General features: G+C 66.3%; 44 protein-coding genes, 2 tRNA genes, 3 rRNA genes and 1 other RNA gene (2 of these 50 only partly in view). 40 read left to right on the forward strand and 10 right to left on the reverse strand.

Annotated elements, in window-relative coordinates; all coding sequences use genetic code 11:
• From ABFG95_RS18850 to ABFG95_RS18880, 7 genes are all read left to right on the forward strand, one after another.
• Positions 1-279: ribosomal RNA gene (locus ABFG95_RS18850) — 16S ribosomal RNA — on the forward strand (it extends 1,252 nt beyond the left edge of the window).
• Between the two features lie 130 nt (positions 280-409).
• Positions 410-486 (forward strand) — tRNA-Ile (locus ABFG95_RS18855).
• A gap of 30 nt (positions 487-516) precedes the next feature.
• Positions 517-592 (forward strand) — tRNA-Ala (locus ABFG95_RS18860).
• Between the two features lie 296 nt (positions 593-888).
• Positions 889-3,769: ribosomal RNA gene (locus ABFG95_RS18865) — 23S ribosomal RNA — on the forward strand.
• A gap of 201 nt (positions 3,770-3,970) precedes the next feature.
• Positions 3,971-4,083 (forward strand): 5S ribosomal RNA (gene rrf, locus ABFG95_RS18870).
• Together the 16S, 23S and 5S rRNA genes with 2 tRNA genes alongside form the textbook arrangement of a ribosomal RNA operon.
• Positions 4,084-4,648: 565 nt before the next feature.
• The gene (locus tag ABFG95_RS18875) at positions 4,649-5,014 is read left to right on the forward strand and encodes a membrane protein (RefSeq protein ID WP_049071370.1); all 366 of its coding nucleotides are present in this window, start codon (positions 4,649-4,651) and stop codon (positions 5,012-5,014) included.
• 759 nt (positions 5,015-5,773) lie between these two features.
• Entirely contained in the window at positions 5,774-6,424 is a 651-nt protein-coding gene (locus ABFG95_RS18880; RefSeq protein ID WP_278992349.1) for a LysR substrate-binding domain-containing protein, read from the forward strand.
• Here ABFG95_RS18880 and ABFG95_RS18885 read toward each other — a convergent pair.
• Positions 6,405-6,683, reverse strand: coding sequence for an SWIB/MDM2 domain-containing protein (locus tag ABFG95_RS18885; RefSeq protein ID WP_006217453.1), 279 nt, complete (start codon positions 6,681-6,683; stop codon positions 6,405-6,407). The genes ABFG95_RS18880 and ABFG95_RS18885 overlap by 20 nt on opposite strands.
• Before the next feature lie 147 nt (positions 6,684-6,830).
• Between ABFG95_RS18885 and ABFG95_RS18890 the strand changes: the two genes are divergently transcribed.
• Positions 6,831-8,024: a M20 aminoacylase family protein gene (locus ABFG95_RS18890; protein WP_049071372.1), complete on the forward strand. Its 1,194-nt coding sequence runs from the start codon at positions 6,831-6,833 to the stop codon at positions 8,022-8,024.
• An 11-nt stretch (positions 8,025-8,035) separates the two neighbouring features.
• Positions 8,036-9,100: a dihydroorotase gene (gene pyrC, locus ABFG95_RS18895; protein WP_054419219.1), complete on the forward strand. Its 1,065-nt coding sequence runs from the start codon at positions 8,036-8,038 to the stop codon at positions 9,098-9,100.
• Between the two features lie 67 nt (positions 9,101-9,167).
• Here the strand turns inward: pyrC and ABFG95_RS18900 are convergent, their stop codons facing one another.
• Positions 9,168-11,003, reverse strand: a complete 1,836-nt coding sequence (locus tag ABFG95_RS18900; protein WP_278992346.1) for an ATP-binding cassette domain-containing protein — start codon at positions 11,001-11,003, stop codon at positions 9,168-9,170.
• Positions 11,004-11,111: 108 nt separating this feature from the next.
• On the opposite strand from ABFG95_RS18900, the gene rnpB reads away from it, so the two are divergent.
• The 16 genes from rnpB to lpxC all read left to right on the forward strand — a co-directional run bounded on the left by rnpB (position 11,112) and on the right by lpxC (position 30,161).
• Positions 11,112-11,517: RNase P RNA component class A (rnpB, locus tag ABFG95_RS18905), an RNA gene on the forward strand.
• Between the two features lie 324 nt (positions 11,518-11,841).
• On the forward strand, positions 11,842-12,270 hold the full coding sequence (gene mraZ / locus ABFG95_RS18910; protein ID WP_006392946.1) for a division/cell wall cluster transcriptional repressor MraZ: 429 nt from the start codon (positions 11,842-11,844) through the stop codon (positions 12,268-12,270).
• A 7-nt stretch (positions 12,271-12,277) separates the two neighbouring features.
• Positions 12,278-13,375, forward strand: a complete 1,098-nt coding sequence (gene rsmH / locus ABFG95_RS18915; RefSeq protein ID WP_049071377.1) for a 16S rRNA (cytosine(1402)-N(4))-methyltransferase RsmH — start codon at positions 12,278-12,280, stop codon at positions 13,373-13,375.
• Positions 13,375-13,665 (forward strand): cell division protein FtsL, encoded by a 291-nt coding sequence (gene ftsL, locus ABFG95_RS18920; RefSeq protein ID WP_049071379.1) that lies wholly within the window; start codon positions 13,375-13,377, stop codon positions 13,663-13,665. Before rsmH ends, ftsL begins: the two co-directional genes overlap by 1 nt.
• On the forward strand, positions 13,662-15,389 hold the full coding sequence (locus tag ABFG95_RS18925; protein ID WP_054419225.1) for a penicillin-binding protein 2: 1,728 nt from the start codon (positions 13,662-13,664) through the stop codon (positions 15,387-15,389). The genes ftsL and ABFG95_RS18925 overlap by 4 nt, the downstream gene beginning before the upstream one ends.
• Positions 15,386-18,250 carry a bifunctional UDP-N-acetylmuramoyl-L-alanyl-D-glutamate--2,6-diaminopimelate ligase MurE/UDP-N-acetylmuramoyl-tripeptide--D-alanyl-D-alanine ligase MurF gene (gene murF / locus ABFG95_RS18930; protein ID WP_278992343.1) on the forward strand — a complete coding sequence of 955 codons (2,865 nt, stop codon included), beginning with the start codon at positions 15,386-15,388 and terminating at the stop codon, positions 18,248-18,250. The genes ABFG95_RS18925 and murF overlap by 4 nt, the downstream gene beginning before the upstream one ends.
• Positions 18,240-19,409, forward strand: coding sequence for a phospho-N-acetylmuramoyl-pentapeptide-transferase (gene mraY / locus ABFG95_RS18935; protein ID WP_049071384.1), 1,170 nt, complete (start codon positions 18,240-18,242; stop codon positions 19,407-19,409). The genes murF and mraY overlap by 11 nt, the downstream gene beginning before the upstream one ends.
• Complete coding sequence (gene murD / locus ABFG95_RS18940; protein ID WP_278992342.1) at positions 19,406-20,938, forward strand: UDP-N-acetylmuramoyl-L-alanine--D-glutamate ligase; 1,533 nt, start codon at positions 19,406-19,408, stop codon at positions 20,936-20,938. Before mraY ends, murD begins: the two co-directional genes overlap by 4 nt.
• Positions 20,935-22,128: a putative lipid II flippase FtsW gene (gene ftsW, locus ABFG95_RS18945; RefSeq protein WP_049071387.1), complete on the forward strand. Its 1,194-nt coding sequence runs from the start codon at positions 20,935-20,937 to the stop codon at positions 22,126-22,128. The genes murD and ftsW overlap by 4 nt, the downstream gene beginning before the upstream one ends.
• Positions 22,125-23,204, forward strand: coding sequence for an undecaprenyldiphospho-muramoylpentapeptide beta-N-acetylglucosaminyltransferase (gene murG, locus ABFG95_RS18950; RefSeq protein ID WP_049071389.1), 1,080 nt, complete (start codon positions 22,125-22,127; stop codon positions 23,202-23,204). Before ftsW ends, murG begins: the two co-directional genes overlap by 4 nt.
• Entirely contained in the window at positions 23,201-24,607 is a 1,407-nt protein-coding gene (gene murC / locus ABFG95_RS18955; RefSeq protein WP_175146321.1) for a UDP-N-acetylmuramate--L-alanine ligase, read from the forward strand. The genes murG and murC overlap by 4 nt, the downstream gene beginning before the upstream one ends.
• Positions 24,604-25,554, forward strand: a complete 951-nt coding sequence (locus ABFG95_RS18960; RefSeq protein ID WP_049071392.1) for a D-alanine--D-alanine ligase — start codon at positions 24,604-24,606, stop codon at positions 25,552-25,554. Before murC ends, ABFG95_RS18960 begins: the two co-directional genes overlap by 4 nt.
• A gap of 12 nt (positions 25,555-25,566) precedes the next feature.
• The gene (locus ABFG95_RS18965) at positions 25,567-26,391 is read left to right on the forward strand and encodes a cell division protein FtsQ/DivIB (RefSeq protein ID WP_049071394.1); all 825 of its coding nucleotides are present in this window, start codon (positions 25,567-25,569) and stop codon (positions 26,389-26,391) included.
• A gap of 4 nt (positions 26,392-26,395) precedes the next feature.
• A complete protein-coding gene (gene ftsA / locus ABFG95_RS18970; protein ID WP_006217473.1) occupies positions 26,396-27,622 on the forward strand; it encodes a cell division protein FtsA in 1,227 nt (408 codons plus the stop codon).
• Between the two features lie 190 nt (positions 27,623-27,812).
• Positions 27,813-28,997 (forward strand): cell division protein FtsZ, encoded by a 1,185-nt coding sequence (gene ftsZ, locus ABFG95_RS18975; protein WP_020925134.1) that lies wholly within the window; start codon positions 27,813-27,815, stop codon positions 28,995-28,997.
• A 240-nt stretch (positions 28,998-29,237) separates the two neighbouring features.
• A complete protein-coding gene (gene lpxC, locus ABFG95_RS18980) occupies positions 29,238-30,161 on the forward strand; it encodes a UDP-3-O-acyl-N-acetylglucosamine deacetylase (protein ID WP_006388787.1) in 924 nt (307 codons plus the stop codon).
• A 197-nt stretch (positions 30,162-30,358) separates the two neighbouring features.
• Here lpxC and ABFG95_RS18985 read toward each other — a convergent pair whose 3' ends face one another.
• On the reverse strand, positions 30,359-30,766 hold the full coding sequence (locus tag ABFG95_RS18985) for a flagellar hook-length control protein FliK (RefSeq protein WP_006388788.1): 408 nt from the start codon (positions 30,764-30,766) through the stop codon (positions 30,359-30,361).
• 127 nt (positions 30,767-30,893) lie between these two features.
• On the opposite strand from ABFG95_RS18985, the gene ABFG95_RS18990 reads away from it, so the two are divergent.
• The 6 genes from ABFG95_RS18990 to ABFG95_RS19015 all read left to right on the forward strand — a co-directional run bounded on the left by ABFG95_RS18990 (position 30,894) and on the right by ABFG95_RS19015 (position 39,185).
• The gene (locus ABFG95_RS18990) at positions 30,894-31,877 is read left to right on the forward strand and encodes a M23 family metallopeptidase (protein ID WP_049071396.1); all 984 of its coding nucleotides are present in this window, start codon (positions 30,894-30,896) and stop codon (positions 31,875-31,877) included.
• Between the two features lie 174 nt (positions 31,878-32,051).
• Positions 32,052-34,787, forward strand: coding sequence for a preprotein translocase subunit SecA (secA, locus tag ABFG95_RS18995; RefSeq protein ID WP_348994836.1), 2,736 nt, complete (start codon positions 32,052-32,054; stop codon positions 34,785-34,787).
• A gap of 12 nt (positions 34,788-34,799) precedes the next feature.
• Positions 34,800-35,519 carry a VOC family protein gene (locus tag ABFG95_RS19000; protein ID WP_063580139.1) on the forward strand — a complete coding sequence of 240 codons (720 nt, stop codon included), beginning with the start codon at positions 34,800-34,802 and terminating at the stop codon, positions 35,517-35,519.
• Between the two features lie 182 nt (positions 35,520-35,701).
• Positions 35,702-36,445, forward strand: coding sequence for a GntR family transcriptional regulator (locus tag ABFG95_RS19005; protein WP_054419231.1), 744 nt, complete (start codon positions 35,702-35,704; stop codon positions 36,443-36,445).
• Positions 36,442-37,431, forward strand: a complete 990-nt coding sequence (locus ABFG95_RS19010) for a tripartite tricarboxylate transporter substrate binding protein (RefSeq protein WP_169537746.1) — start codon at positions 36,442-36,444, stop codon at positions 37,429-37,431. Before ABFG95_RS19005 ends, ABFG95_RS19010 begins: the two co-directional genes overlap by 4 nt.
• A gap of 59 nt (positions 37,432-37,490) precedes the next feature.
• Positions 37,491-39,185, forward strand: a complete 1,695-nt coding sequence (locus ABFG95_RS19015) for a thiamine pyrophosphate-binding protein (RefSeq protein ID WP_175146319.1) — start codon at positions 37,491-37,493, stop codon at positions 39,183-39,185.
• 78 nt (positions 39,186-39,263) lie between these two features.
• On the opposite strand, the gene ABFG95_RS19020 is transcribed toward ABFG95_RS19015, so the two are convergent.
• On the reverse strand, positions 39,264-39,800 hold the full coding sequence (locus ABFG95_RS19020; protein ID WP_175146318.1) for a cysteine dioxygenase family protein: 537 nt from the start codon (positions 39,798-39,800) through the stop codon (positions 39,264-39,266).
• Between the two features lie 164 nt (positions 39,801-39,964).
• On the opposite strand from ABFG95_RS19020, the gene ABFG95_RS19025 reads away from it, so the two are divergent.
• The 3 genes from ABFG95_RS19025 to ABFG95_RS19035 all read left to right on the forward strand — a co-directional run bounded on the left by ABFG95_RS19025 (position 39,965) and on the right by ABFG95_RS19035 (position 42,148).
• Positions 39,965-40,744, forward strand: a complete 780-nt coding sequence (locus ABFG95_RS19025) for an SDR family oxidoreductase (RefSeq protein ID WP_049071409.1) — start codon at positions 39,965-39,967, stop codon at positions 40,742-40,744.
• 103 nt (positions 40,745-40,847) lie between these two features.
• Positions 40,848-41,306 (forward strand): Lrp/AsnC family transcriptional regulator, encoded by a 459-nt coding sequence (locus ABFG95_RS19030; protein ID WP_006388798.1) that lies wholly within the window; start codon positions 40,848-40,850, stop codon positions 41,304-41,306.
• Between the two features lie 230 nt (positions 41,307-41,536).
• A complete protein-coding gene (locus tag ABFG95_RS19035) occupies positions 41,537-42,148 on the forward strand; it encodes a gamma-glutamylcyclotransferase (protein ID WP_059269329.1) in 612 nt (203 codons plus the stop codon).
• A gap of 76 nt (positions 42,149-42,224) precedes the next feature.
• Here ABFG95_RS19035 and pagP read toward each other — a convergent pair whose 3' ends face one another.
• From pagP to ABFG95_RS19055, 4 genes are all read right to left on the reverse strand, one after another.
• The gene (pagP, locus tag ABFG95_RS19040; protein ID WP_049071412.1) at positions 42,225-42,779 is read right to left on the reverse strand and encodes a lipid IV(A) palmitoyltransferase PagP; all 555 of its coding nucleotides are present in this window, start codon (positions 42,777-42,779) and stop codon (positions 42,225-42,227) included.
• A 131-nt stretch (positions 42,780-42,910) separates the two neighbouring features.
• Complete coding sequence (gene mgtE, locus ABFG95_RS19045) at positions 42,911-44,383, reverse strand: magnesium transporter (RefSeq protein WP_049071414.1); 1,473 nt, start codon at positions 44,381-44,383, stop codon at positions 42,911-42,913.
• A gap of 10 nt (positions 44,384-44,393) precedes the next feature.
• On the reverse strand, positions 44,394-44,804 hold the full coding sequence (locus ABFG95_RS19050) for an acyl-CoA thioesterase (RefSeq protein ID WP_049071416.1): 411 nt from the start codon (positions 44,802-44,804) through the stop codon (positions 44,394-44,396).
• A 103-nt stretch (positions 44,805-44,907) separates the two neighbouring features.
• Positions 44,908-45,993, reverse strand: a complete 1,086-nt coding sequence (locus tag ABFG95_RS19055) for a YeiH family protein (protein ID WP_175183047.1) — start codon at positions 45,991-45,993, stop codon at positions 44,908-44,910.
• Positions 45,994-46,123: 130 nt separating this feature from the next.
• Between ABFG95_RS19055 and ABFG95_RS19060 the strand changes: the two genes are divergently transcribed.
• Entirely contained in the window at positions 46,124-47,023 is a 900-nt protein-coding gene (locus ABFG95_RS19060) for a LysR family transcriptional regulator (protein WP_049071420.1), read from the forward strand.
• Positions 47,024-47,030: 7 nt separating this feature from the next.
• Here ABFG95_RS19060 and ABFG95_RS19065 read toward each other — a convergent pair whose 3' ends face one another.
• Positions 47,031-48,227, reverse strand: coding sequence for a M20 aminoacylase family protein (locus ABFG95_RS19065; RefSeq protein ID WP_049071422.1), 1,197 nt, complete (start codon positions 48,225-48,227; stop codon positions 47,031-47,033).
• A gap of 76 nt (positions 48,228-48,303) precedes the next feature.
• Here ABFG95_RS19065 and ABFG95_RS19070 point away from each other — a divergent pair, with 76 nt between their 5' ends.
• The gene (locus ABFG95_RS19070; RefSeq protein WP_059269331.1) at positions 48,304-50,004 is read left to right on the forward strand and encodes an AMP-binding protein; all 1,701 of its coding nucleotides are present in this window, start codon (positions 48,304-48,306) and stop codon (positions 50,002-50,004) included.
• A gap of 21 nt (positions 50,005-50,025) precedes the next feature.
• Here the strand turns inward: ABFG95_RS19070 and ABFG95_RS19075 are convergent, their stop codons facing one another.
• Complete coding sequence (locus ABFG95_RS19075; RefSeq protein WP_348994837.1) at positions 50,026-50,901, reverse strand: inositol monophosphatase family protein; 876 nt, start codon at positions 50,899-50,901, stop codon at positions 50,026-50,028.
• Between the two features lie 155 nt (positions 50,902-51,056).
• Here ABFG95_RS19075 and mnmD point away from each other — a divergent pair, with 155 nt between their 5' ends.
• From mnmD to ABFG95_RS19095, 4 genes are all read left to right on the forward strand, one after another.
• Positions 51,057-52,928 carry a tRNA (5-methylaminomethyl-2-thiouridine)(34)-methyltransferase MnmD gene (mnmD, locus tag ABFG95_RS19080; protein ID WP_278991248.1) on the forward strand — a complete coding sequence of 624 codons (1,872 nt, stop codon included), beginning with the start codon at positions 51,057-51,059 and terminating at the stop codon, positions 52,926-52,928.
• A 270-nt stretch (positions 52,929-53,198) separates the two neighbouring features.
• Positions 53,199-55,424 carry a glycoside hydrolase family 31 protein gene (locus ABFG95_RS19085; RefSeq protein ID WP_278991247.1) on the forward strand — a complete coding sequence of 742 codons (2,226 nt, stop codon included), beginning with the start codon at positions 53,199-53,201 and terminating at the stop codon, positions 55,422-55,424.
• Between the two features lie 172 nt (positions 55,425-55,596).
• A complete protein-coding gene (locus tag ABFG95_RS19090; protein ID WP_049071432.1) occupies positions 55,597-56,685 on the forward strand; it encodes a methionine ABC transporter ATP-binding protein in 1,089 nt (362 codons plus the stop codon).
• A protein-coding gene (locus tag ABFG95_RS19095) for a methionine ABC transporter permease (protein WP_006388812.1) crosses the window boundary here: on the forward strand, positions 56,642-57,080 show its 5' portion. Its footprint extends 215 nt past the window's final position; the window shows 439 of its 654 coding nt (coding positions 1-439); its start codon is at positions 56,642-56,644; its stop codon lies beyond the right edge, outside the window. The genes ABFG95_RS19090 and ABFG95_RS19095 overlap by 44 nt, the downstream gene beginning before the upstream one ends.

The raw sequence follows: 57,080 nt of genomic DNA on the forward strand, positions 1-57,080 counted from the left end.
CCGCGAGGGGGAGCCAATCCCAGAAACCCGATCGTAGTCCGGATCGCAGTCTGCAACTCGACTGCGTGAAGTCGGAATCGCTAGTAATCGCGGATCAGCATGTCGCGGTGAATACGTTCCCGGGTCTTGTACACACCGCCCGTCACACCATGGGAGTGGGTTTTACCAGAAGTAGTTAGCCTAACCGCAAGGGGGGCGATTACCACGGTAGGATTCATGACTGGGGTGAAGTCGTAACAAGGTAGCCGTATCGGAAGGTGCGGCTGGATCACCTCCTTTCAGAGCTTAGTGCTCGTGTTAAGCGTCCACTCTTATCGGTTGTTTGATATAGCTGGGATCGGTTGTGGGCTTGGGTAGAGGGACTCCTCCCTGTGTCCATGACTTCTGACTACTGATCCGAGAAGGTTTTGGGTCTGTAGCTCAGTCGGTTAGAGCACCGTCTTGATAAGGCGGGGGTCGTTGGTTCGAATCCAACCAGACCCACCAAGTATTCGCAGGTAGAGATGCTGTGGATATGGGGGTGTAGCTCAGCTGGGAGAGCGCCTGCTTTGCAAGCAGGATGTCATCGGTTCGATCCCGTTCACCTCCACCAAGACCTGTGCCTGGTGGGATGTAGAGGCTAACTCATAGCGTCGTGCGGATAATGTCTGCCCGGTCTTATGAGTTAGGTTTTACCTGACAGCTATATTCGTTCTTTAACAATCTGGAAGAAGCACAACGAAATGTGCTCATCGAGTAATCAGCTTGCTGATGAAGATGGGTACGGGTTGTGATTGCATTAATTTTGTTCCAAGTTCTCAAGACTGGGGTGAATAACCTCAGACTGCTTTGAAACTTATGAACGGCACAAACGCTAATACTCAGGTCCTATAGCCTACAGCGTTATAGGATCAAGCGACTAAGTGCATATGGTGGATGCCTTGGCGATCACAGGCGATGAAGGACGTAGTAGCCTGCGAAAAGCTGCGGGGAGCTGGCAAACAAGCTTTGATCCGCAGATGTCCGAATGGGGAAACCCACTCCGTAAGGAGTATCCCTGACTGAATACATAGGTCAGTGGAAGCGAACCGGGTGAACTGAAACATCTCAGTAGCTCGAGGAAAAGAAATCAACCGAGATTCCGAAAGTAGTGGCGAGCGAAATCGGAAGAGCCTTCACGTTTTAGCATGCAAGATAGTCGAACGGAATGGAAAGTCCGGCCGTAGCAGGTGATAGCCCTGTAGACGAAATTTTGTGTGTGGAACTAAGCGTGAGAAAAGTAGGGCGGGACACGTGAAATCCTGTTTGAAGATGGGGGGACCATCCTCCAAGGCTAAATACTCGTGATCGACCGATAGTGAACCAGTACCGTGAGGGAAAGGCGAAAAGAACCCCGGAAGGGGAGTGAAATAGATCCTGAAACCGTATGCATACAAACAGTAGGAGCCTCCTTGTGGGGTGACTGCGTACCTTTTGTATAATGGGTCAGCGACTTACATTCAGTGGCAAGGTTAACCGAATAGGGAAGCCGTAGCGAAAGCGAGTCCGAATAGGGCGATTCAGTCGCTGGGTGTAGACCCGAAACCAGATGATCTATCCATGGCCAGGTTGAAGGCACGGTAACACGTGCTGGAGGACCGAACCCACTAATGTTGAAAAATTAGGGGATGAGCTGTGGATAGGGGTGAAAGGCTAAACAAATCTGGAAATAGCTGGTTCTCTCCGAAAACTATTTAGGTAGTGCCTCAAGTATTACTGCGGGGGGTAGAGCACTGTTATAGCTAGGGGGTCATGGCGACTTACCAAACTATGGCAAACTCCGAATACCCGCAAGTACAGCTTGGGAGACAGAGCACCGGGTGCTAACGTCCGGACTCAAGAGGGAAACAACCCAGACCGCCAGCTAAGGTCCCAAATTATCGCTAAGTGGGAAACGAAGTGGGAAGGCATAGACAGTCAGGAGGTTGGCTTAGAAGCAGCCATCCTTTAAAGAAAGCGTAATAGCTCACTGATCGAGTCGTCCTGCGCGGAAGATGTAACGGGGCTAAGCGATAAACCGAAGCTGCGGGTGTGCACTTTGTGCACGCGGTAGGAGAGCGTTCTGTAAGCCTGCGAAGGTGGCTTGTAAAGGCTGCTGGAGGTATCAGAAGTGCGAATGCTGACATGAGTAGCGATAAAGGGGGTGAAAAGCCCCCTCGCCGTAAGTCCAAGGTTTCCTGCGCAACGTTCATCGGCGCAGGGTGAGTCGGCCCCTAAGGCGAGGCAGAGATGCGTAGCTGATGGGAAGCTGGTTAATATTCCAGCACCGTCGTACAGTGCGATGGGGGGACGGATCGCGGAAGATCATCAGGGTGTTGGATGTCCCTGTTGACGTATCGAAGATGGCGCTTAGGCAAATCCGGGCGCGTAAATCAAGGGTACGGCACGAGCGAGCATTGCTTGCGAAGTGATTGGAAGTGGTTCCAAGAAAAGCCTCTAAGCTTCAGCTGTACGAGACCGTACCGCAAACCGACACAGGTGGACGGGATGAATATTCCAAGGCGCTTGAGAGAACTCAGGAGAAGGAACTCGGCAAATTGATACCGTAACTTCGGGAGAAGGTATACCCCGGTAGTGTGAAGCGCCTGCGCGCTTAGCATGATGGGGTCGCAGAGAATCGGTGGCTGCGACTGTTTATTAAAAACACAGCACTCTGCAAAGACGAAAGTCGACGTATAGGGTGTGACGCCTGCCCGGTGCCGGAAGGTTAAGTGATGGGGTGCAAGCTCTTGATCGAAGCCCCGGTAAACGGCGGCCGTAACTATAACGGTCCTAAGGTAGCGAAATTCCTTGTCGGGTAAGTTCCGACCTGCACGAATGGCGTAACGATGGCCACACTGTCTCCTCCTGAGACTCAGCGAAGTTGAAGTGTTTGTGATGATGCAATCTACCCGCGGCTAGACGGAAAGACCCCATGAACCTTTACTGTAGCTTTGCATTGGACTGTGAACCGGCCTGTGTAGGATAGGTGGGAGGCTTTGAAGCGTGGTCGCTAGATCACGTGGAGCCATCCTTGAAATACCACCCTGGTTTGTTTGCGGTTCTAACCTTGGTCCGTTATCCGGATCGGGGACAGTGCATGGTGGGCAGTTTGACTGGGGCGGTCTCCTCCCAAAGTGTAACGGAGGAGTTCGAAGGTACGCTAGGTACGGTCGGAAATCGTGCTGATAGTGCAATGGCATAAGCGTGCTTGACTGTGAGACTGACAAGTCGAACAGGTGCGAAAGCAGGACATAGTGATCCGGTGGTTCTGAATGGAAGGGCCATCGCTCAACGGATAAAAGGTACTCTGGGGATAACAGGCTGATACCGCCCAAGAGTTCATATCGACGGCGGTGTTTGGCACCTCGATGTCGGCTCATCTCATCCTGGGGCTGTAGCCGGTCCCAAGGGTATGGCTGTTCGCCATTTAAAGAGGTACGTGAGCTGGGTTTAAAACGTCGTGAGACAGTTTGGTCCCTATCTGCCGTGGGCGTTGGATACTTGACGGAGCCTGCTCCTAGTACGAGAGGACCGGAGTGGACGTACCTCTGGTGTACCGGTTGTCATGCCAATGGCATTGCCGGGTAGCTAAGTACGGAAGAGATAACCGCTGAAGGCATCTAAGCGGGAAACTCGTCTGAAGATTAGGTATCCCGGGGACTTGATCCCCCTAAAGAGTCGTTCGAGACCAGGACGTTGATAGGTCGGGTGTGGAAGCGCAGTAATGCGTTAAGCTAACCGATACTAATTGCTCGTGAGGCTTGATCCTATAACACTGATGGTTATGACCTGGTGATATAGCGTTCCAAGTGTCGTTCAATACAAAATCTGGCTGCCCCGTCAGCAGCCAGCCAACACCAATTACACCCACTGTGCGGGATCATCGAGCCAGTCTCTGATCCCCCACACGTTGCGCTTCTTCCAAGATTGGAGCGGTTGTCCCTCAAAGACAATCTCTCAACCAGTTACGCCTGACGACCATAGCAAGGTGGTACCACTCCTTCCCATCCCGAACAGGACAGTGAAACGCCTTTGCGCCGATGATAGTGGACGGACGTCTGTGAAAGTAGGTCATCGTCAGGCTTTTATTGCTCAAAACCCCATAGGCTCGCGCCTGTGGGGTTTTGTTTTTGGTGCGCCTCAAAACCGTGTGAGCTTCGCCTCCGGGGCGGAATCGGGATCGGCGCGCTGTCCCTGGCGGCAGGCGCGTCTTGGGCCGACATCGCCCGCGCACGGCGCCGCGAACCCCAAAAAGAAACCCCCGTGCGGCTGGCGCCGCACGGGGGTTTTTGTTTGACGGCGTCGATCCCGCGCGGATCGGTCACCCCGGCGTGCCCGTGTATTCCTGGCGGTCGATGCCGTGGCGCTGCAGTTTGTCGTAGAAGGTCTTGCTTTCCATCAGCGCATTCAACGCTCTGCAAGGCGGCCGCTGACCGTCCATTGCCGCCTTCACAGCGGTTTTCAAGACGCCGCCACGACGACGTAATCGTCGACGCCGTGATCTTCCCAACGCTGAAAATGGTCTGCCAAAATCACCTTGAGCAAGCCTGCAACCCGCGCCAGCATTGAATGTGCCCAAATAACAACGCACGTGGGTCGGCTGGCTTTGTGCGGTAAGATTGACCGAGTCAATTGTTGGAGCGTAATCGTGAGTGATACCCAGACCCCCGCGCCCGGTACGGCATTAGACCTGCGCACGCTGACCCATGTGGCCTATGGCTTATTCGCCTTGGGCTTTCTGACCAGTGGTTTCCTGGGCATCGCCACGCTGGCGGCCGTCGTGCTGATGTATCTGAAGCGCTCGGATGTTGCCGGCACCGTCTATGCGGCCCATTTCGACTGGTTGCTGCGCACGTTCTGGTGGGCCCTGCTGTGGCTGGCAATCAGCAGCCTGGCTGTGCTTATCTATATTGGATGGATCGGCGTGATCGCGACCATCGTGTGGGGCTTGTACCGCCTGATCAAGGGCTGGCTGGCGCTGCTGGAAGGCACGGCGCCCACCTCCTACGCCTGAAACCGAGGCGTTTGGGACGAAGGCCGGCATTGCGCCGGCCTTTTTCATTGGCTGTGACCGCCCAGGGCTGGCCGCTTCTTCCTGCCGCGGATTCCCGGCGCTTTTCGATGAGACCGGCGCGATGTCAACTCGTGATCACGCACAACGCGACCAGGAGCATCGAAGTGGCGAAGACGGCGGCCTGGAGCCGCAGCGCCCGTCGTGAATTGAAGCGACCAGGGAGCACCCTGCCGCCAGGATCCATGGGAGGTGGCAACACAGGTCGAGGACGACGAATGTGATGCTGAGCTGGCCAACCCGCAGTGACAGGCCGAGCCCGGGCTTCAGGAACCGGGCGACATGACCGTGAACGTCACGTGCGCTGCAGGCATGCCTCGGCATTGACCCGCACGGGGCAGGGCTATCTGCGCGAGCTATCGCTCGCATTTGATTGCATGGCTGCGGCAACGGAGCAGCCGCGTGAAGCGCGCATGGTGCCGTAGCGCATTAAGACGCTGCCGTCATTTGCGTCGTGGCGACTGTTGTCGCGGCAGCCGGCGTTTCGCGAGCGCCATCCCGACATCGGGTTCCGGATCGCCAGCTCCACGCACTCGTGGGCAGCCGATGATGCATTCGACTGGGCCATCCATTCGACTTGGGCATCCGTTCGGGCCTGGGGCGGTGGCCTGAAAAACGGATCTGATCCTGCGGAAAATTTGAGCCTGGTCTGCCATCCGCGCCTGGCGCCGGCGTTGGCGACGCAGGGGGCTGGCAAAGGTCATGCTGCTTGACGAACCGCATGCCGCGTGGCGGCAGTGGTGCGAGCGGGCCGGCGTGGCGCTGGGCTTGACGCAGGGTGTGCGGTTCAGCGATGCCGCGCTGATGCGGCAGGCTGCCGTCGATGGCTCGGGTGTGGCGTCGGGACGCTTGATGTTGGCGGGCGATGACCGGCGGGCCGGGCGTCTGGTTTGCCAGTTCGAGCCGGTGTTGGCCGATGACCATAGCTCTTGGCTGGTTGCTTCGCGCGCAGCCGCGCAGCGGCCGCTGGCACTGGTGTTTCCCGGCTGGCTGCTCCGCGCCATTCACGCCCCGCTTTCACTTCGGCGAAACGCGCATAGCCAGTCGTGGTGCGGCCTTGCGACTTGCTGCTCCTGCCTTCGGCAAGACGGCGCGCATGTCGCGATGATGTCCAGCGGCGCAAAAGCGCGGGGAGCGTGGCAGGCTATCTGGGGAAGAAAGTGGTCGGGTGGCGGGGCCGTGCCCATCGCTTGTATGGGGCTGGCGGCGCAAACCGGAATGCTTGCGCAAGCGCGGCAGGCTGGGGGGCCGCAAGTCGAGTCCGCCCGGCGTTCAAGCCAGGGCGTCGCGACAGTATCGAGGCAGGGACGTACGGGGTACGCCCTTTGCCTGCTTACTTCAGATGCGCGTTGACCAGTTTGGTCAGTTCGAACATCGTGACCTGATCCTTGCCGAAGATCGGGCGCAGCTTGGCATCGGCGTTGATGTTGCGCTTGTTGCTCGCATCTTGCAGGTTGTGCTTCTTGATGTATTCCCAGATCTTCTTGGTGACCTCGGTGCGCGGCACGGCTTCCGAACCGATCACAGCGGCCAGTTCGGCGCTGGGAGTCAGGGGCTTCATGAATGCAGCGTTCGGCTTGCGCGCGGTCGCGGGTTTGGAGGTTGTGGCCATAATGCGGCGCTCCTTCTCTGGCTGTTGGAAAAATTGTCCTGCGGCCGGAGCATAACGTGTCTCTCCCGTAAAGACAAAGGCATTTATCCTCTGTAGCAACTAAAATATCCCCACTGTCCCCCCTATCACGTCATTCTGTAACCTCCTATGTACGCACGTTCTCCTTTGGAATCAATTCGCCTGTTCCATGACGAATTGACAGCGCTGCGGCGCGACTTGCATGCCCATCCCGAGCTTGGCTTCGAAGAGGTCCGGACGTCCGGGATCGTCGCGGGTGCGCTTGAGGCGTTGGGAATCGAGGTGCATCGCGGAATTGGCAAGACCGGCGTGGTGGGCGTCATTCGCGGCAAACGCTGCGACAGCGGCCGCATGATCGGCCTGCGAGCCGACATGGATGCGCTGCCGATGACCGAGGACAACGAGTTCGGCCACAAGTCGACCAAGCCCGGGCTGATGCACGGTTGCGGTCACGACGGCCACACGGCGGTGTTGATCGGGGCAGCCAAATATCTGGCCCAGACGCGCAATTTCGATGGCACGGCCGTGCTCATCTTCCAGCCGGCCGAGGAAGGGCGCGGTGGCGCCAAAGCCATGATGGAGGACGGGTTATTCGATACTTTTCCGTGCGATGCCATTTATGCCTTGCACAACTGGCCGGGCTTGAGGCCCGGCACCATCGGCATCAATCCCGGGCCGATGATGGCGGCGGCCGACCGCTTCGAGATCCTGATCACAGGCCGTGGCGGCCACGGCGCGCATCCTTATCAGACGATTGACCCGGTCACGATCGCCGGCCAGGTCATCACGGCATTGCAGACCATTGTCTCGCGCAACGTCAATCCGCTGGATTCCGCGGTCGTGTCGATCGGGTCCCTGCAGGCGGGCCACCCTGGCGCGATGAGCGTGATCCCGCGCGAGGCGCGGCTGGTGGGCACGGTGCGCACATTCCGCAAGTCGGTGCAGGAGATGGTCGAGACGCGCATGCGCGAGCTGGTGACGGCGATCGCTGGCGCCTTCGGCGGCACGGCCGAACTGACCTACGAACGCATCTATCCCGCGACCCTGAACACGCCGCAGCACGCCAACCTGGTCGCGGACATCGCCACCGAGATGATCGGCAAGGAAAACGTGGTGCGGGATCTGGTACCGTCGATGGGGTCGGAGGATTTTTCCTTCATGCTGCAGAGCAAGCCAGGCGCCTACTTCCGCCTGGGGCAGGGCGGCGCCGAATCCGGCTGCGTGCTGCACAACTCGCATTTCGATTTCAACGATGCCGTCATTCCCCTGGGCAGCGCGATGTTCTGCGCGCTGGCCGAACGGGGCATGCCCCTGGCAGATTAAGAAGCCTCCCCATGTCCACGCAAAACACCAATCAACTGATCATCACCCGCCCCGACGACTGGCACCTGCATCTGCGCGACGGCGCGGCGCTGGAAGCGGTGGTTGCGGATACCGCGCGGCAGTTCGCCCGCGCCATCATCATGCCCAACCTGAAGCCGCCGGTGACCACCACCGAGCAGGCGCTGGCCTATCGCGGCCGCATCCTGGCGGCGCTGACCAAGGCGGGCGGCGATGCCGACGCTTTCACGCCGCTGATGACGCTGTACCTGACCGACAATACCTCGGCCGAGGAGATCTTCCGCGCGCATGAGTCCGGCCAGGTCTACGCGGTCAAGCTGTACCCCGCGGGCGCGACCACCAATTCCGACGCCGGCGTGACCGATCTGCTGGGCAAGTGCGCCAAGGCGCTGGAGGCGTTGGAAAAGTGTGGCATGCCGCTGCTGGTGCATGGCGAAGTGACGGATCCGTCGATCGACGTGTTCGATCGCGAGGCGATTTTCGTCGAGCGCGTGATGAAGCCGCTGCGCCGCGCGTTTCCGGCCTTGAAGGTGGTGTTCGAGCACATCACCACCAAGGAAGGCGCCGAGTACGTGCGCGATGCCGAAGGGCCGATCGCGGCCACGATCACGCCGCAGCACATGCTGTACAACCGCAATGCGATTTTCCAGGGTGGTGTGCGGCCGCATTGGTACTGCCTGCCGATCCTCAAGCGCGAGACGCACCGGCTGGCACTGGTGGAAGCGGCGACCAGCGGCAGCCCGCGTTTCTTCCTGGGCACCGACAGTGCGCCGCACGCGCGCGGCCTGAAAGAGCACGCTTGCGGCTGTGCCGGTTGCTACACCGCGCTGCATGCGATGGAGCTGTACGCGACGGCGTTCGATGCGGTTGGCAAGCTGGACAAGCTGGAAGGGTTCGCCAGCTTCCACGGCCCTGATTTCTATGGCCTGCCGCGCAATACTGGCAAGCTGACCCTGGTGCGCGAAAACTTCCAGATCCCGGACGAGGTGCCGTTCGGCAACACCGCGCTGGTGCCGCTGGCCGCCGGCGAGACGCTGGCCTGGCGCGCGTCGGTCTGAGCGCGGCAACTGCCCTCTATATATAGAGGGCAGGAGTCGCCGTGGTGGCGGCGCCAACGGGACGGGATCAGAGCGCGCTTTCGCGGCGCGCCTCGAGCAGTTCCCAGCGCGCGAACTTTTCCTCGAGTTCGCTTTCCAGCTTGGCCAACTCGCTGTTGATGCGTTCGACTTCGGCGGGCGCATCGCGGTAGAGACTGCCGTCGGCGAGCTTGCCGGCCAGTTCGGCCTGCTGCGCCTCGAGCGCGGCGATGGCGTCGGGCAGGCCTTCGAGTTCGCGCAATTCCCACGAATTCATCTTGGCGGCGCGGGCTGGTTTTGGCTTGGCGGCCTTGGCGCGGGCCGCGGCCTCGTCGGCGGCGTGAGCCGCCTTGGCCGCGTCTTCTTCCGCCGCAGCGGCGGGCGTCGGCGCAGGCCGCTGGGCTACCCATTCGTCGTAGCCGCCGACGTAGTCGCGCCAGTGGCCGTTGCCTTCGTAGGCAATGGTCTGGGTGACGACGTTGTTCAGGAAGGCGCGGTCGTGGCTGACCAGCAGCACGGTGCCCGAGTATTCCTGCAGCAGTTCTTCGAGCAGCTCCAGCGTTTCGATGTCGAGGTCGTTGGTGGGTTCGTCCAGCACCAGCACGTTGGCCGGACGCGCGAACAGGCGCGCCAGCAGCAGACGGGCGCGTTCGCCGCCCGACAGGCTGCGCACCGGCGAACCGGCGCGGGCGGGCGAGAACAGGAAGTCGCCCAGGTAGCTCATGACGTGCTTGCGGGTGCCGCCGATCTCGACCCACTCGCTGCCCGGACTGATGATGTCGACCAGGGTCGCGTTTTCGTCGAGCTGGGCGCGCATCTGGTCGAAGTAGGCCACCGATACATTGGTGCCCATGCGGGTCTTGCCGCTGTCGGGCTGCATCTCGCCCAGGATCAGCTTGAGTAGCGTGGTCTTGCCGGCGCCGTTGGGGCCGATGATGCCGATGCGGTCGCCGCGCAGGATGGTGGTGGAGTAGTCGTCCACCACGACCTTGTCGCCGAAGCGTTTGCCGACATGTTCGAGTTCGGCCACCAGCTTGCCCGAACGCTGGCCCTCGGCCAGCGCCAGCGACACGTCGCCGACCCGTTCGCGGCGCTCGGCGCGCTCGACGCGCAGGCGTTCCAGGCGGCGCACGCGGCCTTCATTGCGGGTGCGGCGGGCTTCCACGCCCTTGCGGATCCAGACTTCCTCCTGGGCCAGCAGCTTGTCGAAGCGGGCCTGTTCGAGGCGCTCGGATTCCAGCCACTGGGCTTTGCGCTCCTGCCATTGCGAGAAGTTGCCGGGGAAGCTGAGCAGCCGGCCGCGGTCCAGCTCGACGATGCGGGTGGCCACCGAATCCAGGAAGCGGCGGTCGTGGGTGATGATGACGGCGGCGCCCTTCCAGGTGCGCAGCATCTCTTCGAGCCAGGCGATGCCGTCGAAGTCGAGGTGGTTGGTGGGCTCGTCCAGCAGCAGCAGATCGGGTTCCTCGACCAGCGCGCGGGCCAGCGCGACGCGCTTGCGGGTGCCGCCCGACAGGCCGGCGATCTGGGCGTCCGCGGGAAGGCCGAGCTTTTCCAGCATGGCGCGCACGCGCGACGGGCGTTGCCAGTCCTCATGGTCGCCGTCGACGTTGCAGACCACGTCGAACACGGTGGCGTTTTCGTCCAGCTCCGGTTCCTGTTCGACCGTGGCCACGCGCAGGCCCGAGCTGCGGGCGATGTCGCCATCGTCGGGCACGGTGCGGCCGTCGAGCAGCCGCAGCAGCGAGGACTTGCCGGCGCCGTTGCGGCCGATGAGGCCGATGCGCTCGCCGGCCTGGATGGCGAAGTCGGCGTGGTCCAGCAGCGGATGGTGGCCATAGGCCAGCTGGATGTCGGTCAGGGTGATGAGCGTTGCGAGAGCCATGTAGTGAGTCGTTCTTGCGGCGGGGTAAGCGGATCAAGCCGTATTGTCGCAGGAACCCGGGAAGGTGTTCGGGGACGGAGCCGTGACCTGTACTAGAATACGCACCGCAAGGCGGGTCGGGCGATCGCGGTGGATGCGAGTCCATCGAGGAAGGTCCGGACTCCACAGGGCAGGGTAGCGGCTAACGGCCGTCCGGCCGCGTCTTCGGGCGCGGTCGAGGAATAGGGCCACAGAGACGAGTCTGCGGGGCGGGCGCGCCAGTCGCGCACCGATACGGCCATCTCCGTATCGCGCCGGTCGGCAACGGCCGGCGGCATCGCAGGGTGAAACGCGGCAACCTCTACCCGGAGCAACATCAAATAGGCATGCGTGCGGCTTTCGGGCCGCGAAGGGCGGCTCCGTCCGAGCATGCGGGTAGATGGCTACAGCGGCTCAGCAATGATCCGCGCAGAGGAATGATCGTCCGCCAGGGAAACCTGGTGTACAGAATCCGGCCTATAGACCCGTCTTGCATTGGATTTCCGATCGACGCGTGGCGCCGCGGCGCTTTTTTCTCGCCGCGATATCCGCCACCTGGCGCGCAACGCCCGCCAGTCTTCGGCAAGCGGGCTGGGTAAAACAATGCAAAGGCATTGTTAGCCGCCACTTCTTAAGAAGCACTTTTAGATAGTGACGCAACCTCCTGATTTATTGGGAGGTTTTTCTTTTTGCGTATTTACAAGTTGCTCTAAGTCCTTGTTGTGATTGAAAAAATTGCAACCGCGCGCTTGACCGCCCCATTGCCATACCGTAGAGTGGGAAATAGTAGGAAATTGTGCAATTAAGTGGGGTAAAAGTGGTGTTTCAGGGAAGCAGCGCGCTCACGCTGGATGCCAAGGGACGGATCTCGATTCCGACCCGGCATCGTGACGCGCTGATGGCGCAGGCCGAAGGCCGCCTGACCCTGACCCGCCACCCAGACGGCTGCCTGCTGGTGTACCCGCGGCCCGAGTGGGAAAAGAAGCGCGAGCAGATTGCCGCCTTTCCCATGACGGCGCGCGCGTTGCAGCGGCTGTTGCTGGGCAACGCTCAGGACGTGGAACTGGACGGCTCCGGCCGCGTCCTGATCGCGCCTGAACTGCGCAACGCTTCCGGTATGACGCGCGATGTGATGCTGCTCGGTCTGGGCGCCCACTTCGAGCTGTGGGATGCCGCTACCCTGGCGAGCCGCGAGGCTGAGGACCTGGCCAAGGGTATGCCGGATGTGTTGAATCAGTTTTCGTTCTGAAAGAGTTATGGAATTCGAACATCGGCCCGTCCTGCTGGAGCCGACGGTGGACGCGCTGTTGCTGGCCGATTTCGGCGGCAAGGGCGCGGCACGGTCGCAGGTCCAGGACGAGCCGGCCGCGGCTACGCGAGCGGAACGGGGTGTCTTCGTGGATGGCACCTTTGGTCGCGGCGGCCACAGCCGCGAGCTGCTCGGCCGCCTCGGTCCGGCGGCCCGCCTGGTGGTGTTCGACAAGGATCCCGAGGCGATCGCGGTAGCCAATGCGTTGGCGGCGGCGGACTCCCGGGTGACGGTGGTGCATGGCGGCTTTGCCACCATGGCCGAAGAATTGCGGCAGCTCGGCATCGACAAGGTCGATGGCGTGATGCTGGATCTGGGGGTGTCGTCGCCTCAGATCGACGATGCCGAGCGCGGCTTCTCGTTCATGCGGGACGGCCCGCTCGACATGCGGATGGACACCACTCGTGGACCCACGGTGGCGGATTGGCTGGCGCAAGCCAGTGTGGATGAGATGCGGGAGGTCATAGCGGATTATGGCGAAGAACGGTTTGCTTTTCAGGTTGCAAAGGCGATTGCTGCTCGCCGCGCAACAAGGCCGCTGCGCACCACGCTCGAGCTTGCCGAGTGCGTCGCCAGCGCCGTCCGCACGCGCGAAAAGGGGCAGCATCCGGCCACACGCACCTTTCAAGCTCTACGGATTTACATCAATCGGGAACTCGAAGAGCTCGCGCGCACCCTCGCGTCAGCTCTAGACCTGCTTGCCCCGGGGGGGAGGTTGGCGGTGATCAGCTTTCATTCGCTTGAAGACCGCATGGTCAAGCAGTGCATCGCGGCGGCGGCTCGTCCGGCTGCCGCGCATGCGCGCCTGCCCCTGCGCGAAAGCGAAATGCCCCAGCCGGTACTGCGTTCGCTGGGACGCGTGCTGGCCGAAGACGATGAGGTCTCGGCCAACGCCCGCGCCCGTTCGGCCGTGCTGCGCGTCGCCGAACGCACCGCCACGCCCCTGCCCGCCGAGGGCGGCATGGCGTTCGTGAAAATCGGATCGCTGCCAGGCAGCGATCTGGCTCCGCCGCCTCGTCGCGGCGGCAAGGGAGGGCGCCGCTGATGGGTCGCGTCAACCTGATCGTTGCGGCTTTGCTGATGCTGTCGGCCATTTCCCTGGTCACCAGCCGGTATCAGTCGCGCCAGCTCTTCGTCGAGCTGGGCCGCGATCAGGCGCAGGAGCGCGACCTGGAAACCAACTGGCGGCGTCTGCAGCTGGAGCGCGCCGAGCTGGCGCGCAACGCGCGAGTCGACGTGATCGCGCGCGACAGCCTGAAGATGATTCCCATCGTGCCTGACCGCACGCTCTATCTGAATCAGGCGCCGGTGCCGGCCAGCGGAGGTGCCCAATGAAGCGCGTTCCGTTCTTCGACAATCCGGTGCTGCGCGGGCAACTGCCGACCTGGCGCGCGCGTCTTGTGCTGATCCTGCTGTTTGGCGGTTTCACCGTGCTGGCCGGCCGCGCGTTGTTCCTGCAAGGGTTGTCCACCGAATTCCTGCAGCAGCAAGGCGAGCGTCGCTATGAGCGCACCCTGACGCTGTCCGCCACCCGCGGCAAGATCATGGACCGCAACGGCGCGGTGCTGGCCTCCAGTGTGCCGGCGCGCGCCATCTGGGCCATTCCCGAGGATCTGAAGCAGGCGACCCCGAGTCAGCTGGACTCGCTGGCCAAATTGCTGGAAACGCCGATCGCCGACTTGCGCCGCCGGGTCGAGGAAGACAAGAACTTCGTCTACCTGAAGCGGCAGGTCTCGATGGACGTGGCCGACAAGATCAAGCAGCTCGGCCTGCCGGGCGTGCACCAGCAGCCCGAGACCCGCCGCTATTACCCGGACGGCGACGTGATGGCCCACGTGGTGGGTTTCAACAGCGTCGAGGACCAGGGCCAGGAAGGCGTCGAACTGACCTTCAACCAGCAATTGTCGGGACGCCCGGGCAGCCGCCGCGTCATCAAGGACCGGCTGGGCCGCGTCATCGAGGACGTGCAGGCCGTGACGCTGCCGGTGGACGGCCGCGACCTGCGGCTGTCGATCGACACCCGCCTGCAGTACCTGGTGTTCAAGGAACTGAAGGACGCGATGGACAAGCACCAGGCCAAGGGCGCCACCGCCGTGGTCGTGGACGTCCATACCGGCGAGATCCTGGCGCTGGCCAACGTGCCGACGTTCGACCCGAACAAGCGCGAGACCTTCCACGGCGCCAATCTGCGCAACCAGGCCATTACCGACACGTTCGAGCCGGGCTCGATCATGAAGCCGTTCACCGCCGCGCTGGCGCTGGACCTGGGCCGCATCACCACCTCGACCCTGTTCGAGACCGGCAACGGCCGCTTCACGTATCAAGGCAGCACGATCAGCGACGTCAGCCGCAACGGCACGCTGGACGTGGCCGGCGTGCTGCGCAAGTCCAGCAACATCGGCATGACGATGATCTCCGAGAAGCTGGAATCGCGCGAGATGTGGGACCGCTTCACCGAACTGGGCCTGGGCCAGGCTCCTCAAGTGGGATTTCCCGGCGCGGCGCCCGGCCGCCTGCGCCCCTGGGACCGCTGGCGCCTGATCGAGAAGGCCACCATGGCCTACGGCTATGGCCTGTCGGTGTCGCTGCTGCAAGTGGCGCGCGCCTACACGGTGTTCGCCCGCAACGGCGACATGGTGTCGCTGACCCTGGTCAAGCGCGACAGCGATCCGACCAGCGTCAAGATCTATACGCCCAAGACCACCGCGCTGGTGCGCGGGATGCTGGAGGCCGCCACCGGGCCGGACGGCACCAAGGCCGCCCAGGTCCAGGGTTACCGTGTAGCCGGCAAGAGCGGCACCGCGCGCAAGATTGTCGACGGCAAGTACAGCACGCAGCGGTATCGCAGTTCGTATGTGGGCTTTGCGCCGGTGTCCGATCCCAAGATCGTGGTGGCCGTCTCGATCGACGAGCCCACGGTCGGCGGTTATTACGGCGGCGCGATCGCCGCGCCCGTGTTCTCCCACATTGTCGGCGGGAGTCTGCGGCTGATGGGGGTGCGGCCGGACGCGCCCTTCGAATCGACAATTGTTGCTGGTATCAAGGAGCCAGGCAGATGAGCGCCAAAGGCTTCCTCTCATCCCCCGCCGCCACGGTCGAACAAGCCGTGGCGTGGTTGCATTCGCGCGTGTCGTTGACCGCGCACCTGAAGCTGGACTCCCGCGAGATCGAGCCGGGCGACGTGTTCGTCGCCTGCCCGGGCCTGTCCAGCGACGGCCGTCTATATATAGAGAAGGCGTTGGCGCTGGGCGCCAGCGCGGTGCTGTTCGAGGCGCCCGCGACCGAGGCCATCGAGGCCGCGGCCGCCGCCGGCGATACGCCGATGCTGCCGGTGACCGGCTTGCGCGCCCTGCTGGGCGAGCTGGGCGACACCTGGTACGGCCGGCCGTCGTCGACCCTGGCCGTGGTGGCCGTGACCGGCACCAACGGCAAGACGTCGTCGGTGCAATGGATCGCCCACGCGCTGGGCCGCAACGACAAGCCCTGCGGCACCATTGGCACCTTGGGCGCCGTGCTGCCGGACGGGCAGACGCTGGGCGGCCATCTCACGACCCCGGACGTGCTGACCGTGCACCGCCTGCTGGCCGCCATGCGCGACGCCGGCGCCAAGGCGGTGGCGATGGAAGCGTCTTCGATCGGCATCGAGCAGGGCCGCATGGATGGCGTGCGGGTGGCGCTGGCCGCCTACACCAACCTGACCCGCGATCACCTCGACTATCACGGCACGATGGAACGTTACGAGGCGGCCAAGGCCAGCCTGTTCCGCTGGCCCGGCCTGAGCGCCGCGGTGGTCAATGCCGATGACGAAGCCGGACGCCGCCTGATCGCCTCGCTGCCGTCGGATCTGTCGGTGATGGGCTACAGCCTGAGCGCGGATCCCGCGATTCCCGCCGCGATGCGCGCACGCGACCTGCAGGCCACCGCGCAAGGGCAGATCTTCACGCTGGTGTCGCCGCATGGCGAGGCCCAGATCGTGACGCGCCTGCTGGGGGCGCACAATGTTTCCAACCTGCTGCTGGTGGCGGGCGTGCTGTACAAGCTGGGCCTGCCATTCGCGCAGATCGCGCGCGAACTGGCCGCGACCGATCCGGTCGATGGCCGCCTGCAGACCGTGGAACCGGTTGCCGCCAGCACGCAGGCCCACTCGGGCCGTGGCGCGCTGGTGGTGGTGGATTACTCCCACACCCCCGATTCGCTGGCGCGCGCGTTGATGGCATTGCGTCCGGTGGCGCAGGCGCGCGCCGGCCGCCTGGTGTGCGTGTTCGGTTGCGGCGGCGACCGCGACGCCGGCAAGCGCCCCGAGATGGGCCGCATCGCCGCCGAACTCGCGGACCACGTGGTGGTGTCCAGCGACAACCCGCGCAGCGAGTCGCCCGAAGCGATCGTGGCGCAGATCCTGGCCGGCATTCCGGCGTCGGCGGCGGTCGAGGTGCAGGTCGACCGCGCCCGCGCCATCATGCAGGCCATCTGGGCCAGTGCGCCCGAGGACGTGGTGCTGCTGGCTGGCAAGGGCCACGAAACCTATCAGGAGATCGCCGGCGAAAAGCTGCCGTTCGACGATCGCGAGTGGGCGCGCCTGGCGCTGCTGCTGCCGCTGGTCAAGGGTGTTTCCACGGATACGCGGCGCATCGGCGCTGGCGAGCTGTTCGTGGCGCTGGTGGGCGAGAACTTCGACGCGCACAACTACCTGGATCAGGCCGCCGAGCGTGGCGCCTGCGCCGCGGTGGTCGCGCACGCCGTGCCGGAATCGAACCTGCCGCAACTGGTGCTGGGCGATACCCGCGTGGCGCTGACGCGCATCGGCGCGGCCTGGCGCGCCCGCTTCACGCTGCCGGTGGTGGCTGTGACGGGCAGCAACGGCAAAACCACCACCAAGGAAATGATCTCGGCCATGCTGGCGGGTTGGCGTGGCGAGACGGGCCGCCTGGCCACGGCCGGCAACCTGAACAATGACATCGGCGTGCCGTTGACCCTGCTGCGCCTGCGTCCCGAACATCGCGCCGCCGTGTTCGAACTCGGCATGAACCATCCGGGCGAGATCGCGCAACTGGCCGCCATCGCGGCGCCCAGCGTGGCGCTGGTGACCAACGCGCAGCGCGAGCACCAGGAATTCATGCACACCGTGGAAGCGGTGGCGCTGGAAAATGGCGCCGCCATCGCGGCGCTGCCGGCCGATGGCGTGGCGGTCTATCCGGGCGACGAACCCTATGCGGCGATCTGGGACAAGCTGGCCGCGCCGCGCCGCGCGTTGCGTTTCGGCCTGCAGCCCGGCCTGGATGTCTATGCCGAGCAGATCCTGGCGGACGTCGATTCGACGCGCTGCCGCGTGGTGACGCCGGTGGGCAATGCCGACCTGACGCTGCCGGTGCCCGGTGTGCACAACCTGCGCAACGCGCTGGCGGCGATCGCCAGCGCCATCGCGGCGGGGGCGCCGCTGGACGTGGCGGTGCGGGCGCTGGCCGGTTTCAGCCCGGTCGCCGGGCGCATGCAGTACAAGAAATTGAGTGACGGAACGTTGCTCATCGATGACACCTACAATGCCAATCCCGACTCGGTTCGCGCGGCCATCGATGTGCTGGCGCGTATCGCCGGCACCCGCGTCCTGGTACTGGGTGACATGGGCGAGGTCGGGGACAACGGCCCCGCCATGCATGAAGAGGTGGGCAATTACGCGCGCGAGCTTGGCCTCGACGCGCTCATCACGCTAGGCGATGCCAGCCGGGCGGCCGCGGCCGCGTTCGGCACGGGCGCGCACGCCTGCGCATCGGTAGACGAAGTCGTTGCCGCATTGCGCGGCCTGCGCGCGTCCTGCGTATTGATAAAGGGATCGCGCTTTATGCGCATGGAGCGGGTAGTGACGGCTTTTACTTCGAATGACGGGCAAGCGGCCAAGGGGCAGGGGGACAACCATGCTGCTTGAGATCGCCCGCCTGCTTTCCGATGATGTGCGCGCGCTGGGCGTGTTCGAGTACATCACGCTGCGCGCGGTGCTGGCGTGCGCCACGGCGCTGCTGATCGGCCTGGTGGCCGGCCCGCGCGTGATCCGCAAGCTGACCGAGATGAAAATCGGCCAGGCCGTGCGTTCGTATGGCCCGGAAAGCCACCTGGTCAAGACCGGCACCCCGACCATGGGCGGCGTGCTGATCCTGATTTCCATCGCCATCAGCACGCTGCTGTGGGCCGACTGGACCAACCGCTTCGTGTGGGTGGTGCTGCTGGTGACGTTCGGCTTCGGTTGGATCGGCTGGATGGACGATTACCGCAAGGTGGTCTATCGCGATCCCGAAGGCATGCCGGCGCGCCAGAAGTTCTTCTGGCAGGCGACCATCGGCCTGGTGGCCGCGGTCTACCTGGCGTTCGCCGTGTCGGCGCCCGCCAACACCGAACTGTGGCCGCTGTTCAAGGCCTGGGTGGGAAGCGGCTTCACGATGTCGCTGCCGACGCGCGCCGACCTGATCGTGCCGTTCTTCAAGACTGTCAGCTATCCGCTGGGCGTGCTCGGCTTCGTGGCGCTGACGTGGGCCGTGATCGTCGGCACCAGCAACGCCGTCAACCTGACCGACGGCCTCGATGGCCTGGCGATCATGCCTACCGTGATGGTTGGCAGCGCGCTCGGCATCTTCGCCTACGTCGTCGGCCGGGTCGACTATTCGAAGTACCTGCTGTTCCCCTACATCCCCGGCGCCTCGGAATTGATGGTGCTGTGCGCGGCGATCGGGGGCGCGGGGCTGGCATTTTTGTGGTTCAACGCGTATCCGGCGCAGGTGTTCATGGGTGACGTCGGCGCGCTGGCGCTGGGCGGCGCGCTGGGCACCATCGCGGTCATCGTGCGCCAGGAGATCGTGCTGTTCATCATGGGCGGCGTGTTCGTGGTCGAGACCCTGTCGGTGATGATCCAGGTGACGTGGTTCAAGTACACCAAGCGACGTTATGGAACAGGTCGACGCATATTCCGCATGGCGCCGCTGCATCATCACTTCGAAGTGGGCGGCTGGAAGGAAACCCAGGTGGTCGTGCGTTTCTGGATCATCAGCATGATGCTGGTGCTGATTGGCCTCTCTACCCTGAAGTTGCGATGAATACGATGGAAACCTCCCGCGCCGATGCGCCGCTCGTCCTGATCCTCGGATTGGGCGAGTCGGGCGTGGCCGCCGCACGCTGGAGCGCCCGCCAGGGCGCCCGCCTGCGGGTGGCCGACACGCGCGCGGAGCCGGGTGGACTGGACGCGTTGCGCGACGCGCTGGCGCAGGCCGAGGTCGAGTACCGCCTGGGTTGCGATGCGTCTTTCGACATCGCGTTGCTGGATGGCGTGAGCCAGGTCGTCGTCAGCCCGGGACTCGCGCCCGAAGGCGCGCCGGCCGGCGAGTTGCTGCGCGAGGCCAAGGCCCGCGGCATCGAGGTCATCGGCGAGATCGAATTGTTCGCGCGGGCGCTGGCCGAACTGGCCGAGACCCGCGAATACCGCCCGCGCGTGCTGGCCGTGACCGGCACCAACGGCAAGACCACCGTCACCGCCCTGACGCGCGACCTGATCGCGGCCAGTGGCCTGTCGGTGCTGGCCGCCGGCAACATCAGCCCGGCCGCGCTGACCGCGCTGATGCAGGCGCTGGATGCCGACGCGCTGCCGCAGGTGTGGGTGCTGGAGCTGTCCAGCTTCCAACTCGAGACCACGCACACGCTGATGGCCGACGCGGCCGTCGTGCTGAACGTGACGCAGGATCACCTGGACTGGCATGGCGGCATGGACGCCTATGCGCGGAGCAAGGCGCGCCTGCTGAAGATGACGCGCATCGCCATCGTCAACCGCGATGATCCCTATACCGTGGACATGGTGCCGTCGTTGGATGCCATGCCGGTGCGCAGCTTTGGCCGCGAAGTGCCCGAGCTGGTGGGCGACATGGGCCTGGAGCTGGGCCAGGGCGTGGCCTGGCTGGTGGCGGCCGAGCCGGTCGACTTCGATGAGCCCGTCGCGCCGGTGCGCCGCAAGAAGGACGCGCCTGAGCCGACGCGCGCCAAGGGCCGCATGAGCCGCCTGATGCCGGTCGATGCCTTGCGCATCCGCGGCATCCACAATGCCTTGAACGCGCTGGCCGCGTTGCAGTTGGCGCGTTGCCTCGATCTGGGCTGGGGCCCGATGCTGCGGGCCCTGCGCGAATACGCCGGCGAACCGCATCGCGCCGCCTTCGTGCGCAGTATCGGCGGCGTGGACTATATCAACGACAGCAAGGGCACCAACGTTGGCGCCACCGTGGCCGCGCTTGAGGGCATGGGCCAGCCGGTGGTGCTGATCGCCGGCGGCCAGGGCAAGGGCCAGGACTTCTCGCCGCTGATCCCGGTGGTGTCGCGCCATGCGCGCGCCGTGCTGCTGATCGGCCAGGACGGCCCCGAGATCGGCCGCGTGCTGGCCGCCACCGGCGTCGACTGCATCGCCGTCGAATCGCTGCGCGACGCCGTGCGCCGCGCCGCCGAAGTGGCACAGGCCGGTGACGTGGTGCTGCTGTCGCCGGCCTGCGCCAGCCTGGACATGTTCCGCAATTACCCGCACCGCGGGCAAGTGTTCGTGGAAGAGGTCGAAGACCTGGCCCGCGACCGGGGGGAGGTGGCATGAGCCTGATCGCCGATCTCACCGCCAGCGTCAACGCCGTACGGCCCGGCCGTACCCGCATGCGCAATTTCGACATGCCGCTCGCGATTGCGGCGTCGACCTTGCTGCTGCTCGGCCTGCTGATGGTGTATTCGGCGTCGATCGCGCTGGCCGACGGCCCGCGCTATGCCTCCTATGGCCGCTACTACTTCGTGATCCGCCACGGCCTGTTCATCAGCGCGGGCCTGGTGGCGGGCGCGGTCGTGCTGGCGATTCCGATCCGCGTCTGGCAGCGTCTGGCGGTGCCGATGTTCGTGGTGGCCATGGTGTTGCTGGTGGCGGTGCTGATTCCCGGGATCGGCCGCGAGGTCAATGGCGCGCACCGCTGGATCCCGCTGGGTCCGCTGAATTTCCAGCCGTCCGAACTGATGAAGCTGGCCGCGCTGCTCTATGCCGCCGATTACACGGTGCGCAAGCAGGAACACATGCAGGCGTTTGCCCGCGGCTTCCTGCCGATGGCGTTCGCGCTGGCCGGCGTCGGCATGCTGCTGCTGCTCGAGCCGGACCTGGGCGCTTTCATGGTGATCGTGGCGATCGCGATCGGCATCCTGTTCCTGGGCGGCATCAACGGCAAGTACTTCAGCAGCCTGCTGGCGGTGTTGGTCAGCACCTTCCTGATGCTGATCTGGCTGTCGCCGTGGCGCCGCGCGCGCCTGTTCGCCTACCTGGATCCCTGGAACGAAGACAACGCCTACGGCAGCGCCTACCAGCTGTCGCACTCGCTGATCGCCCTGGGGCGTGGCGAATGGCTGGGCGTGGGCCTGGGCGCCAGCGTCGAAAAATTGCACTACCTGCCCGAAGCCCATACCGACTTCCTGATGGCGGTGGTGGGCGAGGAGCTGGGTTTCGCCGGCGTGATGCTGGTGATCACGCTGTTCGCCATCATCGTCTACCGCGGCTTCGACATCGGTCGCCAGGCCATCGCCATGGAACGCACCTTCGCGGGCCTGGTGGCGCATGGCGTGGCGATGTGGTTCGGGGTGCAGGCCTTCATCAACATGGGCGTGTGCCTGGGGCTGCTGCCGACCAAGGGCCTGACGCTGCCGCTGATGAGCTACGGCGGCTCGGGCGTGGTGATGAACTTGTGCGCCCTGGCCATGCTGATACGGGTGGATGTGGAAAGCCGCATCATGATGCGCGGAGGACGGGTATGACCGCCGCGTCGCGCACCATCCTGATCATGGCCGGCGGCACTGGCGGTCACATCATGCCCGGCCTGGCCGTGGCCGACGTGCTGCGCCAGCGCGGCTGGCGCGTGCTGTGGCTGGGCAACCCGGACAAGATGGAAGGCAAGCTGGTGCCGCCGCGCGGCATCGAGCTGGTGCCGCTGCGTTTCGCCGGCGTGCGCGGCAAGGGCGCGGCGGCGCTGCTGAAGCTGCCGTTCCTGCTGGTGCGCGCCTTCGCCCAGGCCTGGGCGCGGCTGTCGTCGGTGCGCCCGGACGTGGTGCTGGGCATGGGCGGCTACGTCGCCTTTCCCGGCGGCGTCATCGCGGCGCTGCGCGGCACCCCGCTGGTGGTGCACGAACAGAATGCGGTGGCCGGCACCGCCAACAAGTGGCTGGCCAGGATGGCGCGCCGCGTGTTGAGCGGGTTTCCCGGCGTGCTGCCCAAGGGCGAAGCCATGGGCAACCCGGTGCGCGCCGACCTGTGCGCCTTGCCCGATCCGGCGCAACGCTATGCCGGCCGCGGCGGCCCGCTGCGGCTGCTGGTGGTGGGCGGCAGCCTGGGCGCCCAGGCGCTCAATACCGCCGTGCCGCAAGCGCTGGCGCGCCTGCCGCGGGAGAGCCGTCCCGTGGTGGTGCACCAGGCCGGCGAGCAACATCTGCCGGCGCTGCAGCAGGCCTACGCCCAGGCGGGCGTGGCGGCCGACTGCCGCGCCTTCATCGACGACATGGCTGGCGCGATGGGCGACGCCGACCTGCTGATCTGCCGCGCGGGCGCCATGACGGTGTCCGAGGTGGCCGCGGCAGGCGTGGCGGCGCTGTTCGTGCCGTTCCCCCATGCCATCGATGATCACCAGACCGCCAACGCGCGCTTTCTGAGCGACGCGCAGGCCGCCTGGCTGCAGCCGCAGAACGCCTTGAGCCCGGCGTGGCTGGCGGACTGGCTGGGCCAGCGCAATCGACAAGAACTGCAAGCCGTCGCAGAACGGGCCCGCGCGCATGCGCAGCCGGATGCGGCGGCGCACATCGCCGACGTCTGTGAACAAGCAGCGGGGCGTTCATCATGAAACACAGAATCCAACATATCCATTTCGTAGGCATCGGCGGCTCCGGCATGAGCGGCATCGCCGAGGTGCTGCTCAACCTGGGCTACACCATCAGCGGCTCCGACCTGAACGAGTCGGCCGTGACCCGCCGCCTGGCCGGCCTGGGCGTGAACATCGCCATCGGCCACGTCGCCAGCAACGTCACCGGCGCCGGCGCCATCGTCACGTCGACCGCGGTGGCGGGCGACAACCCCGAGGTCATCGCCGCCCGCGCCGCGCGCATCCCGGTGGTGCCGCGCGCCATCATGCTGGCCGAATTGATGCGCCTGAAGCGCGGCATCGCGGTGGCCGGCACGCATGGCAAGACCACCACCACCAGCCTGGTGGCCAGCATCCTGGCCGCGGGCGACCTGGACCCGACCTTCGTGATCGGCGGGCGCCTGAATTCGGCCGGCGCCAATGCGCGCCTGGGGCAGGGCGACTACATCGTGGTCGAGGCCGACGAATCCGACGCTTCGTTCCTGAACCTGCTGCCGGTGATGGCCATCGTGACCAACATCGACGCGGACCACATGGACACCTATGGCCACGACGTGGCCCGCCTCAAGAGCGCGTTCATCGAATTCACCCAGCGCCTGCCGTTCTACGGCAGCGCGGTGCTGTGCACCGACGACGCCAACGTGCGCGAGATCATGCCGTTCGTGTCGCGCCCCATCACCTCGTATGGCCTGAACGAAGACGCGATGGTGCGCGGCTACGAAGTGCAGGCCGACGGCACGCGCATGCGCTTCAACGTGCAGCGCAGCCACCGCGACACGCTGCTGCCGCCGCTGCAGGTGGAGCTGAACCTGCCGGGCCTGCACAACGTTCGAAACGCGCTGGCGGCGATCGCCGTGGCGACCGAGCTGGGCGTGGCCGATGAAGCCATCCGCGACGCGCTGGCCTCGTTCAAGGGCGTGGGCCGCCGCTTCACGCAGACGGGCGAATTCCCGGTGCCGGCCGCGCATGGCGGCGGCATCTTCACGGTGATCGACGACTACGGCCACCACCCGGTGGAAATGGCCGCCACGCTGGCCGCCGCCCGCGGCGCCTGGCCCGACCGCCGCATCGTGCTGGCGTTCCAGCCGCACCGTTACACGCGCACCCGCGACTGTTTCGAGGATTTCGTGCGCGTGCTGGGCACGGCCGACGCGGTGTTGCTGACCGAAGTCTATTCGGCCGGCGAGCCGCCGCTGGTGGCCGCCGACGGTCGCGCCTTGTCGCGCGCCCTGCGCGTGGCCGGCAAGGTGGAACCGGTGTTCGTCGAGGACGTGGCCGACCTGCCGCAGGCGGTGGTCGACTTCGTGCGCGATGGCGACGTGGTGATCGTCATGGGGGCCGGCTCGATCAGCAAGGTTCCCGCACAGGTTGGAGAATTGGCATGAGCGCGAAATTCGGCAAGGTGGGTGTGTTGTACGGCGGCCGTTCCGCCGAACGCGAAGTGTCCCTGATGTCCGGGGCCGGCGTGCACCAGGCGCTGCTCAGCGCCGGCGTCGACGCGCACCTGTTCGACACGGGCGAGCGCAGCCTGGCCGAGCTGGCCGCCGAGGGCTTCGAGCGCGTGTTCATCGCGCTGCATGGCCGCTTCGGCGAAGACGGCTCGATCCAGGGCGCGCTGGAGCTGCTGGGCATTCCCTACACCGGCAGCGGCCCGCTGGCGTCGGCCCTGGCCATGGACAAGACCATGACCAAGCGCGTCTGGCTGCAGCATGGCCTGCCCACGCCGGCATTCGAATTGCTGGACGCCGACACCGAACTGCGCCTGGTGCCGGACCGCCTGAGCCTGCCGCTCATCATCAAGCCGCCGCACGAGGGCTCGACCGTGGGCATCACCAAGGTCGTGGGCTATTCCGATATGAAGGACGCCTACGCCCTGGCCGCCAAGTTCGACGCCGAGGTGCTGGCCGAGCAGTTCATCCAGGGCCGCGAACTGACCGTGGCAGTGCTGGGCAGCGGCAAGACCGCGCGCGCGCTGCCGGTGATCGAGATCGCCGCGCCCGGCGGCAACTACGACTACGAGCACAAGTACTTCTCCGACGACACGCAGTACTTCTGCCCGGCGGCGCTGCCGCCGGCCGTGGCCGAGGAAGTCGCCGACATCGCGGTGCGCGCCTATCGCGCGCTGGGCTGCGAAGGCTGGGGCCGCGCCGACTTCATGCTGGACGCCGACAACCGCCCCTGGCTGCTTGAAATGAATACCTCGCCCGGCATGACCAGCCATTCGCTGGTGCCGATGGCGGCCCGCGCCACCGGCATGAGCTATGCCGAGCTGTGTGTGGCGATTTTGGCCGACGCTTCGTGCAAATTGCACAGCGCCGCTCGCAATACTTGACCCGGACATTCTGTGTGGAACGACGCTCGCACGACCAACCTGATCGCCAACACGCTTGCCGTGCTGGCGGTCTGCGCCATGCTCCTGGCGGGCGTGGTGTGGGTGGCGCAGCGTCCGTACTTCACGCTGTCGGCCATCGAGCTGGAGTCCACGCCGGACACCGAACTGCACTATGTCTCGCCGGGCGCGGTGCGCGCGGCGATCGCGGGGCGCTTCAGGGGCAACTTCTTCACGGTGGACCTGGACGACGCGCGCGAGATCTTCGAGTCGGTGCCATGGGTGCGCCACGCCACCGTGCGGCGGATCTGGCCCAATGTGCTGCGCGTGCGCATCGAGGAACAGCAGCCGCTGGCGCTGTGGAACGAGAACCAGATGATCAACACCTGGGGCGAGGCGTTCACGGCCAACACGGGCGAGGTGGACGACGAGACGGTGTTGCCGCAGTTCTCCGGACCCGAGGGCACCGAATCGCTGGTGGTGCAACGCTACGCCGAACTGGCGCGCTGGTTCGCGCCGCTCGATATGCATGTCAAGCAGCTGGAGCTGAGTCCGCGCTACGCCTGGCGCGTGGTGCTGTCCAACGGCATGCTGCTGGACCTGGGCCGCGATCCGGGCGCCGATGCGCCGGATCCGCATGGCCTGCCTGGCGCGCTGCCGTTCGCCGCGCGCATTCAACGCTTTGTGCAGGCCTGGCCCGCCGTGGCGGCGCGCCTGGAAGGGCGCACCATCACACAGGCCGACCTGCGTTATCCCAATGGTTTCGCCCTGGCGCTGGCCCCGTTGCCCGCGTCAGCAAACAAACCCAAATCCACACCGAAACCTCCCAAGAAACGCTAACGCCATGACCCGTGACATCAAGGACCTTATCGTCGCCCTCGATATCGGCACCAGCAAGGTGGTGGCTGTGGTGGCTGAAATCCTGCCCGAAGGGCGATTCGAAGTGCTCGGCCTCGGCCAGCATGAATCGCGCGGCATGCGCAAGGGCGTGGTCGTCAATATCGAGACCACCGTGAATTCGATTCAGCGCGCGCTTGAAGAAGCCGAGCTGATGGCGGATTGCAAGATCCGCGACGTCTACACCGGCATCGCCGGCAGCCATATCCGCAGCTTCAATTCCAGCGGCATGGTCGCCGTGAAGGACAAGGAAGTCACCGCCACCGACGTCGCCCGCGTCATCGAGACCGCCAAGGCGGTGAACATTCCGACCGACCAGCAGGTGCTGCACGTGCTGACGCAGGAGTTCATCGTCGACGGCCAGGAAGACATCCGCGAGCCGATCGGCATGAGCGGCCTGCGCCTGGAAGTGCGCGTGCACATCGTGACCGGCGCCGTCAGCGCCGCGCAGAACATCGTCAAGTGCGTGCGCCGCTGCGGCCTGGAAGTGCAGGACCTGATTCTGCAGCCGCTGGCCTCGAGCCTGGCCGTGCTGACCGCCGACGAAAAGGAACTGGGCGTCGTGCTGGTGGACATCGGCGGCGGCACCACCGACGTGGCGATCTTCACCGGCGGCGCGATCCGCCACACCGCCGTGCTGCCGATCGCCGGCGACCAGATCACCAACGACATCGCGGCCATGCTGCGCACGCCGACGCCCGATGCCGAGGAAATCAAGCTGCGCTACGGCGTGGCCAAGCAGGTGCTGGCCAGCCCGGACGAGTCGGTGGAAGTGCCGGGCCTGGGTGACCGCGGCCCGCGCCAGGTCAAACGCCAGGCGCTGGGCGCCGTGATCGAGCCGCGCGTCGAAGAGCTGTTCACGCTGGTGCAGCAGGTGGTGCGCGACTCCGGCTACGAGGACCTGCTGGCTTCCGGCGTGGTGCTGACCGGCGGCTCGGCGCAATTGCCCGGCATGATCGAACTGGCTGAGGACGTGTTCCTCAAGCCGGTGCGCGTGGCGGTGCCCGAATACGAAGGCAGCCTGGCCGACGTGATGCGCAATCCGCGCTTCTCGACCGTGATGGGGCTGCTGCAGGAAGCGCGCATGCAACGCGTGCGCGGCCGCAAGGTCGCCGCGCAGACCGGCAATTTCAAGAGCCTGCTGGCGCGCATGAAGGAATGGTTCATGAATTGAAGAGGGGGGCAGGTTGGGGCCTGCTCCTTGGCACGATCCGCGGCGGTAGGGCGGGCCGGGCCAGAAAGGGGAGGCGTCTCAAACCCGTTGCGGACCAAAGCAGTCGGCTTCGGCTTTGAGGCGATTCACAAAATATAGGTTGTTGGGGAATTTTTGTGATTTGCAAAATCGGACTTGTGAGGGAGTCATCATGATGAACTTTGAGATGCTTGAGAACAACACCAAAGGGACCGTAATCAAGGTCGTTGGTGTGGGCGGTGCGGGCGGCAATGCCGTCGCGCACATGATTCGCAGCGGCGTGCACGGCGTGGATTTCATCTGCGCCAACACCGATGCGCAGGCACTGGCGGCGACCAACGCCCCGGTGCAGATTCGCCTGGGCCGCACCGGCCTGGGCGCGGGCGCCAAGCCCGAGCAAGGCCGCGCGTCGGCCGAAACCGCGCGTGAAGAGATCCGTGCCGCCCTGAACGGCGCGCACATGGTCTTCATCACCGCGGGCATGGGCGGCGGCACCGGCACGGGCGCGGGTCCGGTCGTGGCCGAAGTCGCCAAGGAGCTGGGCATTCTGACGGTGGGCGTGGTCACCAAGCCCTTCTCGTTCGAAGGCAACAAGCGCCTGAAGATGGCCGAAGACGGCATTGCCGAACTGGCCAAGCACGTGCATTCGCTCATCGTGGTGCTCAACGAGAACCTGTATGAACTGATGGACGAGGACGCGACGCAGGAAGACTGCTTCCGTTCGGCCGACGACATCCTGCACAACGCGTGCGCGGGTATCGCCGAAATCATCAACGTCGAAGGCAACGTCAACGTCGACTTCGAAGACGTCAAGACGATCATGGGCGAGCAGGGCCAGGCCATGATGGGCACGGCATCGGCTTCGGGCGCTGACCGCGCCCGCGTCGCCGCCGAGCACGCCATTGCCTGCCCGCTGCTGGAAGGCGTGGACCTGAACGGCGCTCGCGGCGTGCTGGTCAACATCACCGCCAGCCGCTCGCTGAAGATGCGCGAAACGCGCGAAATCATGGAAACGATCCGCAGCTACGCTTCGGACGACGCCACCGTGATCTTCGGCACCGCCTACGACGAATCGATGGGTGAAAACCTGCGCGTGACCGTGGTTGCGACCGGCCTGGGCCGTGCGCAGGCGCGTCCGCAACTGGTGCAGAACACCGCCGAGGCGCTGCGTACCGGCACCGACAACCTGCCCATGGGCACGATGCCGGCCGCCGGTCAGGGCGACTACCGCAATCTGGACATGCCGTCGGTCATGCGCAACCCGCGCAGCCAGGCGTCGGCCCAGGTGCGCGCGCTGGAAAGCTCGGGCATGGATCATTTCGACATCCCGGCGTTCCTGCGCAAGCAGGCGGATTGAACCAGGAGCCTGGTTTCAGGCTCCTATGCACTCCCTCATCTCCGGCCTGCCTGTCCCCGCGGGCAGGCCGGAGGCGGAGCGGTCCGTGTTTTCTTTGTATGGCGTGAATCGGGGACGGTTTTATCGGTCGGTCGTGACGCTTTGATGGCGTCAAGAACCGGACAGAGTTACAATACGTCAGTTACGCCGGCAATCTCTTGTCATCTTGCCGGCTTCCTGGCTCAAAAATACCTTAGTCTCATGTTCCGACAGCGCAGCATTCAGAATCTCGTCCGCACGACAGGCGTCGGCGTCCACTCCGGACGGCGGGTCGAGCTCACCCTGCGCCCGGCGGCGCCCAATACGGGCATCGTGTTCCATCGCGTTGACCTGCCCGAAGTCGTCGACCTGCCCGCGCAGGCCACGGGCGTGGGCGATACGCGCATGGCGTCCGTGCTGCAGCAGGGCAATGTCCGCGTGTCCACGGTGGAACATCTCATGTCGGCGCTGGCCGGCCTGGGCATAGACAACCTGCATATCGACCTCACTGCCGAAGAAGTCCCCATCATGGACGGCAGTGCGGCAACCTTCGTGTACCTGTTGCGCTCGGCGGGCATCGTCGAGCAGAACGCGCCGAAGCAGTTCATCCGCGTGTTGAAGACGGTGGAAGTGCGCGAGGGCGAAGGCCGCAACGAGAAGTGGGCCCGCCTCGAACCCCATGAAGGGTACGCGCTGGCCTTCTCGATCGACTTCCGCCACCCCGCCATCGACTCGACCGCGAATTTCGCCGAAATCGATTTCGCCACCCATTCGTATGTGCGCGAGATCGCGCGCGCCCGCACCTTCGGCTTCGTCAACGAAGTCGAGGCGCTGCGCTCGATGGGCCTGGCCCGCGGCGGCAGCCTGGACAACGCCATCGTGATGGACGAATACCGCGTCTTGAACAGCGATGGCCTGCGCTACGACGACGAATTCGTGAAGCACAAGATCCTGGACGCCATCGGCGATCTTTACCTGCTGGGCAAGCCGCTGGTGGCGCGCTATGTGGCGTGCAAGTCGGGCCATGGCCTGAACAACCAGTTGGCGCGCGCGCTGCTGGCGCAGCGTGACGCCTGGGAACTGGTCAGCTACGAATCGCAGGCCGAGGCGCCGCAGGCGTTCCGGCACGAATGGCAACTGGCCTGAGGCCGGTCAGCCGCTGATGGTCGGTGCGCCGGGGTCCGTCCCCGGCTGGCAACCGGCCATTTTCATTTGGATGGCTCCGCTTGGGGCCATGCCTCACTCCGCTGGCGCGGTCCCGGCGCCTACCGCGGGTCATCCCGTCCGGCAATGGAGCCATTGCGGTCATCCGAAAGGCGGGCATCCGGACAAGCCCGGCTATCTCAGCTACTCTTGTGGTGCTTCAATAGCCTGGCCACCGCGTCGGCCAACGGGCCGGGGCGCAGGTTGTCATGCAGGGTCTCGAAGGCGCCCAGGGCGGCATCGCCCAGCGGCTGCGCCTCTTTCGGCGGCAGCGGCTTGCGGGCGCCGGGCTTGGGCAGGCCGGCTTGTACCTTCACGGCAATTTCGTTAAGGTTCCAGCCTTGGTCCGCCAAGGCCTGCGCGATGCGCGGGGCCAATTGACGCATCTTCGCCGCGTGCGCGGCGCTGGGCACCACCAGTTGAAGGCGCTGGTTTTCCAGCTTGCCGACCTGGCAGACGGAGCCCAACGGGGCGGGCAGGATCGCCGCCACCGCATATTGGATTTGCAAGTGCTTGCGGGCGGTCGCCAGTACCCCGGCGCCCCGCATGTCATGACCCAGCCATCCCAGGGCGGTATTTTCCCCTCGCCGGCTGGAACTGGAACGTTGACGGTATGAAGTGGGTCTATTCATCCCGGCTCTGAGAATTAGGAAGCAAACCTTGAAAATCGTGATTATGCACGCCCGCGACGGGCAGGACGGGCATTTCACCCTGGGAGGCGCGCGCTTGGCGTTGTTTCTGGGGGGCGCGCTGATGACGGCCGCCATCTTCGGCGCCGCCCTTCAGCGCTACATTACACCCATCCTGCCCGCCGTACACACCGTCGGCTGGCCGCTGTCCGAACAGCCGGGGCGTGATGCCGATTTCCTGCGCGGCAACATGAACCTGCTGGCCGCCAAGGTGGGCGCGTTGCAGGCCAAGCTGGCCAGCATCGACGGCCTGGGTCAGCGGGTGGCGAAGGTGGCGGGGGTGGCCTACACCGACCCCGAGGTGGCCAAGCAACTGGCCTCGGCCCCGGTCGACACGCAGCATGCGCCCGAGGCCACCCAGGTGATGGACGACCTGTTCACCGAAGGCACGCCGCCCAGCGCCGCCTCGGCCGAGGCCCTGGGCCGCCAGCTGGACGAGATCCAGGAACGGCTGGCCCTGCAGACCGACAACCTCAAGCTGCTGGACGCGGCGCTGACCCGGCGCTCGGCCGATCAGGCGCGCATGCCGACGGCGATGCCGATCACCGATTATCCCTACCTCAGTTCTTCCTATGGCTGGCGGCGTAATCCCGTCACCGGACGCTCCGCCATGCACGAGGGGCTGGACTTCGCCGCGCCGCCGGGCACGCCCATCCTGGCGGCCTCGGGCGGGGTGGTGCTGGAAGCCAAATTCCACCCCGGCTATGGCAACATGGTCGAGATCGACCATGGCGACGGCCTGATCACACGGTATGCCCATGCCTCTTCCCTGATGGTCAAGCAGGGGCAATTGGTCGAACGGGGCCAGCAGGTGGCGCGGGTCGGTTCGTCCGGCCGCTCCACCGGGCCGCACCTGCATTTCGAGGTCCGCCTGGCCGGGCAGCCGCTGGATCCGCGGCTGTTCCTCGGCCCGCAGCAGCACGCGCCGCCGACGGTGGCGCAAGCCGCCGGCGACAGCGCCGCGCGCTGACGCCCGATCCAGGCTACAGTGCCACCCTGGCCATAGGTCCAGGCTATTACGCGCCAGGTGCGTTAAACTGGTTCGTTTCCCAGCGGACCCCCGCTCAACCAAATAAATCAAGTCACGGGCGACGCCGCCCTGGCCCCATGCGGGCGCGGCGGGGCTCGTGCGGCCGACATACGCATGGTTTCTCTGCTCAAAAAACTCATAGGCAGCCGCAACGACCGGCTGCTTAAGCAGTATCGCAAGCTGGTAACCCAGATCAATGGGCTGGAGCCCAAGATCTCCGCGCTCTCCGATGCGGAGCTGGCGGCCAAGACCGCGGAATTCCGTTCCCGTCATTCCCAGGGCACGTCGCTGGACGACCTGCTGCCCGAAGCCTTCGCCGTGGTGCGCGAAGCGGGCAAGCGGGTGTTCGGCATGCGCCACTTCGATGCCCAGCTGCTGGGCGGCATCGCCCTGCACAGCGGCAAGATCGCCGAAATGCGCACGGGCGAAGGCAAGACGCTGATGGCCACGCTGCCGGTCTACCTGAACGCGATCGCCGCCAAGGGCGTGCACGTGGTCACGGTGAACGACTACCTGGCCCGCCGCGACGCCGAATGGATGGGACGCCTGTATCACTTCCTCGGCCTGTCCACGGGCGTGGTGGTGCCGCAGCAGCCGAACGAGGAAAAGAAGGCCGCTTACGCCGCCGACATTACCTACGGCACCAACAACGAATTCGGTTTCGACTACCTGCGCGACAACATGGAATACCGTGTTGAGGACCGGCGCCAGCGCGGCCTGTTCTACGCCATCGTCGACGAAGTGGACTCGATCCTCATCGACGAAGCGCGCACGCCGCTGATCATCTCCGGCCAGGCCGAGGACCACACCGAACTCTACATCCGCATGAACGCGGTGCCGCCGCTGCTGACCCGCATGGCCAGCGAGCCCAAGCCGCAGGAGCCGGAACCCGAGGGCGACTACTGGGTCGATGAAAAGAGCCAGCAGGTCTACCTGTCGGAAGCCGGCCACGTCAACGCCGAAGGCATCCTGGCGCGCCTGGGCATCCTGCCCGAGGGCGAGTCGCTGTACGACCCGCGCCACATCGCGCTGATGCATCACCTGATGGTGGCGCTGCGCGCCAACACGCTGTTCTTCCGCGACCAGCAATACGTGGTGCAGGATGGCGAAGTCATCATCGTCGACGAATTCACCGGCCGCCTGATGGTGGGCCGCCGCTGGTCCGACGGCCTGCACCAGGCGGTCGAGGCCAAGGAAGGCGTGAAGATCCAGCACGAGAACCAGACGCTGGCGTCGATCACCTTCCAGAACTACTTCCGCATGTACGAGAAGCTGTCCGGCATGACCGGCACGGCCGACACGGAAGCGTACGAATTCCAGGAGATCTACGGGCTCGAGACGGTCATCATCCCGACCAACAAGCCCATGATCCGCAAGGACCAGAACGACCAGGTCTTCAAGACCGACGGCGAAAAGTACAACGCCATCCTCGAAGACATCCGCGATTGCCACGAGCGCGGCCAGCCGGTGCTGGTGGGCACCACCAGCATCGAGAACTCCGAGCTGCTGTCGGGCCTGCTGAAAAAGGCCAAGCTGCCGCACGAGGTGCTGAACGCCAAGCAGCACGCGCGTGAAGCCGAGATCGTCGCCGAAGCCGGCAAGCCGGGCCACATCACCATCGCCACCAACATGGCCGGCCGCGGCACCGACATCGTGCTGGGCGGCAGCGTCGACAAGCAGGTCGACCTGATCCGCGCCGACGAATCGCTGTCCGAAGCCGAAAAGACCGCGCGCATCGAGCAGGTCCGCGCCGACTGGAAGCCGCTCAACGAGCAGGTCAAGGCCGCGGGCGGCCTGCGCATCATCGGCACCGAGCGCCACGAATCGCGCCGTATCGACAACCAGCTGCGCGGCCGCGCCGGCCGCCAGGGCGACCCGGGTTCGTCGCGCTTCTACCTGTCGCTGGAAGATTCGCTGATGCGCATCTTCGCGGGCGACCGCGTGCGCGCCATCATGGAACGCCTGAAGCTGCCCGAGGGCGAGCCGATCGAGGCCGGCATGGTGACGCGTTCCATCGAGACCGCGCAGCGCAAGGTCGAAGGCCGCAACTTCGACATCCGCAAGCAACTGCTGGAATACGACGACGTCGCCAACGACCAGCGCAAGGTGCTGTACGCGCAGCGCAACGAAGTGCTGGAAGCGGCCAGCGTCAGCGCCACGGTCGAGAACCTGCGCGACGCCGCGGTGGTCGACCTGTTCAACACCTACGTGCCGCCGGAATCGGTGGAAGAGCAGTGGGACATCCCGGCCTTGCAGAAGGCGCTGGAGGCTGATTGGCAGATCCACCTGCCGTTGACCGAGATGCTCGAGAAGGAAGCCAACCTGACCGACGAGGATCTGCGCGAGCGCGTGATCGCGGCGGCGCGCGACGTCTACCAGGGCAAGGTCGACCAGGTCGGCGCCGAATCGTGGTCGCAGTTCGAGCGTTCGATCATGCTTCAGGCGATCGACACGCACTGGCGCGAGCACCTGTCGGCGCTGGACTATCTGCGCCAGGGCATCCATCTGCGCGGCTATGCGCAGAAGAACCCCAAGCAGGAATACAAGCGCGAAGCCTTCGAACTGTTCTCGGGCATGCTGGACCGCATCCGCGACGACGTGGTGCGCGTGCTGATGACGGTGCGCGTGCAGTCGTCCGAGCAGGTCGAGCAGGCCGAGGCCGAAGCGGCCCAGTCGCACGTGCAGAACGTGCAGTACCACCACTCCGACTACGACGAGGCCCTGGCCCAGTCGGCCGACGACGCGGGCGCCCAGCCGGTGCGCAACGTGCTGCCCAAGGTGGGCCGCAACGATCCGTGCCCGTGCGGCAGCGGCAAGAAGTACAAGCAGTGCCACGGCAAGCTGGTCTGAGCGGATAACGCCATGCTGCATGCCGTCGGCCAGACCGAGTTCGACCACGCCGTGGTCATGGTGCGCGACCGGCTGGATGCGCTGGCGCCGCACTTCGAGCGCCAGGGCTTTCACCTGAGCGACAAGGCGGTGCACAACCTGGGTTCGTGCAACCGCCTGATCGTGCTGGAAGGCACCTACGTCGAACTGCTGGGCTGGCCGCCCGGCGCGCCGCCGGCGCGCAAGGAAATCGCCGATTCGCCCTTCGGGCTCGAGGCGCTGGTGTTCCGCACCTACGACGCCGAGGCCACGCGCGAGCGCCTGCTCGCCGCCGGCTTCGCCGTCAATCCGATGCAGGAACTGTCCCGTCCCGCCATGCTGGACGGCCAGGAAGTCGAGGCCCGTTTCCATACCGTGCGTTTCGCCGAGCAGCCGCTGCCCGGCATTCGCATGTATTTCTGCCGTCACCTGACGCCCGAGTGCGTCTGGTCGCCTGAATTGATGGCCCATCCCAATGGCGCCCGCAGCCTGCTTCGCATCGACGCCCGTGCCGCGCAGCCGCGCCAGGTGGCCGAACGGCTGGCCCTGGTGGCAGGGGTGACGGCCGAGGCCGCCGCCGGCGGTTGGGACGTGCCGCTGGCCAACCTGCGCATCCACGTGCGGGAAGACGCCACGGCCGTGACCCCGGTGCTGTCCACGCTGACGCTGGAAAACCGCGACGGCGCTCACTACACGCTCGATACCGGCGTCTGATCCAACCTCCCGCGCGCGGTCGCCGCGCGGGTCTTTCCCTTCGTCCAACTTCCTTCCCCGTCTTTTCGGGGGCGGAACGCTGACGCGCGTCTTTCGGGCAAACCCGGGTTGCGGGGCAAAGTGTATGCACTTTAGTATGCACTTCGATCCCAACCCGGAGCGCCCTGGCGGCCGACACCCTCATGACGTCATCCCGACCCGCAGCCCGCACCACGGCCGGCCAGGCCGAGCTGTACAACGCCGTCAAGGCGATGGCGGTGAGTTTCGAGTTCAAGCCGGGCGAGCGCATCAACGAAGTCGAACTGGCCAGGCGCCTGAACGTGAGCCGTACGCCGCTGCGCGAGGTGCTCAACCAACTGATGGTGGAGGGCTTCCTGACCCGTTCGGTGAACCGCGGTTTCATCGCGCGGCTGCTCGACGCCAAGCAGATCCATAGCCTCTATGAATACCGCGCTGTGCTTGAAGCCGGCATCGTGCGCGCCGCCTGCGAACGCGCCACCGACGAGGAACTGGCGGCGCTGCGCGCGTTTGTCGAACGCTCGCGCGACGTGCCCGAGGACAGTGACGCGACCCGCCTGCTGGAGCTGGACGAGGCGTTTCACCTGACACTGGCGCGCTATTCGCGCAATGACGAATTCGTGCGCGCGCTGGAGAGCGTCAACGCCCGCATCCATTTCGTGCGCTGGATCGACATGCAGCAGGGCCGCCGCAGCCACACCCAGGGCGAACACTTGCGCATTGTCCAGGCGCTGGAGCGGCGCGACATGGATGCCCTGCCGGACATGATGCGCAGCCACATCGGCCGGCGGCTGGACCAGATCACCGATGTCATCCGCACCGGCTTTTCCACGATTTACATGCGGGACCAGGCCGAACCCGCTGTCGCAGCGCCGGCCAACACCACAACAGCAGGGGAAAACACATGACCTACACAACGATGCGGCGCGCCTTGGCGGCCGTCTGCGCGCTTGCCGCGATGGGAGGCGGCCTGGCCGCCGCGCCCGCCCATGCGGAGGAAAAGCCGCTGATCCTGGTGGTGCCGTATCCGCCCGGCGGCAGCACCGACATCCTGGCCCGCATCCTGCAGCCTCGGCTGTCCAAGGAACTGGGCGGCCGTGCCGTGGTGGTGGAGAACCGCCCGGGCGCCGCCAGCCAGATCGCCACCGCTTTCGTGGCGCGGGCCGAACCGGACGGCAGCACGCTGCTTGTCAGCTTCGACAATCACGGCATCAACCCGGCGGTGAAGCCCAAGCTGCCGTACGACACCTTCAAGGACTTCGTCGCCATCACCCAGACCGTGCGCTTTCCGCTGGTGCTGGGCGCCAATCCGGGCGTGCCGGGCGATAACCTGAAGGAATTCCTGGCGGCCGCGGCCAAGCAGCCGCCCAACAAGTTCAACTATGCCTCCACCGGCGTGGGATCGCTGAACCACCTGGCGCCCGAAGAACTCAAGCGCCTGTCCAAGGTGGAGCTACTGCACGTGCCGTACGGCGGCGGCGGACCGGCCATCCAGGCCGTGGTGGGCGGCCAGGCCAACATGACCTGGTTGAGCTTTGCCGCGCTGCGCGGCCAGATCCAGGCCGGCAAGATCAAGCCGCTGGCGGTGGCCGGCGAGAAGCGCCTGCCGGACCTGCCCAACGTGCCGACGGTGGCGGAGTCCGGTTTTCCGGGCTTCGTCGCCTATTCGTGGAGCGGCATGTTCGCGCCCAAGGGCACGCCGGCGGCGACCGTCAAGAAGCTGACGCAGGCGTTCAACACGGTGCTGGCCGATCCGGACGTCAAGAAGAAGCTGGAAGAGGCCGGCTTCGAGATCGTGGCCTCGAACGGCCCGGCGCTGGATGCCTACGTGAAGGCGGAATACGACCGCTGGAGCAAGTTCATCAAGAGCAGCAACATCAACCTGGATAACTGAGCGGCCGGTGGCGGCGCGCCTTCGCGCGCCGCCCGGTCCGCGCATCGCGTGGAGAAGACATGGATACCTTGACTGGCGCCGAAGCAATGGTGCGGATGCTGCAACACAACGGCGTCAAACATATTTTCGGCTTGTGCGGCGATACCAGCCTGCCGTTCTACGACGCGCTCTACCGGCTGGATCACGGCATGCAACACATCCTGACCCGTGACGAGCGCAGCGCTGGCTACATGGCCGACGCCTATGCCCGCGTGACCGGCAAGGTCGGCGTATGCGAAGGGCCCAGCGGCGGCGGTGCGACTTATCTGCTGCCGGGGCTGGTGGAGGCCAACGAGTCGTCCATTCCGGTGCTGGGCATCACGTCCGACGTGGCGGTGGGTTCGCGCGGCAAGTACCCGCTGACCGAGCTGGACCAGGAGGCGCTGTACCGGCCGCTGACGAAGTGGAACCGCACCATCGATCGCGCCGACCAGATCCCCGGCATGGTGCGCGCGGCGTTCCGCGCCATGACCACCGGCAAGCCCGGCGCGGCGCACCTGTGCTTTCCGTATGACGTGATGAAGCAGCAGGTCGATGGCGCCGACGTCTGGGCCCAGCCCGAGCACGCGCAATTTCCGTCGCTGCGCTACGCGCCGGATCCGTCGGACGTGGCGCGCGCGGCGCAGCGCCTGGTGGGCGCGCGTTCGCCGGTCATCATCTGCGGCGGCGGCGTGGTGATCGCCGGCGCCAGCGGCGCGCTGCAGGAACTGGCCGAGAGCCTGAAGGCGGCGGTCTGCGTGACCGTCAGCGGCCAGGGCAGCCTGGCCGACACGCATCCGCTGAACGCGGGCGTGGTGGGTTCGAACGGCGGCGTGATGGCCACGCGCGACGTGGTGGCCGCGGCCGACGTGGTGCTGTTTGTCGGCTGCCGCGCGGGTTCGACCTCGACCGAGCACTGGCGCTTCCCGAACCGCGACGTGCCGATCCTGCACATCGACATCGACCCGATGGTGATCGGCGCCAATTACCTGACCGAAGTCGGCATGGTGGGCGACGCCAAGCTGGCCCTGCAGGCGCTGGGCGCCGAGGTGCAGGCGCGCCTGGCGCACCGGCCGTCCGACGCCGTCGATGGCGCGGTGCTGGCGGGCCGCGCCAAGGCCGCGCGGCGCGCGCAACTGGAGCCGCTGGCGAGCAGCCTGGAGGCGCCGATCCGCCCCGAACGCGTGGTGCAGTCGCTCAATCGCCTGCTGCCCGACGACGCCGTGGTGTGCGCGGATCCCGGCACGCCGTGCCCGTACTTCTCGGCCTACTACGACGTGTCGCGGCCCGGCCGCCACTTCATCACCAACCGCGCCCATGGCGCCTTGGGCTTTTCGATGTCGGCGGCGCTGGGCGCCTGGGTCGGCCGGCCGAACGCCAAGTGCGTGTCGGTGATGGGCGACGGCAGCTTCGGCTTCACGGTCGGCGAGCTCGAGACCATCGTGCGCCACAAGGCGCCGCTGCTGATGATCGTGTTTTCGAACTCGGTCTATGGCTGGATCAAGGCCAGCCAGAAGGCCGGCTACGACAAGCGCTACTACAGCGTGGACTTCGACCGTACCGACCACGCCCGCATTGCCGAAGCCTATGGCGTGAAGGCCTGGCGGGTCGAGGACCCGGCCAAGCTGGACGCGGCGATCAAGGCGGCGATGGAGCATGACGGCCCGGCGCTGATCGACGTGGTGGCGCAGCCGCTGCAGGACGCCGCGGCGCCGGTCAGCCAGTGGATGGGCTGAGAACCCGGCCGGGAAATGTGCAGCGGGGCCTTGGAAGGCCCCGCTTTTTTTTCGGGATGCCGGTTGCGGCGGACGGCGTCAATGCGGCGCGGGCGTGGGCACCAGATGATTGACGCCGGTGCAGAGATCGGCCTGGTCGACCCCGTAGATATGCAGGGACACGGCAACGCCGGGGCCGGCATTGCCGAGGCGGTGGATCTGATGCAGGCCCTGGGACGCGGTGATGATGTCGCCCGGGCGGCGGCTGATTTCGCCGCAGGGCAGGGCGGCGCCGGCGGCGGGGTCCCAGCGGTAATGGGTTTCGGCCAGTTCGCCCTGCAGCACCTGGTACGTGCACCAGGTCTTGTGGCCATGGACCGGGCTGAATTGTCCCGGGCGCCAGATCAGGTAGGCGACGGTGAAGGCGCCGTGCGGGTCGGCATAGGCGATGTGGCGGGTGTAGCGGTCGGGGCGGCCGGCGCGCAGTTCCGCGGGCAGGGCTTGCAGCATGTCGCCGGCATTGGCGACGCTGGCGGCCAGCTCGCGCAGCAAGGCGCGGGCCGCGTTCATCTGGGCGGCCTGCACCGATTCGCACAGCGAGCGCAGGTCGGCGGTGGCGAGCGGGAGGTTGGGCATGGACGTACGCCTGAATGACAAGCTTTCATCTTAGGGTTTCATGCTGGAATGCCTTTGCCAAATTGGCCCGCATGGAACGGATGTTTAGAAAAAAATTCCACCCCGGCGCGCCGCCCCCGCTCCTATACTGATCCGCATCTTGGAACCACTCTGGAGGGGTTGGCATGGATCTCGGGATCAGCGGCAAGACGGCATTGGTATTCGGCGGCAGCCGCGGCATGGGACGGGCCTGCGCCCTGCAATTGGCGCGCGAAGGCGTGGCGGTGACAATCGCGGCGCGCAATCCGCAGACGCTGGAGCAGGCCGCGAGCGAGATCTCGCGGGAGGCCGGCATCGGCGTGGGCTGGGTCTCGGCCGACCTGACCCGGCCAGAGGGACGCGACGCCGCGCTGGCCGCCTGTCCCCATCCCGATATCCTGATCAACAATGCCGACGGCCCCATGCCGGGCGATTTCCGCGATTGGTCGCACGATGACTGGATCGCGGCGCTGGACTCGATGATGCTCGGCCCGATCGACATGATCCGGCGCGTGGTCGACGGCATGATCGAGCGGCGCTTCGGCCGCATCGTCAACATCGTGTCGCGCAGCGTGAAGGCGCCGCATGCCGAACTGGGCCTGTCCAACGGCGCGCGGGCCGGGCTGATCGGCTTTGTCAGCGGCCTTGCGCGACAGACCGTGAGGCACAACGTCACCATCAACAACCTGCTGCCCGGGGCCTTCGCCACCGATGCGCAGGCGCGCCATATCCGCGGGATGCTGGAGGAAGGCGGCAAGACCTTCGAGCAGCTGTGGGACGAGCGCGGCCGCGCCAGTCCCGCCGGCCGCTATGGCCAGCCCGAGGAGCTGGGGGCGCTGTGCGCCTATGTCTGCTCGGCGCAGGCGGGCTACATGACGGCGCAGAACATCCTGCTCGATGGCGGCGGCTACCCCGGCACGTACTGAATCCGCGCCGCCGGCGCTGTCCCGGGCCGCTTAGGGTGTTCCACGGCTGGACGCGGTCCGGGCGTCAGGGCAAGATTGCGGCGATATCGCTTGAGGAACCTCCATGGACCAGACGGACATCAAGATCCTGGCGTTGCTGCAGAAGGACGCCACCTGCTCGGTCGCCGAGATCGCCGAGCAGGTCAACCTGTCCGTCACGCCATGCTGGCGCCGCATCCAGAAGCTCAAGGACGACGGCGTCATCGCCCGCAACGCGATTCTGCTGGACCCGCGCGCACTGGGGCTGAACCTGACCGTGTTCGTCTCCATCAAGACCAGCCAGCACAACGAGAAATGGACCCAGAGCCTGATCAACGCCGTCATGGCGCTGCCGAACGTGGTCGAATTCCATCGCATGGCGGGCGACATCGACTACCTGCTCAAGGTGGTGGTCGAGGACATGGCGGCCTATGACCGCTTCTACCGCCGCCTGATCGCCGCGGTCGACCTGCTGGACGTCAGCGCCAGCTTCTCGATGGAAGTCATCAAGAGCACCACGGAATTGCCGCTGGACGCGCTCTAGGCGCGGCCGCCCGACACGCTCCGCGCGGGGTCGTTCCCAGAGGGGCGGCCGGTGGCAAACGGGCCCGGACGCCAACGCGCAATTTTTTTCCCTGGCGCCGGCCTCCGGCGAATACAAATTTCTTTCGGCCTGTTGCAGGCGCCCTATCTCGCAATTCTTTTGCGCGCCGGGCGGCGTAGCATATCCGTCATTCCCGCCATGGGAATGAACCCGGGATATCAGAGGACCCTATGTCGTTGGCAGTACCCGCCGGCTGTGCCGGACTGGCGAAGACGCAACCCGCGTCGGTGGAAGAGCTTTTGGTGGGATGGAACGGCACCGACGACCTGTGGGTGTTCGCCTACGGCTCCCTGATCTGGCATCCCGGCTTTGCCTGGCGCGAACGGCGCCTGGCCACGGTGCGCGGCTATCACCGCTCGCTTTGCCTGTGGTCGCATGACCACCGCGGCTCGCCCGACAATCCCGGACTGGTGTTCGGGCTGGACCGCGGCGGCTGCTGCCGCGGCGTGGCGTTTCAGATCGCGGCCGATGACGTGCCGATGGTGTTCCAGGCGTTGTGGCGCCGCGAGATGGTCACTGGCGCCTATACGCCGCGCTGGCTGACCTGCCATACCGAACAGGCGCCGGTGCGCGGCCTCGTGTTTCTGCTCAATCGCGCCTGCCAGGAATACGCCGCCGACCTGAGCGACGACCGCCTGCTGGCGTCGGTGCGCAACGCGGTCGGGCATTCAGGCCCCTGCCTGGATTACGTGGTGGAAACCGAAAAAGCGCTGCGCGCCCACGGCATTGACGATTGGCGCCTGGGCGAACTGGTGCGTCGCCTGGGCATGCAGCCCTGCTGAAAGGCGGCTCGCCCGAGGCCGCTGAAGCGCCTTGCGGCGGGCGCCTGGGACGGTTCCGCGGCGGCGCGCCGGGCCGTCAGAAGGCCCAGCGGCCGAACATGAACAGCACGTTGCCCGCGCCGCGCGAGCCGGGGATGTAGGTGGCGTACAGCATGGTGTCCTTGTAGCCGGCCGAGACCAGCGGCAGCACGCCGGGGAAGGGCACGTAGCTCATGATGTCGTGGCGCGCGGTCAGGAATACCGTATAGCCGGCGCCCAGCCGGAAGTTCTCGCTGACCCGTCCGATCTTCAGGAAACCATAGCCGGCGATCGGCTCGACCTTGCTGTGCGAGTCCAAGAAGGCCATGGCGTACAGGCCTTGCCAGTCGCCGTCCTCGTCGTAGATGCTGCGGCCATAGCCGCCGCCCCAGGCCAGCTCGTTGAAGCTGTTGATCTTCTCGCGGCTGTACATGGCGCGGTTGTGCCACGCGTAGCCGCTGAAATAGAGATCATTGCCGCCTTCGGTCCAGATCTGGTCGAGGCGTTGGCAGGCGGACTGGGCCCACGAGGGCAAATTGTCGCAGGCGTGCGCGGCGGCACTGAAGGTCGAGAGCAGCAGGCAAAAAAGCGCGGCCCGGAATCTGGCGGTCATTGTAAGAACAGAGAATGATGACAACTCCGTTACTGTAACGGAGCCGCCGCCATCTTGACTGTCATGCCGCTGTCAAAAAGCCGCCCTGGATATACGGTGAAACAATCCTGTGCAAGTCCGTTGTGGACGCGCTACAGCAGGAAAATGGTGGCCAGGCCCAGGAAGATGAAAAAGCCGAGCGAGTCGGTGGCGAAGGTCAGCAGCACCGACGACCCCATGGCGGGGTCCTTGCCGAAGCGGGCCCGCACCATCGGCACCAGCACGCCGACAGAGGCCCCGACCAGCATGTTGCAGACCATGGCCGCCATCATCACCAGCGCGATCGAGATCGAATGCGAGATGGCCCAGGCGAACAGGGCCGCGACCAGGCTGCCGCACAGCCCCACCATCAGGGTCACGAACAGTTCGCGCTTGACCAGCTGCCACAGGTTGCGGCCGGTGATGCGGCCCATGGCCAGGGCGCGGATGATCAGCGTCATGGTCTGGTTGCCCGAGTTGCCGCCGATGCCGGCGACGATCGACATCAGGAACGCCAGGATCACGATCTGGCTGACCGTGCCCTCGAATTGCGAGGCCACGAACGACGCCGTGGCGGCGGTACAGAGGTTGAACAGCAGCCAGGGCGCGCGGTTGCGCAGCGCGGTGCTGACCGGCGCGAAGATGTCCTCTTCCTGCAGGCCGGCGCGTGACAGGGCCTGCTCTTGCGAGTCTTCGCGCATCACGTCGACCACGTCGGCGATGGTGACGCGGCCGATCAGGCGGCCCTGGTCGTCCATCACGGGCGCGGACACCAGGTCGTAGCGTTCGAAGGCGCCGGCCGCGTCGGCGTCGGAGTCGAGCGGATTGAGCGTCAGGAAATCCGAGTTCATGACCGCGCGCACTTCGGTCTCGGGTTCGCTGACCAGCAGGCGCGACAGCGGCAGGATGCCCTGCAGCTTGTCCTGGCGGTCGACCACGAAGATCTGGTCGGTGTGGTCGGGCAGTTCGTGCAGGCGGCGCAGGTAGCGCAACACCACTTCGAGCGTGACGTCCTCGCGCACCCGGACCATTTCGAAGTCCATGATGGCGCCGACGCTGTCTTCCGGATAGCCCATGGCTTCCAGCAGTTGCGCGCGCTCTTCCTCGGTCAGGCCTTTCTGGACCTCGGCCACCACGTCCGGCGGCAGGTCGGGCGCCAGGTCCGCCAGTTCGTCGGCGTCCATGTTGCCGGTGGCGGCCACCAGGTCCTGGCGGTCCATCGCTTCGATCAGCGATTCGCGCACCCAGTCTTCGACCTCGAGCAGCACGTCGGCGTCGTGCTCGGGGCTGACCAGCTTCCAGATCGTCTGGCGTTCATCCTTGGGCAACGATTCGAGGATGAAGGCGATGTCCGCGGGATGCAGGCCGTCCAGCAGGGTCTTGAGCTCGGCCTCGTGCTGGCGGTGCACCAGGTCTTCGACCAGGTTGGCCTTGGCGTCGCCTTCTTCCTGGCGATGCACCAGGTCGGCGACCAGTTGCTGGCGGCGCAGGCGTTCCTGGACTTCGGCCAGGGCGTGCTGCGCGTCTTCCGGGTCGAGGCGGCGGGGCGTCGCGGGCGGTTTCTGCGCGGCGGCGGACTGCGTCATGCGTTACGACTCAAAGAATGGGAAGGGGGCGGCTGCGACGGGCTTCGTCGGTGGCCACGTAGGTCAGCGTGGCTTCGGTGACCTTGACGACTTCGGCGTCCAGGCGCTGGCGTTCCGCGTAGACCTCGACCGAGACGGTGATGGAGGTCTTGCCGGTCTTGACGATGGCCGCGTAGAAGCTGAGCAGGTCGCCCACGAACACGGGCTGCTTGAACTGGAAGGCGTTGACGGCGACCGTGGCGACGCGGCCGGCCGCGCGGCGGGCGGCGGGAATCGAGCCGGCGATGTCGACCTGGGACATGATCCAGCCGCCGAAAACGTCCCCGTGGATGTTGGCGTCCGCCGGCATCGGCATGACGCGCAATACGGCGTCGCGATTGGCGGGCAAGGTCGTGAAGGGAGTTTTGGTGCTGGAGGTCATGCGGCCGGCTCCAATGCAAGGCAACCAGCCGATTATGCAGGAAAAACGGGGCGCCGGCGCGGGCCGGCGCCCCGTCGGCGCGCTTTATCGAAGCGGGCGCGGATCAGGACGCCAGCTTGACGATGCCGTAGCCGCCGACCAGCAGCCAGGCGTACAGGATCAGGCCCAGCGCCATCACGCGCGGACCGGCCTTGCGGATATTGGCGAAGCGGGTCTCGATGCCCAGCGCGGTCATGGCCATGGTCAGGGCGAAGACGTCCAGGCGGCGGATGGCGGCGATCACGTCGGCGGGGATGATGTTGAGCGAGTTGACGATGGCCAGGACCAGGAAGCCGACCGCGAACCAGGGAATCGGCAGCTTGGCGCCCTTGGCGTTGCCGCCGGCATGGCTGGCGGCGCTGCGCAGGTACAGGCCGAGGATGAGCAGCACCGGCACCAGCAGCGCGACGCGGGTCATCTTGACGATGGTGGCGACTTCCGTGGTGGCGGGGTCGATGTTGCTGGCCGCGCCGACCACCTGCGCCACTTCGTGGATGGTGCCGCCGATGTAGATACCCAGCGACTGGGTGTCGAACGGCAGCCAGCCGGCGTGATACAGCACCGGGTACAGGAACATCGACAGCGTGCCGAACAGCACCACGGTAGCCACCGCCACGGCGCTCTTGTGCGGTTGCGCCCGCAGGGTCGGTTCGAAGGCCAGCACGGCGGCGGCGCCACAGATGGCGCTGCCGGCGGCGGTCAGCATGGCGGTGTCGCGGTCCAGCCCGAGCAGGCGCTGGCCCACCCAGGTGCCGATCAGCAGCGTGCCCACCACGACCGCCACCGAGACCGCCAGGCCCGGCAGGCCGACGGCGGCGATCTGCTGGATGCTGATGTTCAGGCCGTAGAAGGCCACGGCGATGCGCAGCAGGCGGCGCGCGGTGAAGTTGACGCCCACGCCCCAGTCGACCGGCATGGTGCCGCGCAGGAAGTTGCCGTACAGCATGCCGCAGACGATACCGACCACCAGCGGCGAAAAGCCCAGCTGGCGGATGGCGGGCAGGTCCGCCAGCTGCATGACCGCGGCCGACATGAGGCCGACGAACAGCACGCCGTTGAGCTTGTCGCGCCAGGGCGTGGCCGCGGCGGCCGTGGCGGGCGGCGCGGCGGGGGCGGCATGTTGGGGGGCGGTGGTGCTGGCGGTGCTCATGGCGGGCCTTTGTGCATATCTAAATAACCAGACGAAATATTAGTTTCGCCACAATTATTTGGAAAATTTTCATTTTTGATATGAAATATCGGAAATTCTGATAATACGGTTGCCGCCGGCCGGACCGCCCATGACCCCCGATCAATTGCTCACCTTCGCCACGGTGGCCGATGCCGGCAACATCAGCCGCGCGGCCCAGCAACTGCACCTGTCACAGCCGGCCGTGTCGGGCCAGCTGCGGGCCTTGCAGGAATGGTTCGGGGAACCGCTATACCGTCGCAGCGGCCACGGCATTGCGCTGACCGAGGCCGGCGAGCGCCTGGCCGAACAGGCGCGCCAGCTGCGCCAGGTGTATCGCCAGGCGCAGGCGGTGCGCGAGTCCTGGCGCGGCCTGGAAACCGGCGTGCTGCGGCTGGGGGCCAGCACCACGCCCGCGAGCTACCTGCTTCCTGCGCTGGTGGCCGACTTCCGCCAGGCGTTTCCGGCGGTCAGCCTGCACTTGTCCGATGGCAATACCCGCGAGATCGTCGAGCGCCTGCCGGCGTTGGACCTGGCCTTCATCGAGGGCGACGTGCCGGCGGGCCTGCCCGCCGATACCGCGGTGCACGCGTGGCGGCAGGACGAGGTGGTGGCGATCGTGCGGGCCGATCACGCGCTGGCCGGCAAGGGCGCGGTGACGCTGCGCGACCTGGCGCTGTCGGCGCTGGTGATGCGCGAGCCCGGTTCAGGCGTGCGGCGGCTGGTGGAGCGGGCGTTTGCCGATGCCGGCCTGGCGCCGTCGATCGGTCTGGAACTGGCCGGGGTGGAGGGCGTGAAGCAGGCGGTGCGCGCCGGACTCGGCGTGGGCTTCGTGTCGGCCATGTCGATGCGGCACGAGGACGGCGCGCTGGCGGCGTTGCGGCTGTTGCCGCGGCCGCTGACGCGCACACTGAGCATCCTGGTGCCGCACGCGGACGCCGCCGCCCGCGCCGCCCAGCGCTTCCTGGCGATGTGCCAGGCGGTGCGGACGGGGCAGGGGGGCGGTTTCTAGCGGCGCGTCAGGGCTTGGCCAGGCGCTTGAGCGCCAGCTGTACCCAGTAGGTGCCGCCCAGCGGCAGCAGGTCGTCGTTGAAGTCGTAGCTGCCGTTGTGCAGCATGCACGGGCCCAGCCCATGGCCGGCGGCGCGGTGATCGCCGACGCCGTTGCCGATCCAGACGTAGCAGCCCGGCAATTCCTGCAGCATGAAGGCGAAGTCCTCGGCGCCCATGGTGGGCTGCACGTGGTCGTTGACCTTGTCGTCGCCGACGATGTCGCGCATGACGTCGGCACAGAAAGCCGCTTCTTCCGGATGGTTGATGGTGGGCGGGTAGTTGCGCTGGAAGGTGAACTCCACCTCGCAGTCCATGGCGGCGCAGGTGTGGCGCGCGATCTCTTCCATACGCCGTTCGATCAGGTCCAGCACTTCCAGCGTGAAGGTGCGCACCGTGCCGCGCAGTTCGGCGTGGTTGGGCACCACGTTGTCGGCGCTGCCGGCGTGGATCTGCGTGATGCTGAGCACCGCGGCGTCGAGCGGATTGCGGTTGCGCGTGATGATGGTCTGCAGCGATTGCGCCAGCTGCACCGCCGCCATCACCGGGTCGATGCCCAGGTTGGGCATGCCGGCATGGGTGCCCTTGCCCTTGACCACGATGGAGAATTCGTTGCTGGACGCCATGATGGGGCCGGCGGTCACGCCGAACTGGCCGGGCGCCATGCCGGGCCAATTGTGCATGCCGAACACCGCTTCCATCGGGAAGCGGGTGAACAGGCCGTCGTCGATCATGCGCTTGGCGCCGCCGCCGCCTTCCTCGGCCGGCTGGAAGATCACATACACCGTGCCGGCGAAGTCGCGGTGCTGCGACAGGTAGCGGGCGGCGGCCAGCAGCATGGCGGTATGGCCGTCGTGGCCGCAGGCGTGCATCTTGCCGGCGTGCTTGCTGGCGTGGGCGAAGGTGTTGGCTTCCTGCATGGGCAGGGCGTCCATGTCGGCGCGCAGGCCGACGGCGCGCTCGCCGGGCCGGTCGCCGCGGATGATGCCGACCACGCCGGTACCGCCCAGGCCGCGATGGATTTCAATGCCCCATTCTTCGAGCTTGGCCGCGACCACGTCGGCGGTGCGGAATTCCTCGAACGCCAATTCGGGATGCGCGTGGATGTCGCGCCGGATCTGGGAGATATCGTCGCGCCAGGCAACGATGGGATCGAGCAGTTTCATGGGAAGAATCAGGCGGAATTTGGGAACGCAACAAGGTTATCATCAATCAAAAATCAATTTAATGGAGACAAACACCATGACCCGTCCGTGGCTTGCCCATTACCCGCAAGGGGTTCCCGCCGACATCTCCATCGACGGCTACACATCGCTGACCGACCTGCTGGACCGGGCCTGCAAGCAGTTCGCGGGGCGCGTCGCCTGTACCGCCATGGGCAGTGACATCACCTATGCGCAGCTGGACGCGCACGCGCGCGGGTTCGCCGGCTGGCTGCAAAGCCTGGATCTGCCGAAGGGCTCGCGGGTGGCGCTGATGATGCCCAACGTGCCGGCCTACCTGGTGGCCCTGCTGGGCACCCTGCGGGCCGGCCATGCGGTGGTCAACGTCAACCCGCTGTATACCGCCGAGGAATTGCAGCGGCAGTTGCTGGACAGCGGCGCGGCGGTCATCGTGATCCTCGAGAATTTCGCCCACACCCTGCAGAGCGTGTCCGACCGGGGCCAGCTCAGGCACATCGTGGTGACCGGGCCGGGCGACCTGCTGGGCGGCCTGAAGGCGCCGCTGGTGAACCTGGCGGCCCGCTATGTCAAGAAACTGGTGCCCGCCTGGCAGCTCGATGGCGCGCTGATGCTGCCGAAGGTGCTGGCCAAGGGGGCCGGCCTGCCGTTCACCGCGCCGGCGATCTCGATGGACGACCTGGCGGTGCTGCAATACACCGGCGGGACCACCGGCGTGCCCAAGGGGGCGATGCTGACGCATCGCAACCTGACCTCCAATGTGAAGCAGATGGAGGCGGTGGCGGCGCCGGCCCTGCGCGACATGACGGATCGGCAGATCACCGTGCTGAGCGCCTTGCCGCTTTATCACGTGTTTGCCATGACGGTCTGCGGCCTGTACGGCATGTACGCGGGCATGCGCAACGTGCTGATCATCAATCCGCGCGACCAGCCTTCGTTGATCAATGCCTGGCGCAAGGTGCCCATCAACGTGTTTCCCGGCGTCAATACGCTGTTCAACGCGCTGGTGCACAACGAGGATTTCGCCAGGCTCGATTTTTCCGGGCTGCGGCTGGCCCTGGGCGGCGGCATGGCGGTGCAGCAGGCGGTGGCCGAGCGCTGGCTGAAGATCACGGGCAAGCCCCTGATCGAAGGCTATGGCCTGTCGGAAACGTCGCCGGTGGCCACGGTCAATCCGTGCGATGCCACGGCGTATTCCGGTTCCATCGGCCTGCCGCTGCCGTCCACCTACGTCGCCATCCTCGACGACGCCGGCAACGAGGTGCCGCTGGGCGAGCGCGGCGAAGTCAGCATCCGCGGGCCGCAGGTCATGGCCGGCTATTGGCAGAAGCCCGAGGAAACGCGTCACGTGATGACGGCGGACGGCTATTTCCGCACTGGCGATATCGGCATCATGGACGACAAGGGCTACACGCGCATCGTCGACCGCAAGAAGGACATGATCACCGTGTCCGGCTTCAAGGTCTATCCGAACGAGGTGGAGGCGGCGGTGTCGCAGATGCCGGGCGTGCTGGAGTGCGCGGCCATCGGGGTGCCGGACGAGCACTCGGGCGAGGCGGTCAAGGTGTTCGTGGTGAAGAAGGATTCCGCGCTGACCGAGGCCCAGGTGCAGCAGTGGTGCAAGGACAAGCTGACCGGCTACAAGCGGCCGCGCTATGTGGAGTTCCGTGACGAACTGCCCAAGAGCAATGTCGGCAAGATCCTGCGGCGTGAATTGCGGCCGGACGCCGAGGCCGCCGCGCCGCAAGGCCAGCCGGCCTGAGGTCGCGGCGCGGCCGGGCGTTCAGCCCGGCTGGTCCAGGTGCGGCGCGATCATCTCGTGCAGGGCGCGTTCGATGTCCGGGTTGCCGGCCACCACGCGTCCGCCGATGGGCCAGGAATCCTGCCGGTGCATGTCGCTGCAGGCGCCGCCCGCCTCGCGCACGATCAGCGTGCCGGCGGCCACGTCCCAGGGCGCCAGGCCCATTTCCCAATAGCCGTCATAGCGGCCGCAGGCGGTCCAGGCCAGGTCGAGCGCGGCCGCGCCCATGCGCCGCACGCCGCGCGCGCGGTTGATGGCGTCGTGCAGCATCGGCATGTACTGACTGGCGAAGGAGAAGTCGCGGAACGGAAAGCCGGTGGCCAGCACCGAGTCTTCGAGCGTGCGGGTGCGCGAGCAGGTGATGCGGCGGCCATTGAGCCAGGCGCCCAGGCCATACACCGCGGTGAAGAGTTCTTCGCGGCTGGGGTCGTAGACCACGCCCGCCACCGGCATGTCCCGCGCCAGGCGCTCGTTGGCGGAGATGGCGGTGCCGGCGTGGGCGATCAGCGCGATCGACACCGCATAGTGCGGGATGTCGTGCAGGAAATTGGTGGTGCCGTCCAGCGGATCGATGTACCAGGTGGCCGCGCCCTGCGCCTGACCGCCGGTTTCCTCGGCGACGATGCCGAATTCCGGCGTGCGCGCCTGCAGTTCGTCGATGATGGCGGCTTCGGCCTCGCGGTCGGCCTGCGACACCAGATCGTTGCGCGCCTTGCGATCGATCACCAGATCGGCGCGGTGATGCGCGTAGGATTGCAGGATGGCCGCGCCGGCATGGGCGGCCGTGACCGCGGCATCCAGCGCCGCGCACAGGTCGATGGGCGAGGTCAGCGAGCGGGGCGGGTCATAGGTTTCCATGAAATCAGTGTAAGCCCAGGTATGCGTCAAAGCCGTTGCGGCGGGGCAAAAGCCGCGCCGCGCGTGGCGCGCATCCAACGCAGGCCGGCCGCGCCGTTCGATAATCCCGCTTTGCCGATATTCCCGAAATTTCCCTGAAGCGCCCGGTTTTCCCCATGTCTTCCTCCTATGTGCCCCTGACCCCCGCCGTTGCCGACGTCGACGCGCAAGGCCGGCTCTACAGCCCGGCGTATGGCGACGTCTATCACTCGCCCTCGGGAGCCCTGGGCCAGGCGGAACACGTGTTCCTGCGCGGCAACGGCCTGCCGGAACGCTGGCGCGGCCGCGACGCGTTCACGGTCTGCGAGACCGGCTTCGGCCTGGGCCTGAATTTCCTGGCGGCCTGGCGCGCGTGGCGCGACGATCCGCGGCGCGCGCGCCGCCTGCACGTGCTGTCACTGGAAGCGCACCCGTTCAGCCGCGAGGATCTGGCGGCGCTGCTGGCGCGCCATGCGCCCGAGGCGTTGGCGCCCCTGGCGACGCAACTGGCGGCGCAGTGGCCGTCCTTGCTGCCGGGCCTGCACCGGCTTGAATTCGAGGGCGGCGCGGTGACGCTGACGCTTGGATTCGGCGACGCGCAGGCGCTGGCGCCGCGCTTGTCGGCGCGGGTGGACGCGTACTTCCTGGATGGCTTCGCGCCCGAGCGCAACCCGCGCATGTGGGAGGCGCCATTGCTCAAGGAGCTGGCGCGGCTGGCCGCGCCGGGCGCCACATTGGCCACCTGGGCCTGCACCGGCGAGTTGCGGCGGGCCTTGCAGGAAGCGGGGTTCGAGGCGCGGCGCGCGCCGGGCTATGGCGGCAAATGGCATATGACGGTGGCCACGGCGATGCCGGGCGCGGCCGCCGCGCCAGCCGCGCAGGACGAGCGAGTCCGTCACGCGCTGGTGGTGGGGTCGGGGTTGGCCGGCGCCGGCATCGCGCAAGCGCTGGCCCTGCGCGGCTGGGGGGTGACGGTGCTGGATGCGGGACTGGCGCGCGGCGCGCCGGCCCATGCCGGCCATGTCGCGGCGGCGCTGACGCCGGTGCTGGCGCGCGACGACAACGCGCGCGCGCGCCTGTCGCGCGCCGGCAGTGGCCGCGCCCTGGCGCGCTGGGCCGGACTACCGGGCGGCGCGGCGCCGAGGGTGTGTGGCACGGTGCAGCTGGATCGCGATGCGGGCCGCGCGGCGGCCTTGGCGGACACCTTGGCGACCCTGGCGTTTCCCGCCGATTGGGTGCGCGCGGTGAGCCGCGACGAGGCCAGCGCGCTGGCGGGCCTGCCGTTGGCGCGCGGCGGCGTGTTTTTCGGCCAGGGCATGTTGGTGCAGCCGAGCGAATTGATTCCCGCCTTGCTGGCGACCGCCGGCGTGCGGGTGGCGCCGGGCTGCGTGGCGCGGCTGGCGCGCGACGCCGGGGGCTGGCGCGCGCTGGATGCGACGGGAGCGACGCTGGGCCAGGCCGCCCACGTGATCCTCGCCAATGCCTTCGGCGCGCGGCAGGTGCTGGCCGCCAGCGACCTGCTGGCGCCGTTGCCGCGCGTGGCGCAGATGCATGCGCTGGCGGGCGAGGTCACGCTGCTGCCGGCGGCCGCGCTGGGTGGCGGTCCGCGCTGCGTGGTGGGGGGCGAAGGCTACCTGCTGCCGGACACGGGCAGCGGCTGCGTGGCGGGCAGCACCTATGTGCATGGCGCCACCGAGGCGCGCATCGGCGCCGAAGGCCAGCGCGTCACCCTGGACAAGGCCGCGGGCCTGCTGGGCGACGGCTTGGCCGCGTTGCATGACCTGGTGCCCGGTAGCCTGCCGGGTTGGGCGGGGTGGCGGGCGGTGTTGCCGGGGCGCCTGCCGGCCGTGGGCGAACTGGCCCATGCGCCGGGCCTGTGGCTGGCCGCTGGCTATGCTTCGCGCGGGTTGTCCTGGTCGGCCTTGATGGGAGATCTGATCGCGTCCCGCCTTTGCGGCGAACCGTCACCTCTTGAAACCGATCTGTCCCAACTGATTGCGCCGCGCTGAAAAAACTTCCGGGGCGCGCGGAGGGCTGAAATGGGGTGGCGTAGAATGACGGCAAATGCCAGGATTTGGCGCCAAATGGGCCCGCGTTGGGGCAGGCATGGCGTTGCGGCGGCGCGCCGGCGATGAGCCGGATACGGGCCGGCCGGGGGCTTTGTGACCCTTTTTTTGGACGATATCGCCATCCAAAAGAGGGACCGAGTTTATTTCAAAGCTCAAATCCGTCAAAATAGCGTCTTTTGATGGTTTTTGGCTTAAGCCGGGGGATGCTCTGTGCCGCCCAAGTTCGACTTTGCCCATACTACCCAGCTCGACACCATCGAGCTGCTGACGTCCCGCCCCAGTCGCATCGATTTCGACGCGGGCGATGGGTTGCACCTGGTAGTCGAGGCGCATGCGCCTGGTGTGTTTCGCCTGCGCTGCGGCGAGGCGAACCACCTTACCGATGACAAGCCCGGCGCGCGCGCGCGCGCCGTGGCCGAGATGTTGCTCGCGCGCCAGGAGGCGGTGGGCGAGGCCGCCATCGCCCCGCGCGAAGGCGGGGACGGTTGGCGCATCACCCAGGGCGACGTGGCCCTGGAAGTCCAATCCAATCCCGTCCGCTTCGCGCTCTACCGCAATGAAGAGCGGGTGTTCGAGTCCGAGGTTTCCGCGCATACGCCCGCATTCGGGCACAACGCGCTGGACCAGGCCGACGACGCGGTCTGGACCGCCGGCTTCACGCTGCTGCCGGACGAGCGCGTCTACGGCCTGGGCGAGACCCCGGGCGACCTGAACCGCCGCGAGGAATCCGTCGTCTCCGACGACCCCGAACATCGCGCCTTGCCGCTGGCATGGAGTCCGCGCGGCTGGGGCCTGTACGTCAACACGATGCGCCGGGTACAGCACTCGGTCGGCGTGGCGCCGGCCGATTCGGCCTATGTCGTCAGCGTCGACGACGTGGTGCTGGACGTGTTCCTGTTCGCCGGCGAGCCCGCCGAAATCCTGAACCAGTACACCGCGCTGACCGGCCGTGCCGGCCAGCCGGTGCTGTGGGCCATGGGCGCCTGGCTGCAGCAGGCCAGCGGCGAAATGCCGACGCAGACCGTGGCGCTGCTGGGCCGCATGCGCGAGAACCAGATTCCGGTCGACGCCGTGACCCTGGCGCAGCCGGCGGCCTGGGGCTTCCAGGCCGACAAGACCGTGTTCGAATGGGACGCCCAGCGTTTCCCCGACGCCAAGCAGATGCTGGCGCTGTTCCACAAGCACAACGTGCACGTGGCGGCGTCCGGCTTCCCCGGCGTCATCAAGACCAGCCCGCTGTTCGAGGAACTCGAAGACCGCGGCTGGCTGCTGACGCGCGAAGACGGCTCCGCGCAGGTGTTCGACGGCATCGCCGCCACCTCCGGCCAGCCCTACGGCCTGCTGGACCTGACCTATCGCGACATCTACAACCTGTGGGTCGAGCGCCATCGCCAACTGGTCGAAGACGGCCTGGACGCGCCGGCCTGCGACGCCCAGATCGCCATTCCCGACGGTGTCTCGGCCCGCAATGGCGAAACCGGCCCGGCGCTGCGCAGCATGTATCCGCTGCTGGTGCGCCGCGCGCTGTTCGACGCCGTCGCCGGCCTGAAAGTGCCGCCCGAGGGCGTGGTGCCCAGCACCGACCTGTTCCCGGCCGCCCAACGCCTGCCTTGGCAGGTGGGCCCGCAGGTCGACAACACCTGGGAAGGCCTGCGCCATACCCTGCGCACCGCGCTGTCGATCGGCGCCTCGGGCCTGCCGGTCCAGGTGCACGGTATCGGCACCGCGTCGCGCGGCACGGCCGACATGACACCCGAGCTGTACCTGCGCTGGCTGACTGCCGGCGTGTTCTCGGCCAATTTCTCGTTCCAGGGCGTGAACGGCCTGCTGCCGTGGGACTTCGGCGACGAGACCCTGGCGCACGTCAAGACCTGGATGCAGTGGCGCTATCGCCTGGTGCCTTACGTGCTGGGCGCCATCGAGGACGCCGCCCGCACCGGCCTGCCGGTGCAGCGTTCCATGGCGCTGTCGTTCCCGAACGATCCGCATGCCCACGAATGGGATCTGCAATACCTGCTGGGCCCGGCCCTGCTGGTGGCGCCGATCACCGCGCCGGGCAAGCAGGTGCGGGTGTACCTGCCCAAGGGCGAGGCCTGGTGGGACCTGAACACCGGTCATCGCTACGAAGGCGGCACCACCTGGACCATCGATTGCGAGCTGGGCCAGTTCCCGGTGTTTGGCCGGGAAGGGCACATGCTCTGTCTCGGCCCGGCGGCGCAGCACACGGGCGAATTCAATTCGGCGCGCATCCTGGACGAAGTCTGGATGTTCGGCATGCCGGTGCACAACCCGGTGGTCATGCGCAACAAGATCCGCGTCATGCAGATGCAGGGCTCCAGCTACATCAAGGGGCTGGAAGGCCTGCGCATTTCGCCGTCCGAGGGCCTGGAGGTCAAGCGCCGCGGCGCGGAAGTCCGTATTTCGCGCGCTCGCTGAGCCAGGCGCGGCCGGTTCGCCGGCCATCCATGCAAAAGGGCAGTCAGGAAGGCTTTCCTTCCAGACTGCCCTTTACGTCTTTGCGCGGATGCATCTTATATTACTGATAGTTATTAAAAATGGAAAAAACGGTCGTTCTCTTTAGAAGAGAAAAGATACAAAATCGCTTGCCATGATTCAGATCGAGAACCTATCCAAGACCTACGCCACGCCGCACGGCCAGTTCCAGGCGCTGCGTGGCATCAACCTGCACATCCAGCAGGGCGAGGTCTTCGGCATCATCGGCCCCAGCGGGGCCGGTAAAAGCACGCTGGTCCAGTGCATCAACCTGCTGGAGCGTCCCAACGAAGGCTCCATCGCCATCGGCGGCCAGGCCCTGACCGGACTGAGCGAGGCGCAACTGCGCGCGCAGCGCCGCCGCATCGGCATGGTGTTCCAGGGCTTCAACCTGCTGTCGCGCCGCACGGTGTACGGCAACGTGGCGTTGCCGCTGGAAATCGCCGGCGTCGCCAAGAGCGAGATTCCGGCCCGCGTCGAACGCCTGCTGGCCCTGGTGGGCCTGGAGCACCTGCGCGACCGTTATCCCAGCCAGATCAGCGGCGGCCAGAAGCAGCGCGTCGGCATCGCGCGCGCCCTGGCCAACAATCCGGACGTGCTGCTCAGCGACGAGGCCACGTCCGCGCTCGATCCCGAGACTACCCACAACATCCTGGCACTGCTGCGCGACATCAACCGCAAGACCGGCGTGACCGTGGTCATGATCACGCACCAGATGGAAGTGGTGCGCGAGGTCTGCGACCGCGTGGCCGTGCTGTCGCAGGGCGAAGTGGTCGAGATGGGCAGCACCCGCGAAGTGTTCGCCCAGCCGCGCCACGAAGTGACCCGCGCCATGGTGTCGGCCGCGACCGCGTCGGACCTGACCGACGCCACGCTGGCCGCCGTCAAGCAGCGCATCGAGACGCTGGCCGCCGCCAAGCCGGGCCAGGCCGTGCGCCTGCTGCGCCTGTCGCTGACCGGCACCGACGCGTCGGGTTCGTTCCTGTCCGACCTGTCGACGCAGTATTCGCTGGACGTGGGCCTGGTGCAGGCGCGCGTCGAAGACATCCAGGGCGTGGCTGTCGGCACGATGTTCGTGCTGGCCCAAGGCGCGCCCGCCGCGGTCAAGGACGCCATCGCCGCGTTGACCGCCCGTGACATCACCGTTGAAGAAATCGCTCATGAGCCCGCAACTGATCGACCTGCTTATTACGTCGCTGCTTGACACCCTGCTGATGGTGGGCGTGGCCAGCGCCATCGCGGTGCTGGTCGGCATTCCGCTGGGCGTGATCCTGACGGTCACCGCGCGCGGCAACATGCTGGAGAACCAGGCCGTCAACCACGCGCTGGGCGCGGTCATCAACGCCACCCGCTCGGTGCCGTTCGTGATCCTGATGGTCGCCATCATTCCGTTCACGCGCCTGGTGGCGCAGACCTCGATCGGCACCACCGCCGCCATCGTGCCGCTGTCGGTGGCCGCGATTCCGTTCATGGCGCGCATCGCCGAGAACGCGATGCGCGAAGTCGATCCGGGCCTGATCACCGCCGCGCGCGCCATGGGCGCCTCGCCGATGCAGATCATCATGAAGGTGCTGTTGCCCGAGGCGCTGCCCGGCCTGA

Source organism: Achromobacter sp. HNDS-1 (assembly GCF_040084795.1).
GTDB lineage: Bacteria > Pseudomonadota > Gammaproteobacteria > Burkholderiales > Burkholderiaceae_B > Achromobacter > Achromobacter ruhlandii.

Excerpts from the sequence above, each read along its gene's own strand:
- ABFG95_RS19090 (WP_049071432.1), top strand. The coding sequence starts at position 55,597 with ATGATTCAGATCGAGAACCTATCCAAGACCTACGCCACGCCGCACGGC.
- ABFG95_RS18960 (WP_049071392.1), top strand. The coding sequence starts at position 24,604 with ATGAGCGCGAAATTCGGCAAGGTGGGTGTGTTGTACGGCGGCCGTTCC.
- murC (WP_175146321.1), top strand. The coding sequence starts at position 23,201 with ATGAAACACAGAATCCAACATATCCATTTCGTAGGCATCGGCGGCTCC.
- mraY (WP_049071384.1), top strand. The coding sequence starts at position 18,240 with ATGCTGCTTGAGATCGCCCGCCTGCTTTCCGATGATGTGCGCGCGCTG.
- ABFG95_RS19030 (WP_006388798.1), top strand. The coding sequence starts at position 40,848 with ATGGACCAGACGGACATCAAGATCCTGGCGTTGCTGCAGAAGGACGCC.
- ABFG95_RS19005 (WP_054419231.1), top strand. The coding sequence starts at position 35,702 with ATGACGTCATCCCGACCCGCAGCCCGCACCACGGCCGGCCAGGCCGAG.
- ABFG95_RS19010 (WP_169537746.1), top strand. The coding sequence starts at position 36,442 with ATGACCTACACAACGATGCGGCGCGCCTTGGCGGCCGTCTGCGCGCTT.
- ABFG95_RS19000 (WP_063580139.1), top strand. The coding sequence starts at position 34,800 with ATGCTGCATGCCGTCGGCCAGACCGAGTTCGACCACGCCGTGGTCATG.
- ABFG95_RS19065 (WP_049071422.1), bottom strand. The coding sequence starts at position 48,227 with ATGAAACTGCTCGATCCCATCGTTGCCTGGCGCGACGATATCTCCCAG.
- ABFG95_RS18890 (WP_049071372.1), top strand. The coding sequence starts at position 6,831 with ATGTACGCACGTTCTCCTTTGGAATCAATTCGCCTGTTCCATGACGAA.
- ABFG95_RS19070 (WP_059269331.1), top strand. The coding sequence starts at position 48,304 with ATGACCCGTCCGTGGCTTGCCCATTACCCGCAAGGGGTTCCCGCCGAC.
- ABFG95_RS19015 (WP_175146319.1), top strand. The coding sequence starts at position 37,491 with ATGGATACCTTGACTGGCGCCGAAGCAATGGTGCGGATGCTGCAACAC.
- ftsL (WP_049071379.1), top strand. The coding sequence starts at position 13,375 with ATGGGTCGCGTCAACCTGATCGTTGCGGCTTTGCTGATGCTGTCGGCC.
- ABFG95_RS18900 (WP_278992346.1), bottom strand. The coding sequence starts at position 11,003 with ATGGCTCTCGCAACGCTCATCACCCTGACCGACATCCAGCTGGCCTAT.
- ABFG95_RS19020 (WP_175146318.1), bottom strand. The coding sequence starts at position 39,800 with ATGCCCAACCTCCCGCTCGCCACCGCCGACCTGCGCTCGCTGTGCGAA.
- ABFG95_RS18985 (WP_006388788.1), bottom strand. The coding sequence starts at position 30,766 with ATGCGGGGCGCCGGGGTACTGGCGACCGCCCGCAAGCACTTGCAAATC.
- pagP (WP_049071412.1), bottom strand. The coding sequence starts at position 42,779 with ATGACCGCCAGATTCCGGGCCGCGCTTTTTTGCCTGCTGCTCTCGACC.
- murG (WP_049071389.1), top strand. The coding sequence starts at position 22,125 with ATGACCGCCGCGTCGCGCACCATCCTGATCATGGCCGGCGGCACTGGC.
- lpxC (WP_006388787.1), top strand. The coding sequence starts at position 29,238 with ATGTTCCGACAGCGCAGCATTCAGAATCTCGTCCGCACGACAGGCGTC.
- ABFG95_RS19050 (WP_049071416.1), bottom strand. The coding sequence starts at position 44,804 with ATGACCTCCAGCACCAAAACTCCCTTCACGACCTTGCCCGCCAATCGC.
- secA (WP_348994836.1), top strand. The coding sequence starts at position 32,052 with ATGGTTTCTCTGCTCAAAAAACTCATAGGCAGCCGCAACGACCGGCTG.
- ABFG95_RS19060 (WP_049071420.1), top strand. The coding sequence starts at position 46,124 with ATGACCCCCGATCAATTGCTCACCTTCGCCACGGTGGCCGATGCCGGC.
- ABFG95_RS18885 (WP_006217453.1), bottom strand. The coding sequence starts at position 6,683 with ATGGCCACAACCTCCAAACCCGCGACCGCGCGCAAGCCGAACGCTGCA.
- ftsA (WP_006217473.1), top strand. The coding sequence starts at position 26,396 with ATGACCCGTGACATCAAGGACCTTATCGTCGCCCTCGATATCGGCACC.
- ABFG95_RS19055 (WP_175183047.1), bottom strand. The coding sequence starts at position 45,993 with ATGAGCACCGCCAGCACCACCGCCCCCCAACATGCCGCCCCCGCCGCG.
- ABFG95_RS18925 (WP_054419225.1), top strand. The coding sequence starts at position 13,662 with ATGAAGCGCGTTCCGTTCTTCGACAATCCGGTGCTGCGCGGGCAACTG.
- pyrC (WP_054419219.1), top strand. The coding sequence starts at position 8,036 with ATGTCCACGCAAAACACCAATCAACTGATCATCACCCGCCCCGACGAC.
- ABFG95_RS18880 (WP_278992349.1), top strand. The coding sequence starts at position 5,774 with ATGCTGCTTGACGAACCGCATGCCGCGTGGCGGCAGTGGTGCGAGCGG.
- ABFG95_RS19025 (WP_049071409.1), top strand. The coding sequence starts at position 39,965 with ATGGATCTCGGGATCAGCGGCAAGACGGCATTGGTATTCGGCGGCAGC.
- ftsZ (WP_020925134.1), top strand. The coding sequence starts at position 27,813 with ATGATGAACTTTGAGATGCTTGAGAACAACACCAAAGGGACCGTAATC.
- ftsW (WP_049071387.1), top strand. The coding sequence starts at position 20,935 with ATGAGCCTGATCGCCGATCTCACCGCCAGCGTCAACGCCGTACGGCCC.
- ABFG95_RS18990 (WP_049071396.1), top strand. The coding sequence starts at position 30,894 with ATGCACGCCCGCGACGGGCAGGACGGGCATTTCACCCTGGGAGGCGCG.
- mgtE (WP_049071414.1), bottom strand. The coding sequence starts at position 44,383 with ATGACGCAGTCCGCCGCCGCGCAGAAACCGCCCGCGACGCCCCGCCGC.
- murD (WP_278992342.1), top strand. The coding sequence starts at position 19,406 with ATGAATACGATGGAAACCTCCCGCGCCGATGCGCCGCTCGTCCTGATC.
- rsmH (WP_049071377.1), top strand. The coding sequence starts at position 12,278 with ATGGAATTCGAACATCGGCCCGTCCTGCTGGAGCCGACGGTGGACGCG.
- ABFG95_RS19075 (WP_348994837.1), bottom strand. The coding sequence starts at position 50,901 with ATGGAAACCTATGACCCGCCCCGCTCGCTGACCTCGCCCATCGACCTG.
- ABFG95_RS19035 (WP_059269329.1), top strand. The coding sequence starts at position 41,537 with ATGTCGTTGGCAGTACCCGCCGGCTGTGCCGGACTGGCGAAGACGCAA.
- mnmD (WP_278991248.1), top strand. The coding sequence starts at position 51,057 with ATGTCTTCCTCCTATGTGCCCCTGACCCCCGCCGTTGCCGACGTCGAC.
- murF (WP_278992343.1), top strand. The coding sequence starts at position 15,386 with ATGAGCGCCAAAGGCTTCCTCTCATCCCCCGCCGCCACGGTCGAACAA.